This is a genomic window from Nocardia sp. NPDC003693, assembly GCF_053981095.1.
In genome coordinates this window covers 1-57671 of record NZ_JBSFNO010000041.1, presented here as the reverse complement: position 1 = coordinate 57671, position 57671 = coordinate 1, and the positions used below count along the sequence as shown (strand labels likewise).

General features: G+C 68.7%; 46 protein-coding genes, 1 tRNA gene and 1 pseudogene (1 of these 48 running past the window's edge). 18 read left to right on the top strand and 30 right to left on the bottom strand.

Annotation, left to right across the window (positions count from 1 at the left end; genetic code table 11):
- The 5 genes from ACWDOP_RS32200 to ACWDOP_RS32180 all read right to left on the bottom strand — a co-directional run.
- A protein-coding gene (locus ACWDOP_RS32200; RefSeq protein ID WP_454202630.1) for a TetR/AcrR family transcriptional regulator crosses the window boundary here: on the bottom strand, nucleotides 1-366 show its 5' portion. It extends 204 nt beyond the left edge of the window; only the first 366 of its 570 coding nucleotides appear in the window; it begins with the start codon at nucleotides 364-366; the stop codon falls past the left edge of the window.
- 91 nt (nucleotides 367-457) lie between these two features.
- Nucleotides 458-1693, bottom strand: coding sequence for a cytochrome P450 (locus tag ACWDOP_RS32195; RefSeq protein WP_456348063.1), 1236 nt, complete (start codon nucleotides 1691-1693; stop codon nucleotides 458-460).
- A gap of 61 nt (nucleotides 1694-1754) precedes the next feature.
- Nucleotides 1755-2888 carry a BTAD domain-containing putative transcriptional regulator gene (locus ACWDOP_RS32190; RefSeq protein WP_456348062.1) on the bottom strand — a complete coding sequence of 378 codons (1134 nt, stop codon included), beginning with the start codon at nucleotides 2886-2888 and terminating at the stop codon, nucleotides 1755-1757.
- Between the two features lie 133 nt (nucleotides 2889-3021).
- Nucleotides 3022-5121, bottom strand: a complete 2100-nt coding sequence (locus tag ACWDOP_RS32185) for a glycosyltransferase family 39 protein (protein WP_456348061.1) — start codon at nucleotides 5119-5121, stop codon at nucleotides 3022-3024.
- A gap of 133 nt (nucleotides 5122-5254) precedes the next feature.
- The gene (locus tag ACWDOP_RS32180) at nucleotides 5255-6202 is read right to left on the bottom strand and encodes a hypothetical protein (RefSeq protein ID WP_456348060.1); all 948 of its coding nucleotides are present in this window, start codon (nucleotides 6200-6202) and stop codon (nucleotides 5255-5257) included.
- A 156-nt stretch (nucleotides 6203-6358) separates the two neighbouring features.
- Between ACWDOP_RS32180 and ACWDOP_RS32175 the strand changes: the two genes are divergently transcribed.
- Nucleotides 6359-6796 carry an SgcJ/EcaC family oxidoreductase gene (locus ACWDOP_RS32175; RefSeq protein WP_456348059.1) on the top strand — a complete coding sequence of 146 codons (438 nt, stop codon included), beginning with the start codon at nucleotides 6359-6361 and terminating at the stop codon, nucleotides 6794-6796.
- Between the two features lie 171 nt (nucleotides 6797-6967).
- On the opposite strand, the gene ACWDOP_RS32170 is transcribed toward ACWDOP_RS32175, so the two are convergent.
- From ACWDOP_RS32170 to ACWDOP_RS32155, 4 genes are all read right to left on the bottom strand, one after another.
- A complete protein-coding gene (locus ACWDOP_RS32170) occupies nucleotides 6968-9706 on the bottom strand; it encodes an ATP-dependent RNA helicase (RefSeq protein ID WP_456348058.1) in 2739 nt (912 codons plus the stop codon).
- 390 nt (nucleotides 9707-10096) lie between these two features.
- On the bottom strand, nucleotides 10097-10675 hold the full coding sequence (locus ACWDOP_RS32165; protein ID WP_456348057.1) for a DUF6636 domain-containing protein: 579 nt from the start codon (nucleotides 10673-10675) through the stop codon (nucleotides 10097-10099).
- A 160-nt stretch (nucleotides 10676-10835) separates the two neighbouring features.
- A complete protein-coding gene (locus ACWDOP_RS32160) occupies nucleotides 10836-11612 on the bottom strand; it encodes a helix-turn-helix domain-containing protein (RefSeq protein WP_454202621.1) in 777 nt (258 codons plus the stop codon).
- A 68-nt stretch (nucleotides 11613-11680) separates the two neighbouring features.
- Entirely contained in the window at nucleotides 11681-12355 is a 675-nt protein-coding gene (locus ACWDOP_RS32155) for a hypothetical protein (protein WP_454202620.1), read from the bottom strand.
- Between the two features lie 228 nt (nucleotides 12356-12583).
- Between ACWDOP_RS32155 and ACWDOP_RS32150 the strand changes: the two genes are divergently transcribed.
- Both ACWDOP_RS32150 and ACWDOP_RS32145 read left to right on the top strand, forming a co-directional pair.
- On the top strand, nucleotides 12584-13006 hold the full coding sequence (locus ACWDOP_RS32150) for a hypothetical protein (protein WP_456348056.1): 423 nt from the start codon (nucleotides 12584-12586) through the stop codon (nucleotides 13004-13006).
- 246 nt (nucleotides 13007-13252) lie between these two features.
- Nucleotides 13253-14782 carry an MDR family MFS transporter gene (locus tag ACWDOP_RS32145; protein ID WP_456348055.1) on the top strand — a complete coding sequence of 510 codons (1530 nt, stop codon included), beginning with the start codon at nucleotides 13253-13255 and terminating at the stop codon, nucleotides 14780-14782.
- 10 nt (nucleotides 14783-14792) lie between these two features.
- Here ACWDOP_RS32145 and ACWDOP_RS32140 read toward each other — a convergent pair whose 3' ends face one another.
- Nucleotides 14793-16295 (bottom strand): amidase, encoded by a 1503-nt coding sequence (locus tag ACWDOP_RS32140; protein WP_456348054.1) that lies wholly within the window; start codon nucleotides 16293-16295, stop codon nucleotides 14793-14795.
- 95 nt (nucleotides 16296-16390) lie between these two features.
- Between ACWDOP_RS32140 and ACWDOP_RS32135 the strand changes: the two genes are divergently transcribed.
- From ACWDOP_RS32135 to ACWDOP_RS32115, 5 genes are all read left to right on the top strand, one after another.
- Nucleotides 16391-17047, top strand: a complete 657-nt coding sequence (locus ACWDOP_RS32135; protein WP_456348053.1) for a TetR/AcrR family transcriptional regulator — start codon at nucleotides 16391-16393, stop codon at nucleotides 17045-17047.
- Between the two features lie 72 nt (nucleotides 17048-17119).
- A complete protein-coding gene (locus ACWDOP_RS32130) occupies nucleotides 17120-17704 on the top strand; it encodes a hypothetical protein (protein WP_456348052.1) in 585 nt (194 codons plus the stop codon).
- A gap of 144 nt (nucleotides 17705-17848) precedes the next feature.
- Complete coding sequence (locus tag ACWDOP_RS32125; RefSeq protein ID WP_456348051.1) at nucleotides 17849-18769, top strand: glycoside hydrolase; 921 nt, start codon at nucleotides 17849-17851, stop codon at nucleotides 18767-18769.
- Nucleotides 18770-18923: 154 nt separating this feature from the next.
- Nucleotides 18924-20144, top strand: a complete 1221-nt coding sequence (locus ACWDOP_RS32120; RefSeq protein WP_456348050.1) for an acyl-CoA dehydrogenase family protein — start codon at nucleotides 18924-18926, stop codon at nucleotides 20142-20144.
- Between the two features lie 293 nt (nucleotides 20145-20437).
- Nucleotides 20438-20767 carry a plasmid stabilization protein gene (locus tag ACWDOP_RS32115; RefSeq protein WP_456348049.1) on the top strand — a complete coding sequence of 110 codons (330 nt, stop codon included), beginning with the start codon at nucleotides 20438-20440 and terminating at the stop codon, nucleotides 20765-20767.
- Between the two features lie 39 nt (nucleotides 20768-20806).
- On the opposite strand, the gene ACWDOP_RS32110 is transcribed toward ACWDOP_RS32115, so the two are convergent.
- The 4 genes from ACWDOP_RS32110 to ACWDOP_RS32095 all read right to left on the bottom strand — a co-directional run bounded on the left by ACWDOP_RS32110 (nucleotide 20807) and on the right by ACWDOP_RS32095 (nucleotide 24825).
- Complete coding sequence (locus ACWDOP_RS32110; RefSeq protein ID WP_456348048.1) at nucleotides 20807-22240, bottom strand: lipase family protein; 1434 nt, start codon at nucleotides 22238-22240, stop codon at nucleotides 20807-20809.
- 220 nt (nucleotides 22241-22460) lie between these two features.
- Complete coding sequence (locus ACWDOP_RS32105) at nucleotides 22461-22982, bottom strand: hypothetical protein (RefSeq protein WP_454202610.1); 522 nt, start codon at nucleotides 22980-22982, stop codon at nucleotides 22461-22463.
- A 159-nt stretch (nucleotides 22983-23141) separates the two neighbouring features.
- A complete protein-coding gene (locus ACWDOP_RS32100; protein WP_456348047.1) occupies nucleotides 23142-23561 on the bottom strand; it encodes a hypothetical protein in 420 nt (139 codons plus the stop codon).
- 157 nt (nucleotides 23562-23718) lie between these two features.
- Nucleotides 23719-24825 carry an NADH:flavin oxidoreductase gene (locus ACWDOP_RS32095; RefSeq protein ID WP_456348046.1) on the bottom strand — a complete coding sequence of 369 codons (1107 nt, stop codon included), beginning with the start codon at nucleotides 24823-24825 and terminating at the stop codon, nucleotides 23719-23721.
- Nucleotides 24826-25072: 247 nt separating this feature from the next.
- Between ACWDOP_RS32095 and ACWDOP_RS32090 the strand changes: the two genes are divergently transcribed.
- Complete coding sequence (locus tag ACWDOP_RS32090) at nucleotides 25073-26047, top strand: enoyl-CoA hydratase/isomerase family protein (protein WP_456348045.1); 975 nt, start codon at nucleotides 25073-25075, stop codon at nucleotides 26045-26047.
- Nucleotides 26044-26970, top strand: a complete 927-nt coding sequence (locus ACWDOP_RS32085; protein WP_456348044.1) for a 3-hydroxyacyl-CoA dehydrogenase NAD-binding domain-containing protein — start codon at nucleotides 26044-26046, stop codon at nucleotides 26968-26970. Before ACWDOP_RS32090 ends, ACWDOP_RS32085 begins: the two co-directional genes overlap by 4 nt.
- A gap of 56 nt (nucleotides 26971-27026) precedes the next feature.
- On the opposite strand, the gene ACWDOP_RS32080 is transcribed toward ACWDOP_RS32085, so the two are convergent.
- The 12 genes from ACWDOP_RS32080 to ACWDOP_RS32025 all read right to left on the bottom strand — a co-directional run bounded on the left by ACWDOP_RS32080 (nucleotide 27027) and on the right by ACWDOP_RS32025 (nucleotide 41082).
- Complete coding sequence (locus tag ACWDOP_RS32080; protein ID WP_456348043.1) at nucleotides 27027-27887, bottom strand: SDR family NAD(P)-dependent oxidoreductase; 861 nt, start codon at nucleotides 27885-27887, stop codon at nucleotides 27027-27029.
- 173 nt (nucleotides 27888-28060) lie between these two features.
- Nucleotides 28061-28783 carry a histidine phosphatase family protein gene (locus ACWDOP_RS32075; protein WP_454202602.1) on the bottom strand — a complete coding sequence of 241 codons (723 nt, stop codon included), beginning with the start codon at nucleotides 28781-28783 and terminating at the stop codon, nucleotides 28061-28063.
- A gap of 1136 nt (nucleotides 28784-29919) precedes the next feature.
- Nucleotides 29920-30633: a hypothetical protein gene (locus ACWDOP_RS32070; RefSeq protein ID WP_456348042.1), complete on the bottom strand. Its 714-nt coding sequence runs from the start codon at nucleotides 30631-30633 to the stop codon at nucleotides 29920-29922.
- On the bottom strand, nucleotides 30623-33895 hold the full coding sequence (locus ACWDOP_RS32065; protein WP_456348041.1) for a hypothetical protein: 3273 nt from the start codon (nucleotides 33893-33895) through the stop codon (nucleotides 30623-30625). The genes ACWDOP_RS32070 and ACWDOP_RS32065 overlap by 11 nt, the downstream gene beginning before the upstream one ends.
- Before the next feature lie 419 nt (nucleotides 33896-34314).
- Nucleotides 34315-34629: an arabinosyltransferase C-terminal domain-containing protein gene (locus tag ACWDOP_RS32060; RefSeq protein ID WP_456348040.1), complete on the bottom strand. Its 315-nt coding sequence runs from the start codon at nucleotides 34627-34629 to the stop codon at nucleotides 34315-34317.
- Between the two features lie 40 nt (nucleotides 34630-34669).
- A tRNA-Leu gene (locus ACWDOP_RS32055) sits at nucleotides 34670-34743 on the bottom strand.
- Between the two features lie 170 nt (nucleotides 34744-34913).
- A complete protein-coding gene (locus ACWDOP_RS32050) occupies nucleotides 34914-36380 on the bottom strand; it encodes a peptide MFS transporter (protein ID WP_456348039.1) in 1467 nt (488 codons plus the stop codon).
- A 279-nt stretch (nucleotides 36381-36659) separates the two neighbouring features.
- The gene (locus ACWDOP_RS32045) at nucleotides 36660-37619 is read right to left on the bottom strand and encodes a Ppx/GppA phosphatase family protein (protein WP_454202598.1); all 960 of its coding nucleotides are present in this window, start codon (nucleotides 37617-37619) and stop codon (nucleotides 36660-36662) included.
- A gap of 5 nt (nucleotides 37620-37624) precedes the next feature.
- Nucleotides 37625-38197 (bottom strand): DUF501 domain-containing protein, encoded by a 573-nt coding sequence (locus ACWDOP_RS32040; protein ID WP_454202597.1) that lies wholly within the window; start codon nucleotides 38195-38197, stop codon nucleotides 37625-37627.
- Complete coding sequence (locus ACWDOP_RS32035; protein ID WP_454202596.1) at nucleotides 38194-38802, bottom strand: FtsB family cell division protein; 609 nt, start codon at nucleotides 38800-38802, stop codon at nucleotides 38194-38196. The genes ACWDOP_RS32040 and ACWDOP_RS32035 overlap by 4 nt, the downstream gene beginning before the upstream one ends.
- Nucleotides 38803-38839: 37 nt before the next feature.
- Nucleotides 38840-40126, bottom strand: coding sequence for a phosphopyruvate hydratase (gene eno / locus ACWDOP_RS32030; RefSeq protein ID WP_454202595.1), 1287 nt, complete (start codon nucleotides 40124-40126; stop codon nucleotides 38840-38842).
- 197 nt (nucleotides 40127-40323) lie between these two features.
- Entirely contained in the window at nucleotides 40324-41082 is a 759-nt protein-coding gene (locus tag ACWDOP_RS32025) for a lytic transglycosylase domain-containing protein (RefSeq protein ID WP_454202594.1), read from the bottom strand.
- A gap of 220 nt (nucleotides 41083-41302) precedes the next feature.
- On the opposite strand from ACWDOP_RS32025, the gene ACWDOP_RS32020 reads away from it, so the two are divergent.
- The 6 genes and pseudogenes from ACWDOP_RS32020 to ACWDOP_RS31995 all read left to right on the top strand — a co-directional run bounded on the left by ACWDOP_RS32020 (nucleotide 41303) and on the right by ACWDOP_RS31995 (nucleotide 48978).
- On the top strand, nucleotides 41303-42385 hold the full coding sequence (locus ACWDOP_RS32020) for a TauD/TfdA family dioxygenase (RefSeq protein ID WP_456348038.1): 1083 nt from the start codon (nucleotides 41303-41305) through the stop codon (nucleotides 42383-42385).
- Complete coding sequence (locus ACWDOP_RS32015) at nucleotides 42382-43371, top strand: ornithine cyclodeaminase family protein (RefSeq protein WP_456348037.1); 990 nt, start codon at nucleotides 42382-42384, stop codon at nucleotides 43369-43371. The genes ACWDOP_RS32020 and ACWDOP_RS32015 overlap by 4 nt, the downstream gene beginning before the upstream one ends.
- A 46-nt stretch (nucleotides 43372-43417) precedes the next feature.
- Nucleotides 43418-44815, top strand: a complete 1398-nt coding sequence (locus tag ACWDOP_RS32010; protein ID WP_456348036.1) for a Y4yA family PLP-dependent enzyme — start codon at nucleotides 43418-43420, stop codon at nucleotides 44813-44815.
- Nucleotides 44816-45056: 241 nt separating this feature from the next.
- Nucleotides 45057-46103 (top strand): annotated as a pseudogene (locus ACWDOP_RS32005) (PLP-dependent cysteine synthase family protein); the annotation flags it as partial.
- Between the two features lie 353 nt (nucleotides 46104-46456).
- Nucleotides 46457-47863, top strand: a complete 1407-nt coding sequence (locus tag ACWDOP_RS32000; protein WP_456348035.1) for an MATE family efflux transporter — start codon at nucleotides 46457-46459, stop codon at nucleotides 47861-47863.
- 131 nt (nucleotides 47864-47994) lie between these two features.
- Nucleotides 47995-48978, top strand: a complete 984-nt coding sequence (locus ACWDOP_RS31995; RefSeq protein ID WP_456348034.1) for a phosphodiesterase — start codon at nucleotides 47995-47997, stop codon at nucleotides 48976-48978.
- 59 nt (nucleotides 48979-49037) lie between these two features.
- Here ACWDOP_RS31995 and ACWDOP_RS31990 read toward each other — a convergent pair whose 3' ends face one another.
- Nucleotides 49038-50438, bottom strand: a complete 1401-nt coding sequence (locus ACWDOP_RS31990; RefSeq protein WP_456348033.1) for a stealth family protein — start codon at nucleotides 50436-50438, stop codon at nucleotides 49038-49040.
- A gap of 538 nt (nucleotides 50439-50976) precedes the next feature.
- On the opposite strand from ACWDOP_RS31990, the gene ACWDOP_RS31985 reads away from it, so the two are divergent.
- Together ACWDOP_RS31985 and ACWDOP_RS31980 are read left to right on the top strand one after the other, a co-directional pair.
- Nucleotides 50977-51468 (top strand): hypothetical protein, encoded by a 492-nt coding sequence (locus ACWDOP_RS31985; RefSeq protein WP_456348032.1) that lies wholly within the window; start codon nucleotides 50977-50979, stop codon nucleotides 51466-51468.
- A gap of 157 nt (nucleotides 51469-51625) precedes the next feature.
- Entirely contained in the window at nucleotides 51626-52201 is a 576-nt protein-coding gene (locus tag ACWDOP_RS31980) for a TerD family protein (RefSeq protein ID WP_454202586.1), read from the top strand.
- Between the two features lie 87 nt (nucleotides 52202-52288).
- On the opposite strand, the gene ACWDOP_RS31975 is transcribed toward ACWDOP_RS31980, so the two are convergent.
- From ACWDOP_RS31975 to mfd, 3 genes are all read right to left on the bottom strand, one after another.
- Nucleotides 52289-52993: a sensor domain-containing protein gene (locus ACWDOP_RS31975; RefSeq protein ID WP_454202585.1), complete on the bottom strand. Its 705-nt coding sequence runs from the start codon at nucleotides 52991-52993 to the stop codon at nucleotides 52289-52291.
- 107 nt (nucleotides 52994-53100) lie between these two features.
- Entirely contained in the window at nucleotides 53101-53769 is a 669-nt protein-coding gene (locus ACWDOP_RS31970; RefSeq protein ID WP_456348076.1) for a MazG family protein, read from the bottom strand.
- 65 nt (nucleotides 53770-53834) lie between these two features.
- Nucleotides 53835-57449, bottom strand: coding sequence for a transcription-repair coupling factor (gene mfd, locus ACWDOP_RS31965; protein WP_456348031.1), 3615 nt, complete (start codon nucleotides 57447-57449; stop codon nucleotides 53835-53837).
- Between the last annotated feature and the right edge of the window lie 222 nt (nucleotides 57450-57671).

The following is a 57671-nucleotide window of genomic DNA, read 5'->3' as shown; positions in this document are numbered from 1 at the left end:
GATGCGCCCGGCGGGGCCCGACTCGCCGGCCCGGAACCACGCGATGAGCATGGGGTCGGCGCGCACCTCGGTCACCGCGCCGAGCATGGCGGTGATGATCCGGTCGGTCGGGTCGGCGATGTCGCGCACCTGGTGCACGACCCGCGCCGCGATCCGGCGGGTTTCACGATGAACGAAGGCGAGCCGCACCGCGTGCCGGTTGTCGAAATAGCGGTACAGCGTGGCGCGCGAGCAGCCCGCCGCCTTGGCGATGTCGCCCATCCCGACCGAGGTGACGCCGCGCTCGGCGAAGAGCGCGGCGGCGGCGTCGAGTATGCGTTCGGCCGCCAGGTCGGCGCGGTCGTCGGACAGCCAGTCCCGGCTCACTTCAGATCTCTCCCCAGGTATTCGTCGATCGCGCCGAGACTACCCGCGCCGCTGCCCGCGCGCCGGTGCTCGCCGGCGCGGGGCGGCCGGATCAGGCGACCGCGCGGAAGGGCACGCTCATGGGCCAGCGCACGTAGTTCCCGTTCGACCAGGTGACCTTGTCCAGGTCGACGGTGAAGTCGGGGCAGCGGGCCAGCAACTCCTCGAGGGCGATCCGCGCCTGCATACGCGCGGCCGCCGCGCCCAGGCAGTGGTGATTGCCGTGGCTGAAGGTCATGATGCGCTTCGGGTTCCGGCGCACGTCGAGTTCGCCCGCGGTGGGCCCGAATTCCCGCTCGTCCCGATTGGCGGACCCGTACAGCAGCAGTACCCGGCGACCCTCGGGAATGACGGTGCCGTGCAGTTCCACGTCGCGGGTCGCGGTGCGGGCCAGCCCCTGCACCGGCGAGGTCATGCGCAGGAACTCCTCCACCGCACCGGGAATGAGCGCGGGATCCTCGATGAGCAGGCGACGCTGGTCCGGGAAGCTGGTGAGCAGTTGCGCCGCGCCGCCGAGATTGCCGGTGGTGGTGTCGTTTCCGCCGGTGATCATGGTGAACGCGAAGCCGAGCATGGACAGCAGCCCGGCGGTGTCGCCCTCCTCGCCGAGGCCCGAGGCGAGCATGTGCGAGATGGTGTCGTCGCCCGGTTCCACGCGGCGGCGCGCGATCAATTCGGTGAAGTAGGCCATCATCTCGCCGACCGCGGTCATCACGCCCGCGCTCATGGCGGAGATGTCCCCGGCCGAAATCGCCCCGCCCACAATGGCGAAGGTCCATTCGTCGAACTTGGCGCGGTCGGCTTCGGGCACCCCGAGGTAGTGCGCGACCACCATGGTGGGCAGCGGCTTGAACAGGTCGGCGACGATATCGCCCTCGCCGGCCTCGCGCAGCCGCTCGATGCGTTCGATCACGAAGCTGCGCACCGCGGGCTCCACCGAATTCACCTGGCGCGGTGTGAATCCCGGGGAGACCCGGCGGCGGAAGTCGGTGTGGTCCGGCGGGTCCATGAAGACGAACGGGCGGACCATGCCCACGGGCGTGGTGGACAGGTCCACGTAGTCGACGGTGAGCCCGGAGGCGGAGGAGAAGGTTTCGGGGTCCCGCGCGGCGGCGTAGGTGTCCGCGTGCCGCGAGAGCACGTAGTAGTCGTCCGATTCGCGACCCTCGGGCACCGCGCGGTGCACCGGATCGTGTTCGCGCAGTGCGGAGTACATGGACCAGGGGTCGCGCCAGGTGTCCCCGGAGCGGGGTACGAAGCTGACCGGATGAGACGACACTGAACTCATGAACCGACGGTAAGACAAATACTCGAATATGTCTAGAACCCGTTTCAGTTCACCCGGGTTGTCACTCCCGCTTACTGCCCCGCACCAGGGTGAACACCATGTCGGTGTCGCCGATCCGCACCCGCGACCCGTCGGCCAGGATCATGCTGTCCACCACCCGCGCGCCATCGACGTACACGCCGTTGGAGGAGGCCAGGTCCTTGAGCACGTAGGTCAGGCCGTTGTCGACGATCAGCGCGTGATGGCGGCTGACCCGCCCGTCCGGTAGCGCGATGTCGTTGTCGGAGAGCCGGCCGATCCGAGTGACCGTGCCCGCGATCGGATACGCGTTGCCGTCACGGTCCTTGAGGACGGCCTGCGGTTCGTGCCAGCTGCGATCGACGATGGTGGTCGCGCGGGTGGCCGACGCCGCGCCCACCGAGCGCACGCTCAGCGGATCCTGACGGAGCATGCGCGCCTCCAGTTCGCGCAGCCGGTGCCCCGGGTCGATACCGAGTTCCTCCGCCAGCGTGGAGCGCACCCGGCGCGCGGCTTCCAGCGCGTCGGACTGCCGCCCGGCCATGTAGAGCGCGGTGATCAGCTGCTCCCACAACGATTCCCGCAGCGGATGCTCGCGCACCAGCAGCGCCAGCTCCGCGATCACGGCCTCGGCGCGGCCCCGGGCGATGTCCGCCTCGGCGCGGGCCTCGATCACACCGATGCGCTCGTCGTCGAGGGCGACCGCGTAGGCATCGGCGAAGCCGAGCCCGCGCAGGTCCGAGAGCACCGGCCCGCGCCACTGCGCCAGGGCCTCCGACAGCGCCTCGGCCGCCGGGCCGAACCGGCCCGCGGCCAGGGCGCGCAACCCGTTCTCGCGGCGGGTGCGGAACCGGAAGACATCGCAGGCGACGTCGTCGACGACGATGCGATAGCCGGTGCCCATGTGCTGGAGCATGGTGCGGGCGTCGATACCGCCGTCCCGCAGGGGTTTGCGCAGGTTCGAGACGATCGCGTGCAGGCTGACCCGCACGTCCGGCGGCGGGGACTCCTCCCACACCGCCGCGGCCAGGGCGTCGACCGAGACCGGGCGGTTGGCGTGAATCGCCAGGTAGGCCAGGACAGCACGTTGCTTCGGACCGCCCAGCTGCTGGGGCGTCCCGTCGATGGTGAGCTGTACCGGACCCAGCACCCCCACCTGTGCGCGCACTTCGGCCATCGCCGAACTCCTCACGACAGCCCCCGTGACTCTCGATCGCCACTGTAACCGTTTTCCACGTCGGGCCGCCGGGCTCTGTCACCGAATCCTGTGCGGCGGGCGATCGGCCGATCGGATTCCCGCAGCGTTCGGGCTAGGCGGTGAGCTTGAATACCTCCAGATCGCCCAGGACGGTCACCGGGAAGTTGGCCCGCACCCACGCGGTGATGGCCGCGGAGTTCGACGGCGCGGCGGCCGGGCGCGCGGGACCGAGTCGCTCCCGGCCCATGGATTGCGAACCGCCCATGGCGGATTCGGGGCCGGAGGCGCCCGGACCGTTCCCCGCGGACGCACCCGGACGGTCCGGTGCGGACCTGTCGATACGGTTCAGCCGGGTCTCCGCACCGCCCACCCCCGATGCGCTCGCCTCGTCCGCCACCCCGTCGTGCGCGCGGGAGTCTCCGCCGCGCTGCCGAACCAGGTAGTAGCCGATCTCGTTGTTCGCGACGTACCGCTGGAACTGCTCCAGGGTCGGGGCGTTGTCGCGTCCGCTGAATCCGCCCACGGCCAGTAGCGCAGCGCCCGTGCGCAATTCGATGGCGCTGACGTCGGACGCGCCGACCGCCGCTGCCGCCCAGCGGGTCCCGGCCGCGGTGAGCAGATCGTCCAGCAGCGGATCGGTGGCGGGGGCCGCGCGCATCGGCCCGCGAGCGGCGCGGGGCGGACCGGCGAGCGGACTGCCGCCCGCATGCGGCTGTGCGACCGTCTCTACGGCGTAGGCGGCCGGGCCGAGCAACCCGGTGATCACCGCGGCGACGCCGATGACGATGCCCGCGCGCCGGAACGCGGCGGCCCCGAGCAGCGCGGCGGCGGTGAGCACGGCGAGCGCGACCAGCGTCCAGCGCAGCGCGGGCAGCCAGTCCGGGGTCCGGTCCAGCAGGTGGAAGGTCCACAGGCCGGTGCCGAGCGCCATGACGGCCAGGGTGAGCCGGGCCCCGACATGGGCACGGCGCGACCACAGCAGGGTGATGCCGGCGCCGCACAGTGCGCCGATGGCCGGTGCGAGTTCGACGCTGTAGTAGGAGTGGAAGCTGCGGCTCATGTAGCTGAGCACGGCGGCGGTGACCAGCAGCCAGCCACCCCAGAGCACGAGCGCGGCGCGCCGGCGGTCGGTGCGGGGCGCGCGCCGGGTCAGCCACAGGCTCGCGACGAGCGCGAGCAGTGCCGCGGGGAACAGCCAGGAGAATTCGGTGGCGAGTTCACCGGTGAACAGGCGGCCGATGCCGGCCCGGCTGCCGAAACCCTGGAATCCACCGGCGAATTCGGCGCCCGGCGGCGGAGCGGACACGGCCGGATGACCCCCGTCGTTCCCGAGGATCCGCCCGAGACCGTTGTAGTCCACGGCCAGTTCCCACAGGCTGTTGTCCTCGGAGCCGCCGATGTACGGGCGCGACCCTGCGGGCCACCACGCCACCAGCGCGACATACCACCCGGCGGAAATCGCGACGGCCGCGGCGGCCGTCACCACTTTGAGCAACCGCGCACCGAGGCCGCCCGCACCGGCGACCAGCACCACCAACGCAAGGCCGGGCAGCACCAGGAACGCCTGCATCATCTTGGTCAAGAAGCCCAGGCCCATGAGCACGCCCGCGCCGGTCAGCCACCCGGTGCTCGCCGAGAACCAGTGCGCGCCTTCGGCATCGATCGCGCGCACCGTGCAGTACGCCGCGGCGACGAGCAGCAGGGTGAGCAGCGCGTCGGGGTTGTCGTAGCGAAACATCATGGCCGCCACCGGCGTCACCGCGAGGGCCAGGCCGGCCAGCAGCCCCGCGGCCGGGCCGGACCACCGGCGTACCGCGAAGACCAGCAGCGCCACCGCGCCGACGCCCATGAGCGCCTGGGGCGCCAGCATGGACCAGGACCCGAAGCCGAAGACCCGTCCGGACAGGCCCATCACCCACAGCGCGGCGGGCGGCTTGTCCACGGTGATCGCGTTCTGCGGATCGAGCGCGGCGAACAGCAATGCCTTCCAACTCCGGGTGCCCGACTGCACCGCGGCCGCGTAGTACTCGTTGGTCCAGCCCGCGCCGCCGAGGCCCCACAGATACAGCGCGGCGGTGCCCGCCAGCAGGGCGGCCAGCGCGGGGCGTTCCCACCGGGGCCGGCCCTCAGGGGTGGACACCCATGCCGCCCAGCGGAATTCACCGCCGATCGGCCGCACCGCCGTGTCCGCCCGCACCCCGGTCTCCGTCATGCCCACAGCCCTTCCCCGATCGCTCGGATTCGCATTCGGCCCAGTTCGACTCGCGGAGCCTAGATCCGCCGGATGTGGCGAATCTGCGGCTCCGCTGCGAGTTGGCTGTGAGTGCGACGGCGGGCGGACGGGGTCAGGGCCGGCGGGTCGGCAGGGTGAAGGCGGCGGTGCGAACGGTGTCGCCGTGCTTGAAATCCAGGAAGAGCCGGTAGGTTCCGGGACCGGGGACGACGGTGTGGAAGGTGACGTCCGGGCCGGGGGCGGTCACGCCGTCGCCGGGCTCGCCGTTCGGGTGCACGTGGATGTAGGCCAGGTCGCCCGCCCGCAGAATCACCAGGTGCCCGAATGCGGCGAGGTAGGGCTGCAGATCGGTCACCGGCTCACCACCCTTGCGTACGGTCAGGGTGAGCAGTTCCCCCTGACCGGGAACGAGGTCGCCGTCCAGGGTGACGGTGTAATCGTCCACGACGGCAAGGCGATTGGGCTCGGGCACCGGCTGCGGATCGTAGTCGCCGGCTACGGCGAAATCGGCGCCCAGGGTGATGGTCCGGCCCAGCTCGCGGGGTTGGACGTCGGTGAAGGCGCGGTAGGCGCCCGCCTCGGGGAGGGTGAGCCGCACGCCCCAGGTGCCGTCGATGTCGAGCGTGGGATGCACGTGCCAGAAGCGGGTGAGTTCGCGGCGGACGACGATGAGATGCAGTTCGCGATCGTGGATGGCGGCGTAATCGGTGACGGGATGCCCGTCGGGGCCGAGGATCCGGAAGCGGAGGTCGAATTCGCCCGGCCGCGTGATGGTTTCGGCCAGTTCGAGCGTGTAGCCGTCCTGGGTGATCTGCAGGCCGCCGGGCAGCCCGCCGCCGTGGGCGGCGTGGGCGTCGTGGGCCGGAGCGGCGTGCGCGGCGTGGTCGCCGTGCGTCGCGTGCCCGGCGTGCGGATCGTCGGCGGCCGGAACATTGTGCGCGGGATGGGCGTCGTGATTACCGGCGGCCGGTGCGCCATGGGCGGCATGTGCGCCGTGCGCGCCATGGGCGTCGTGAGCGGTGGGGGCCTGAGTGTGGGCGGCGTGTTCGTGGGTGGTCATTGTCTCGGCCTCTCTCGACGTTCTCGGTGTTCCTACGCGGAGAAAGTTAATACCCCCAGGGGGTATATGCAAGCGTGATCGCGGTGACCCGAATCACCGACATCTCGCAGCCCGGATGCTTGACCTCAACCTAAGTTGAGCTAACAAGATCTACTCATGAGCACCGCACCCGTCATCGAAGACACCGGCGCCGACCACACGGCCGATATCGCCGCCATCGAGCAGATCATCGCCAACGCCCAGACCGCGTTCAACGGCAACGACGCCGAGTTGCTCACGGCCGATTTCGCGGCGAACGCCGCGGTGGGCAATGCCGTCGGCCGCGTCATGCACGGCGTCGACACGGTGCGCGAGGCGTCCCGCGCCGGGTTCGCCGGGTTCCTGAAGGACGAGTACGCCCGCTACGACGTCGCCGACATCACCTTCGTACGAACGGATCTGGCGCTCGCGCACAAACTCGCCTACGAGACCACCCCGGCCGGCGAACTCCTGCACCCCGAGCCCGCCATGGTGGCGCTGTACGTCCTGGTCAAGGAGAACGGCCGCTGGTGGACCGTGGCACGCCAGAACACCCTGATCCCTCGGGCCGAATGACCCGAGTCGCGCCCCGCCGAGCCCGTACACCCCTCGGCGGGGCGTGAGAAACTCACCGAGCCCGCGCCGATGCGGGCTCGACTCGTTGCCCGCGAAGGGGATTCGACTCCGCGCCGAGTCGGGGCGCGGGCACGGAATCGGCACACCGGGCGTCGAACGACGGTGCCGGGCTCAGGAATTGGCGCGGCGGGCGGTGCCGCGGTGGGCGGAGACCGTCGACGGATCCTCGGGCCAGGCGTGTTTGGGGTAGCGGCCGCGCAACTCCGCGCGGACCTGTGGCCAGCCGGTGCGCCAGAACGAGGGCAGGTCCGCGGTGACGGCGATGGGGCGCTGCGCCGGCGAGAGCAGGTGCAGCAGGATCGGCACCCGGCCGTCGGCCAGGCGCGGGGGCTCGGCCCAGCCGAAGATCTCCTGCACCTTGACCGCGAGCACCGGCACGTCTCCGGCGTAGTCGAGCCGAATCTTGCTGCCGGAGGGCACTTCCAGGCGTTCTGGCGCGAGCTCGTCGAACCGCGCCGCCGCGGGCCAGGGCAGCAGTCGCCGCAGCGCGTGCCCCGCGTCGATCCGTTCGAGATCCGCGCGGCGGGTGGCGGTGGCCAGCTCGGGTCCGAGCCAGCTCTCCGTATCGGCCAGCAGCGCAGCGTCTGCCACGTCCGGCCACGGCGCACCCAGCGTGCGATGCAGGAATTCCAGCCGCCGGCGCAGGCCGATCGCGTCGGCGTTCCACCGCAGCAGGCCGAGCCCGCCGCTCGCCAGCCCCCGCCGCAGCGCGGCCGTCACCAGCTCGCGATCCGGATCTCGTAATGTCTTCTCCGACAACACGATCGCGCCCAGGCGCGAGACCGATCGCGCCACCAGGTCCCCGCCGGACCAGTCCACCTCGTCCCGCGTCACCAGTAGGGTGGGCGCGGCCCGCCGCGCCGTCTCCACGTCGGTCGCCGCCGCCAGCCGGATCCGCCCCTCGGCGCGCCCCGGGTCGCGCGTCGCGCCCGCCACCGCCAGCCACTCCGCGTCCCCCATCCCGGACCCCGGCGGCAGCACGACCGCCGTACCGCCCGCCATCAGGTAGCTCGCGGACCCGGCGGCGCGCCGCCGCGCCAGCCGTTCCGGATAGGCAAGCGCCACAACGAAAGCCGGGTCGTCACCGCGCATCGATCGGCGCTCCCGGGTCGAACGGTCGTCGACGAGGCGGGTCAGTCGGCCGACCTCGCGCTGCCAGCGTGACGGCGGATCGGCGCGCAGGGCCCGGATTCCCGCGGCCAGATCGACAGTGGGCGCGAGGGTGTCGTCGTCGAGCAGCGCCACCACTTCGGCCGCCGCGCGGGCACCGACCTCGGGGGCGCCGTCGAGCAGCGCGCGGGCCAGCCGCGGGTGCAGGCCGAGGGCGGCCATGTCGCGTCCGCGCGGGGTCACCGCTCCCCAGTCGCGCCTGGGGTCGGCGTTTGCACCGACGGGAATGGTCGCCGGATGGGCCGGGCGGGGTGCGAGTGTCGTGCCCGACGGCCCCGCCTCGCCCACCGCTTCGCCACCTTGTCGAACCGCAGCACTGCGACGCCGCGACTGGCCAGGCGTCGAATCACGTTCTCCGGCATCGGCATCGGCATCGGCATCGGCATCGGCATCGGCATCGGCATCGAGGGAATCATCCTCCTCGAGTGCCAGGGCGCCCGTCCGATCCGGGCCCGCGGCGTCCGCCGCCGGTTCGACCGCACCGAGGGCGCGCAGTGTCTCGTGCCCCACGGTCAGTGCCCCGACCGGCGGCGCGTCCCACCAGGGCAGACCGGTGCCGTCGGGGGTGCCCCAGCAGGCCAGTTCGAGGGCCAGGCGGGTGAGGTCGGCGGTGCGGATCTCGGGGTCCGGATAGGCGGGCAGGGTGGCGTGTTCGTACTCGGGCCAGCAGCGCCAGGCACGGCCCGGGGCTTCGCGACCGGCGCGACCGGCGCGCTGTTCGGCGACCGCGGCCGAAACCCGCACGGTGGCGAGGCCGGAGAGCCCGCGCCGGTGATCGACGCGTGGCACCCGGGCCAGTCCGGAGTCCACGACCGCGCGCACCCCGGGCACGGTGAGGCTGGATTCGGCTACGGCCGTGGACAATACGACGCGCCGCCGCGCACCGGGGCGCAACGCCGCGTCCTGCGCCCCCGCCGCCAGCCGCCCGTGCAGCGGGACGACATCGATGTCGCCCAGCCCGGTGAGCAGCCCGGCCGTCCGCCGAATCTCCGCCGCGCCGGGCAGGAACACCAGCACGTCGCCGTCCCCGCCGGCCAGCGCCGCCCGGGTGGCCCGCGCCACCTGCGCCTCGATCCGCTCCTTCGGCAGGGCCGGAACATACTCCAGCCCAACCGGATACGCCCACCCGCGCACCTCGATGACCGGCGCGGGCCCGCCGTCACCACCCAGTAGGTTCGCCAATCGGTCCGCCGCGACAGTCGCCGAAGTGGCCAGCACCCGCAGGTCCGGTCGCAATCCGGCCCGCGCGTCGAGCAGCAACGCCAGCAGCAGATCTGCGTCCAGGTGCCGTTCGTGACACTCGTCCAGCACCACGGTCCCGATCCCCGCGAGCTCCGGATCCCCCTGCAACCGCCGCACCAGCAGCCCCGAGGTGACGACCTCCACCCGGGTCCGCGCCGACACCCGCCGGTCCCCGCGCACCGAGTACCCGACGCTCTCCCCCACCGGCTCTCCCAGCAGCGCGGCCATACGTGCCGCCGCGGCCCGAGCCGCCAGCCGCCGCGGCTCGGCGACCACGACCCGCCCGTCCGTGCCCGCCGCCAGCGCCAACGGCACCAGCGTGGTCTTCCCGGTCCCCGGCGGCGCGACCAGCACGCCGACCCGCGAGTCCCGCAGGGTCCCGACGATCTCGTCCAGCGCGCCCCGCACCGGCAGTTCAGGCAGTTCAGGCAGTTTCATCCCCACCAGTCTCCAACCCCGCCCACACCCCGGCGCTCCCAGCCCATCGGCCACTCCCCAGACGATCGATGGGCAGGCCCGATTTGAGCCCGTGGGGCGATCGCCGACAGTATGGTCCCGCCCAACCCCGGTGGACCGCACGCGCCGCCCTGCCCGATCATCGTCCAGCCCATGCGCTCGAGCCCCGACCCGCCGACATCGGCGCACGTGGTTCTCTCGAAACCCCCGGCGCGGGCGCCGACCGCGTCCGACACCGAACGCCGCGCCTGCTCGAACTCGGCCCCGCGCACGCGACGTTGTTCGGGTCGGTCCCGCCGCCCCACACCGTCGCGTCAACGGCAGCGCACCCCGCCGACCGAACGAGGTGCGCCGAACCGGGAACGGCGGCGGTCAGAACAGAGACTGGGCCTCGGCGGCTACCTTGAAGCCGCGGCCGGCGGTGTCGCAGCGCACGCCGGACTCGCTCGACGTGCAAGCCGTGCCGCGCACGATGATCGTCTGGCCGTAGCCGAGGATCTTGCCGCCGCCCTTGTTCGTGCCGTCGGTCGGGCTGCCCACGAACATGCCCTGGCTCAGGCAGCGGAAGCGGGGCGAACCGTTGAAGATCTCGGCGGCGACCTTCTTGTTCTCGGCGTACCCGCAGCCGGGCAGCTCGGCGGGTACCGAACTGACCTGGGCGAGTTGGCATCCCACGCCGATCCCACCGGTGTCGAGGAAGCCGCACATGATGTTCCCGCTGGGCGACTGGAAGTAGTACTGCTCGCCCTGCGCGTAGTCGCGGGCGTCCACGGTCGCGTCGTCGCGGGTCGGCAGCGTGGTCGCGACCGCCGTTCCCGACGCGCCGGGCGCCGTCGCGACGGTGGTGGGGGCGGTTCCGCCCGGCGCCCCGGCGGGCACCTGGTCGTCCTCGCACCCGGTGATCCCTGCGGCCGCCGCGACGATGGCCAGGGCTATGACTACTGCTCGCATCTGCTTCTCCCGTATTCGTTTCCACCCCGACGAACACTGATGTTCACTGATGACATCCGACGGCTCGGGGTCGTTCGTTAGCAACGGGTATGCCCCCGAAAATGGGGGCGGCGACGGCCCGATACCGGCGGAACGGACTTCCGGCGGTATCGAGCCCCCGCTACCAGGCGAAGATGCCCGGCAGCGTCTCGTGCAGATGCGGGAAATCCTCGTCGTTACGAATGGTCAGGCTGAACATCTCGATATCGCGCCACGGATGCGCCCACCGCAGCGAATCCATCTGGAAGTAGATGTCCTCGCCCTCCGGCGAGCGCACGATGACGGTGTCGTCGTCGTAGGTCGCCGGCGGCATGGCGGTGTCCCACATGCGATCGAAGAGCGGGTTCGACCGGCAGGCTTCACGAATCGTGGCGATCTGTGCCTCCGGCACGATGCCGAGGGAGTTCTCCTTGAGGATGTAGACGAGCCGGTGCACGATGGTGCCCCAGTTCACCAGCATCTCGCGGGCGCGCGGATCGGTCATCATCTGCACGATGACGTTGACCGGCTGCTCGGGTGTGCCCAGCGCCGGATCCAGCCACGGGAACATGTCGATCGCCATGGCGTTGGCGCCCAGGACGTAGTACTCGGGCACCCGGTGCAGGAACGCCGGCCCGGGCATCCGGTTCATGAGATTGAGCTCGGCGGCGGTGACCGGTTCCAGAGCCCCCGCCGCAACCGAGAGGTCCTCGCCCATGACGATCGACCACACCTTGCGGCGCTTGTACCGGGGCAACCCGAGCGCGGTGCACCAGGAGCGCACGGTGGCGACCGTAGGCACCCGCTGCCCGTTCTCGTACTTCTCGAACCCTGAGCTCGACATGAACAATCGGGCGGCCACCTGCGCCTGTGTCAGTCCCTGCTCGAGCCGCTGACGCTGCATGTAGCTGCCCAGCATCTTATGTTCACTTCCGCCGGAATCGGCCGGAACGGCTCGCATCGCGTTCCCCTGTTCTTTCTCTCGTATCAGCTTTGAATACGTTGGCGCGCAATGGAACACGAGTCCTCTGCCAGCCCGTGAGCCAGCTCCAGCACGGCATCGGCCGTTGCGGCCAGCCGCAGCGCGTCCGCGTCCGGACTCGCCACCCGCAGCGCCTCGCGCACCGCGGATCGAATCAGCAGCGCCGCTTCGACCAGGGTGTCGGCATGGGTCGCCAGGCGCATGCGTGAAATCTCTTGCGACCCTTCGACGGTGTCGTACTGTCTCGGCACGACCCGCACGATCTGCTCGGCCAGCGCATCGGCTCGAATCAGCAGGATATCGAGATCGTCCCAAACCCGTCGCCGATCGACGGCGGTGGGATCGGGCGGACTGATCTGATCCGATTCCCGCACGATGCGGCGGGCCAGCGCGAGGAAGGCTTCTATCTCTCGCAGCCGCAGGGTACCCGGTAGCTCGTCGACGAGGCTGGGATCGAGCTCCCACACCCCGGCGACGGTCCGGCTGTGCCGCAGCAGGGAGGCGAGTAGGTCGACGACCCGATGCCCTTCTCCCGCAACGGGTCCCACGGTCAAACGAATCGCCATCCGGCGTTCGATGGCAACACAGAGCGCCGCACAGTCCCGCTGCGTGCCGCTCGCGCCAGCCATCATGCGCGCCAGCGTGCCATGCGCGGATATACGACGACTAAAGCCCAACACGGGGGTGAGGATACGCGTACATGCGCGCACGCCAAGTGAGCACCAAGACGTGGTGCCGTTTGGTCTGATTCTGCAGCACCCGGGCTCGATCCACAGCACGGGGTACCCACCCAAGTTGGGCGGGCACGAAAATTTGACACATCATCGAATCACATGGCGCCACAGGCGGATCCCGACACCGGCCCCCGCGCCGGCGAATCCCGCTACCCGACAGCGCACACTGTCCGCATGACGAACGGGCACGCGCTGATCGTGGTGGACGCCGCGAACGTGGTCGGCTCCCGGCCCGACGGGTGGTGGCGTGATCGCGCGGGCGCCGCGCGCCGCCTGCTGACCCGGCTCACCGAGTACGCGCGGGACGAGCCCGCGGCCATCACGGTGGTTCTGGAGGGCGCGGCCAACGCGGCCGCCGCTGCCGCGGGCCCGGCGATCACGGTCATCGCCGCTCCCGCCTCCGGCGACGACGCCATCGTCGAGGCGGTCGCCGCGGCCCGCGCCGCCGACGCCGGCCGATCGGTCACCGTGGTGACCGCGGACCGGGGATTGCGCGAGCGCGTAGCCGAACTCGGCGCGCGCACCGCGGGCCCGGGCTGGCTGCTGGACCGCATCGAGTCCACCGCACCCGGACCGGACGCGTCGCCAACACCGTGACCTGGGCCACCTTTCGAATCTCACCGTCACCAGAAAGTGCTGGTGAGCATGGGATTCCGAGTGTGCTGAAGATCAGCTGACGCGGAAAATCGAGTGAATTCTGTCGGTGTGACCCGGAATACTCGGGCACATCCGATTAGTTGAGCGAACAGTTCCCGTCTCATTCTGTGTGACGCCGGAACGACAGCTCGCTCGTTCTCGGGTCACCTGTCGCCCTCGCTCACGAACCGCCCCGGAGGTACCCGCATGCCCGCCGAATTATCCGTCCCAGCGACCAGCGGGCGGACTCCCACGGTCATCCGGGTGCTCTCGCTCGCCACCTTCGTGGTCATCCTGAACGAGACCATCATGGTCAACGCGATTCCGCGCCTCATGGACGATCTGCACGTCACCGAGCGTTCGGCGCAATGGGTTTCGACCGCGTTCATGCTCACCATGGCGGCCGTCATTCCGGCCACCGGCTGGTTCCTGCAGCGGGTCACCACCCGCCGCGCCTACTCGATCGCCATGGGCGTCTTCCTGTTCGGCACCACGCTGTCCGCGATCGCGCCCACCTTCGCGATCCTGCTGGTGGGCCGCGTCATTCAGGCGGGCGGCACCGCGGTGATGATGCCGCTGCTGATGACCACGCTGATGACGGTCGTGCACGAGAGCGATCGCGGGCGGGTCATGGGCAATGTCACCCTGGCCATCTCGGTCGCGCCGGCCATGGGCCCGGTCATCTCCGGCCTGGTGCTGCAGATCGGTTCGTGGCGCTGGCTGTTCGTGCTCATGCTGCCCATCGCGGGCGTGGTGACCTGGCTCGGGCTGCGGCAGCTGGAGAACATCGGGGAACCGCAGACCGGCGCGCTCGACGTGTCGAGCGTGGCGTTCGCGGCCCTGGGCTTCGGCTCGCTCGTGTACGGCCTGAGCAAGTTCAGCCCCGACGACGTCACCGCTCCCGCGCTGACGGTGCTGGCGGGCGTGGCGCTCATCGTGATCTTCGGTGTCCGCCAGGTGCGCCTGCAGCGCAAGGGCGCTCCGCTGCTGGACCTGCGCGTCCTGCTGGTCGGCACCTACGCCAAGGCGCTGACCCTGATGGCGATCGCGTTCCTGGCCATGCTCGGCTCGATGATCCTGCTGCCGCTGTACCTGCAGAACCTGCGCGGTCTCAGCCCGCTCGAGACCGGTCTGCTGATCATGCCCGGCGGTCTGGCCATGGGCCTGCTCGGACCGACCGTCGGCCGGATCTTCGACCGCTTCGGCGGGCGCGTGCTGGTGATCCCGGGCGCCATCGGAATCACCGCCGCGCTGGCCGGTTTCACGCAGATCTCCGCGTCCATGCCGTACTGGCAGCTGCTGGGTCTGCATGTGCTGCTGATGATCTCGCTGGCCGCGTCGTTCACCCCGGTCTTCACCCTGGGCCTGGGCGCGCTGCCGCCGCAGCTGTACTCGCACGGCAGCTCGATGCTGGGCACGCTGCAGCAGGTCGCGGCGGCGCTGGGCACCGCCCTGGTGGTGACCGTGATGTCCGCGCGCAGTACATCGTTGATCGAGGACGGCGCGGACCCGGTGTCCGCGCAGCTGGACGGCATGCGCCTGGCGTTCGGCGTCTCGGCCGCGCTGTCGCTGCTGGTGATCGTGGCCGCGATCCTGCTGCCCAATCGCTCGGCCGATCCGGAGCACGGCCACGGCGCCGAGTCGGACGTCCCCGGTGACGAGGCCGAATCGGTCGCCGGCGGGGCCGAGGCGATCACCGCCGAGGCGGCCGTCGCCCCGATGCTGGTCAAGGACTGAGTCGGCGAACCTATTTCGAGAACGCGCGGCCGGGGTCGTCGGGCGTCTTCCCGAACCACGGTCGCGCGTTCTCGATTTCGGCGGCCAACTGCAGCAGCAGATACTCGCTGCTCGGCGGGCCGACGAACTGCACGCCGAGCGGCAGGCCGGATTCGGTCCAGTGGGTGGGCACGCTCATGGCGGGCCGGCCGGTGATGTTGGCGAGCTGGGTGAACGGCACCGCCGACAGGCTCGCGGTCACGAGGTCGATGTAGAAGTCGATGCGGGACAGGATCTTTCCCGCGCCCAGGCGCAGCAGCGGCGGCAGGACCGTCTCGGCGATGACGGGCGTGCGGTTCTGGCCGATGAGCAGCGGCGGCTCGGCCAGCGTCGGGGTGAGCAGCAGGTCGTAGGCGCCGTGGAACTCGCCGAGCGCGCGGGTGTAGTCGTTCCAGCGCGCGTGCGAGGCGATGAGGTCCGGGGCCGGGACGGAACGGCCGACCGCGGCCAGCACCTGGGTGTCGATATCGAAATCGGCCGGGGACGCACCGCTCACCGCGCACGCGTGCTGGAGTTCGGTCGCGGCCAGTGCCGTCCACACCTTCATGAAATCCAGGGCGAGCTGGTTGCCGTCGATGGCCGGGGCCACCGGTTCCACGGTGTGCCCGAGCTCCTCCAGCAGCCGCGCCGCGTCCTGCACCGCCCGCACCGCTTCGGCGTCCACCGGTGTGCCCATGGGGGATTCGTGGGTGAACCCGATGCGCAGCCGGCGCGGCGGCTCGGACACCGCGGTGCGGAACGGGTTGTCCGGGCGGGCGACGGCGAACGCCGCGCCCGGGTCTGGGGCGCTGAGGATGTCGAGCATGACCGCTGTGTCGCGCACGCTGCGCGAGAGCACGCCCTCCGACACCGCGCCGAAGAGCGGGTCGACGTAGTTGGGGCCGCTCGACACGAGCCCGCGTCCCGGCTTGAGTCCGAACAGCCCGGTGCAGGCGGCCGGAATCCGGATCGAGCCGCCGCCGTCGCTGGCCCCGGCTACCGGCACGATGCCCGCGGCCACGGCCGCCGCCGAACCGCCGGAGGATCCGCCCGGGGTGCGCCGGGGATCCCAGGGATTGCGGGTGGCGCCGAAGGTTCGCGTCTCGGTGATGGCCTTGCTGCCGAATTCCGGGGTCGTGGTCTTGCCGAAGACGACGAGGCCGGCGTCGAGCCAGCGCTCGACGGCCAGGCTGTGCCGGGTCGCGCGCACCGAGCGCAGCGGGCCGGTGCCCGCGGAGGTCGGATATCCGGCGTAGTCCTGGACCAGGTCCTTGAGCAGGAACGGCACCCCGGCCAGCGGTCCCGATCCGGTGGGCCGCTCGGCGAGTTCGGCGCCGACCTCCGCCATCAGCAGGCTGATCACGTTGAGCGCCGGGTCGACCTCGGCGCAGCGGTCCAGCGCGGCGCGCAGCAGCTCGGCGGGGCGCACCTCACCCTTGGCGACCAGTTCCGCCAGGCCTACCGCGTCGTAGGAGCGGTATTCGTCGAACCTCATTGCTTCTTCTCCTCGTACAACCGGGGGCGGGGCGCCCTAAGAAGAATAGTCGTACCGACCGGTTACGTAACCGATTGGAACGGTAAAATTTCCGCATGGGCGAAGCGGATAGGCTGCCGCGTGATGAGCGAGATGACGCGCCGGTGAGCGGCAAGAAGGTCGACGGCCGGGCACTGCGGTTCCAGCACCGCCGCCCCGAGCTGCTCGCGGCCGCCACGGAGTACGTCCTCGACCACGGCATAGGCGATCTGTCCCTGCGTCCGGCGGCACAGGCCCTCGGTGTCAGCCATGCCACCCTGATCCGGCATTTCGCCACCAAGGATGCGCTCGTCGCCGAGGTTCTGGAGCACATTCGGGACGACTTCGAACAGCGTCTGCTGGCCGGGGAGATCCGCGACATCGACTCGCCCGCCGATCGGCTGCGCGCGGCCTGGCGGCACCTGTGCCGTCCGCGCGAGCAGCGGCAGTTTCTGGTCCTGTTCGAGCTCGTGGCCACCGCGGCGCGCACCCCGAATCGCCCGGCGGCCCGGCTGGTGACCGACTGGCTCACCGTCATCGAACGCGAACTCGCGCGGCTGGACTGGCCGGCCGAGAGCACCTCGCGCACCGCGACATTCATCCTGGCGCAGGTGCGCGGGCTCCAGCTCGATCTCATCACCACCGGCGACACCGAGCGGGTGAACGAGGCGTTCGAGGCGACGGTCGAATTGCTGACCGCGGCCATGCCCGGGCGAACCCCGAGGGACCCCTAGTACCCGGGTATCAGCGGAAAACAGTTCCCCGGTTCGACGCCGGTCAGGGGTCCGAATTCCTACCGTTGACCTATGCGCACAAGCGAATTCGAGTCCCCCGCCCGCACCGTCTCGCCCCGGAACCGGCGGCCCGTGTGGCTGCGCGGCGCGGCCGCCGTCATCGCCGCCACCGCCGCGCTGACCTGCGCCGGCACGGCCGTGGTCGCCGCCGCGCCCACACCCGGCGCCGAGTGTCTCTGGGCGGGAACCGGTTACGCCCCGGGCACGGGGGTCGTCGCCGGTGGTTCCGCCTACACCTGCTCCGCGGATGGACACGGCGCGCCGGAGTGGGTGCGCGGCGCGGCGGTCGGCGGGCCGAGCACCGTGGCCAATCCCGGGGCGCGCACCCGGCCCGCCGGGTCGTTCAGCGCCGGCGCGGTGCAGCCGGGCTCGGAGTACACCGACTACTGCGTGGGCGCGCAGCTGATCGACGGCGGGGAACAGCAGTACCGGGTGGTCGCACGGAACGGCGCCCTCTACTGGCAGGCCGCCGGGCCGATCGCGCAGTGGGCCTTCGACCCCGGCACGGGTCCCGCGCGCACCACCCGCTCGGCGAGCCTGTGCCCGCAGGACCCGGTGACCTGGACGGACAGCCCGGTGCTCTGGCCGCAGAACTGACCCGCGGCCGCATCCGCGCCCGAGTGCGCCACCCCCGGGATCTCGGTCCGTGACGTATGGAGTGTCGCGCACCGTTCGCAGGCGCGTCGCCAGCCATGATGACAAGCGATGTTGCCAGCGAGACGGAGGTGACTGATGGGGTTCATGAGTCGGCGCACACTCTTGGCGTCCGCGGTGGGTCTGCCCGCCCTGTTCGCGCTGGGGTCCACCGCCGTGTCGACCGCGCAGGCGCCCTCGCGGCGGTACACCATGACGGCGTTCACCAACGACAGCGAGACCGATCTCTACGTCTACGAGTCGAACGACGCCATGACCTTCGAGCTGGTGAAAGCGCGGGCCTACACCCCGCCGACCGGATTGATGCGCGACCCGTGCATGTTCCGGCACACCGACGGCGTCTACTACCTGGCCTACACCACCGCCTGGGACGGGCACACGATCGGTTTCGCGCGCAGCACGGACCGGGTGACGTGGGCGCACCTGTACGACTACGAGTTCACCCTGCCCGGCGTGACCTCCGCGTGGGCCCCGGAGTGGCTCATCGACGGCGAGGGGCGCATCCACGTCATGGTGTCGCTGTCGGACGGGTATCGCTTCACACCCAATCTGATGACCACCACCGACCCGTCCTCCCCGACCGCGTGGACCGAGCCGACGCCGATGATCGGGCTGTGCCCCGAGCCCGGGGACGACACCTCGTACGGGTACATCGACACCACCGTGGCCCGAATCGGCAAGCGCTACTACGCCTTCACGAAGAACGAGACGACCAAGCTCATCGAGCTCGCGACCGCCGACGCCCCGGTCGGGCCGTATACCTTTGTGGCCAAAGAGGATTGGGCCGGATGGGGAACGCCGCGCGAGGGACAGTCGGTCACCAGGCTGCCGAACGGGGGCTGGCGCATGTTCTTCGACTCCTACATCGACGGGACCTATCTCTACAGCGACAGCTACGACAATTTCCAGACCTGGAGCAGGCCGCGCGAACTGCCGGGGCTCTCGGGCACCATCCGGCACGTCACCGTGCTGGCCGAGGCGAGCCCCGGGGTTCCGCCCGCGCCCTGAGCCCGGTAGGTCGATGGCACCGCCGCGGATTCGGGCCGAGCCGCGCGGGACCACCCGCCGGACCGGGCGCGGCGGGCTCCGCGCGGCCGGACAATCTAGAACGTGTTCTATATTTGGGGAGACAGTTCCGGCGATCCCCTCGGGAGTTCAGCGCATGTACCAGTGGTCCGACGAAGACCTGATGTTCCGCGACGCTCTGCGCGGCTTCATCGACAAGGAGGTCCGCCCGCACGTCGACCAGCTGGAGAGCGGCGCGCTGCCGCCGTTCGACATCATCCGCAAGCTGTACGCGACCTTCGGCCTGGACGAGATGGCCCGCGAGGGGCTGGAGAAGGCCCTCGCGCGTGAGGAGGCGGGCACCACCGGCAAGGGCGGCAGCGGGTTCAGCGGGTCGGGCAGCATGGGGGTAATCCTCAACAGCGAACTGGCCGGCATCAGTCTGGGGCTGGTGGCCTCGATGGGCGTGAGCCTGGGGCTGACCGTCGGCACCATCCGCAGTCGCGGCACCCTCGCGCAGAAGAAGCGCTGGCTGCCCGAGCTGGTGACCATGGCCAAGGTCGGCGCGTGGGCGATCACCGAACCCGACTCGGGCTCGGACGCTTTCGGCGGCATGAAGTCCTACGTGCGCCGCGACGGCGCGGACTACATCCTGAACGGGCAGAAGACCTTCATCACCAACGGCCCGCACGCGGACGTGACCGTGGTCTACGCCAAGCTCGACGAGGGCGACGGCGTCGACAAGCGCGACCGCAAGGTGCTCACCTTCGTGCTGGACCGGGGCATGGAGGGTTTCACGCAGAGCCCGGCGTTCAAGAAGATGGGCATGAACTCCTCCCCCACCGGCGAGCTGTTCTTCGACAACGTCCGCATCACCCCGGACCGGCTGCTCGGCGAGACCGAGAATCCGGCCAAGGGCGATGGAAAGGACAGTGCCAAGGAGTCTTTCGCGGCCGAGCGGATCGGCATCGCGTCCCTGGCGCTGGGCATCATCAACGAATGCCACCGGCTCAGTGTGGATTACGCGAAGTCGCGCAAGCTCTGGGGTAAGGAGATCGCGCAGTTCCAGCTCATCCAGCTCAAGCTGGCCGAGATGGAGATCGCGCGAATCAACGTGCAGAACATGGTGTTCAACGCGATCGAGCGGACCGCGGCGGGCAAGCCGGTCTCGCTCGCCGAGGCCTCCGCCATGAAGCTGTACTCCTCGCGCGCGGCCACCGAGGTCGCCATGGAGGCGGTGCAGCTGTTCGGCGGGAACGGGTACATGGCCGAGTACAAGGTGGAGCAGCTCGCGCGCGACGCCAAGTCGCTGATGATCTACGCGGGCAGCAACGAAATCCAGGTCACGCATATCGCGAAGGGGCTGCTCGCGCGGTAGCGCCGCGGTGGGCCGCGCGTGGCCCCGGCCGACGCGCGGCCGGGGAGGCGCGCTGTCAGATCGCCCGTCGGCCGGATGCGCTCGAATCGGCCGGGCCGCGAGCCGCACCGCCGAGGACGAGCCGCCCGAGGCTCGGGAATGCCCGCACATCGGCGGCCGCGCGGGCCGTGTTTGCGTACCCGAGCCCGGGGTATCGCGCCGGTGAACCCATGAACGGGCGGCCGACTACGCCGTGCGAACGGCGGCCGCGGAACCCACGCGTGGGCGAGCCGATGCGATGCGGGAGGTTCGAGATGCCGAAGGAATGGACCGACAAGCAGGAACGCCAGTACGAGCACATTCGTGATTCCGCCGAGGATCGCGGGACGAGCGAGAAGCGCGCGAAGGAGATCGCCGCGCGCACGGTCAACAAGAACCGGGCCCGGGCCGGGCAGACGAAGACGGCCAGCCGGACCTCGCTCGAGGGAAAGTCGCCGCAGCAGCGCGGCGGTCAGCGGTCCGGGACGCGCGGCCCCAAGGGGCTGACCAGGGACCAGCTGTACAACGAGGCCAAGCAGCGCAACATCAAGGGGCGCTCGACGATGACCAAGGCGCAGCTGTCCAAGGCGCTCGGCAAGGGCTGACCCGCGTCGGTCGGGACGCGGATCAGCCCTGTCACCCGATCAGCGAGCACCGATGGGCTGTCCCAGGAACGCGGCGAGTTCGCCGCCGATGATCGACACCCATTCGCCCCACGTTTCGGGGTCCAGGGCCATCGAGCCGACATCCGTCAGCTGACAACCCCCGGCGGTGGGCTTGCCGGCGAACCGGTCGCGCATCCACATCATGGCGCTGGGCAGGGCGATCGCCTCCAGGCTGAGGTGTTCGCTGGCGTGGTCGCGGGTGTAGGTGATGTTCGCGTCCGGATCCTGGCAGTAGGTGCCGTAGAGGGTGTTCACCGGTCCGACGGGGACCAGCCAGTCCATGTTCGCCTGGTACAGGAACACCGGCATGTCGGGCACCGACCTACCCATGCGGGTGCGGTCGAGCACCGCCTGCGCGGCGGGGGCCAGCAGCGGATCGCCCGGGGTGGTGAACAGCCCCTTGAGATTCATGAACGGAAGCGAGGCCGCCTGGTAGGCCACGCACAACCTATCCTTCGCGCCGAGCAGGAACTGGCCGAGCGGATTGGTGTTCTCACGCAGGAAGGCCGCGAATTCCGGTTCCTCGTGCGCCAATCCGATGACGCCCGCCAGCACCAGGCCCGAGGCCGCGTTGTTGTTGGCCAGATCCACGAGCGCGCCGAGGTCGGCGTCGGTGCCGCCGGAGGTCGCGCCGACGATATTCAGTTCCGGTGCATAGGTTTTGCGTAGTTCCGCGGCCCACATGGTGGGAACCGAGCCGCCGGAGTAGCCCATCATGCCGACCTGGGTCGCCGTGCCGTCCAAGCCGAGCGGGCCGAAGTTCTCGGCGGCCCGGATGCCGTCCAGGGCGATGCGCCCGGCCAGCGGGCCGTGGGCGAAGGCCGCGTTGGGGCCCTGATGGTCGGGAACCACCACCGCCCAGCCCTGCTGGAGCGCGACCTGGACCTCCAGGAAGGCGATGGAGGCGACGGCCTGGCCGGTGACGAAGCCCGGGACCGCCCACTGCTGGATCGCGTAGGAGGAGGCGCAGTACTGACCCGTCGAGTCCTCGGCCATGTGGTAGGACAGCAGGTTTCGCGTTCCGCGCGGTACCTCGCCGCGCGGCTTCAGCAGGGTCGCGACCGCGCCGATGGGCTGGTCGCGGCTGTCGTTGGAGCGGTACGAGACCTGCCAGGCGTCGACGTTGAGCGGGAGCACGTTGTAGGTCGCCACGTTGACCTGGCGGGCGGAGAGGATCTCACCGGGGGCCGCGGCCGCGAGCACGTCGGCGGGCGGGCGGTAGAAGGGGTCGAACTCCGGAATCACCGGGGTGCTCAGGAAGGGCGGGGCAGGCTGTACGACGCCGTCGTACGGCGCGGCGCCGGCGGGCGGGGCCGCCGTCGTCACCGTCGCCGCGAGCAGCAGGAGAACGAGCGCCGGCCACCCCCGCGATCTCGTTGCGTTCCCCCGCGGTCGCCTGTTCCATGCGGCCATATCGCGTACACCCCAGCATCATTGTTGGACACGAGCATCTAAGATGTGGGGCACATTACCCAGCGGGCCGGATGGTGCACAAGTCACAGACGGTCGTGGCCGGGAATGTGACTGTCGCGCATGAAAAATGGGGTGCCCCATACGGGACACCCCATTTCGGGTTACCTTGATTCGGCGATCGGGCGGCTCGGCGTTCAACCGAGCCCGTCCGCCGCGCGGGTCAGAACGCGGGCACGTCGCTGGTGCTGGCGTTGCCGCCGACCGACGGCTTCAGCGTGATCTCCCAGTCGGAGTCGGCGTCGAAGGAGTCGTCGAACTTCTGGAAGTCCTGGTCGCGCGTGAAGCCGAGTGCGGCCTGGTCCCAGTCGGTTCCGGTCTTCAGGTACACGTAGTAGGTACCGGCGATGCCCGAGAGGGTGGCCTTGGAGTTGCCCTGCACGTAGATCGTGGCCTGCGGCGAGGACGGGCTCCCGGTCGTCACCACGATGGCGTAGTCCTTGCTGTTGCCGTTGTCGATCTCCAGCGTGCCCGACCCGTTGAGCCCGGCCTGCTGCACGATCTCCCCGTTCCCCGCGCGCCGGTTCTGCAGCGGCGCGGCCGGCGCCGTGGACTTCGCGGAGGTCGAGGTGGCGCCCGCCTTGGTGGTGGTCGACTTGGCCGACGTCGTGTCCGACCCGTTGCACCCCGCCACCAGCACCGCGACGACCGCGACGGCACCGACGAGCCAGCTTCTCTTGGACACTGTCTTCCCCACCTTCGAACTCGCAGCGCCGGACCGGCGCTCACGCTCACTTCTCACGCGCAAATAGCTACCACAGCTTCCCGACAAGTCCGGGAATCCGCAAGTCATTTGAAACAGGCCGGTTCGCCCGTTCCGCCGCTGGTGGGCGCCCGCGCCGAATCAGTAGGCGAGGCAGGCGGAGCCGAGGTTGACACCGGTGCCGATGTCGACCGGCTGGCGGATCTGGGCGGTCGCGCCGGGCTGGAAGGCGTAGATGTAGGTGGGCTTCGTGGAGGTGGGGGTCCAGGTCACCTTCGCCTGGCCGTCGACGGGCTGGGCATCGGCGAAACCGCTGGGGCCCTGGCCTTCTTCGTAGAAGTAGACGCGCTTGGTGTTGTCGTCGACGGTCGCGGTGACGGTGTAGGAGCAGCCGGTGCCCTGGCTGTGGAGACCGAGGGTGAGGCCGGGGGCGATCGCGATACCGGTCACCGTGGCGGCGGCGGTCGGCGCGGTCAGCACGCTCGCGACGGCGGCGACGCCGAGGGCCGCCGCACCCGCGGCGATGCGAACTCCATGGAACGACTTGCTGTTTCGCGTCATGGCTGGTGAATCTCCTCCGGTCTGGGTCCGGAACGATCTGTGCCGGAAACCGATTCGAATATCGGTTCCGAACCTAGGACGCGAGCCGGGACGGCACCATCGGGCACATGCCCTATTCCCGGATGCCGGGTCGCACCGGCATCCGGGACAGCGGGGCTCAGCGGAAGGGCACGATGTCGGCGAGGCGGCCGTCGCGAACCTTGTTGACCCACTCGGGATCCGCGAGCAGGGCGCGGCCGACGGCCACGAGATCGAACTCGCCGCGGGCGAACTGGTCGCGCAGGACCGCGAAGCGCTGGGCCTGGGTCTCGTCGATGCCGTCGCCCAGGAAGACCTTGTCCACGCCGACCGAGCCGACGGTGATGACGGGCAGGCCGGTCACCTTCTTGGTCCAGCCCGCGAGGCTGACATCCTCGGCGTGCGTGGTGAATTCGGGCACCCAGTGGCGGCGGACCGAGGCGTGGAAGACGTCCACGCCCGCGGTGACCAGCGGGGTGAGGAGTTCTTCGAGCTCGCTGGGGGTTTCGGCGATGCGGGCGGTGTAATCGTCGCCCTTCCACTGGGAGAAGCGGTAGATGATGGGGAAGGCGGGACCGACGGCCTCGCGTACCGCGGCGACCACGCGAGCCGGGAACGCCGCGCGCTCCCGCAGCGATCCGCCGTACTCGTCGGTGCGGAGATTGGTTGTCGACCAGAAGAATTGGTCGAGCAGGTAGCCGTGCGCGCCGTGCAGTTCGATGCCGTCGAACCCGAGCTGCTGCGCCAGCAGCGCCGACTCCACGTAGGACTCGATCAGCACATCCAGGTCGTCGTGCGTCAGCGCCCGGCCGACGGGCTTGCCACTGGCCTTGATTCCCGACGGGCTCACCGTCGGAACCTCCGGCTCGAACTTCGGGCTCCCGCCGCGCGAGGCCCCCATGTGCCACAGCTGCGGCACGATCGCCGAGCCCTGCGCGTGTACCGCCTCGACGACCTCGCGCCACCCCGCGGCGCTCTCCTCCCCGTAGAACCGCGGCACCGCGAGATCGGGCCCGGCGGCCGGCCCCCGGACATACGTCCCCTCGGTGATGATCAGCCCGACCCCACCGGCCGCGTGGTCCCGGTAGTACCCGACATTCTCCGCGTTCGGCACCCCGCCCGGCGACTTGCTCCGGGTCATGGGCGCCATGGCGAACCGGTTCCGCAACCGCAGCCCACCCAGCTGAACCTCCCCGAACAGCTCGTCCAGCGCGATCGAGAGTTCCCCGGCCGATTCCTGTGACATACGCAAAACTTCCTTCCAACTCGCCACCGCGGCGTCGAGTTCCCGAACGCCGGCATCGTCCCGAGCATTCCCGGAGTCGGCCGCCCCGTCACCCGTCCGGCGCGCGACGACTCGAACTCGGGAGGTGAAGACGCGCGAACATCGGTGTCCCGCCTCGCGCAATCAATGTGACCAACGTTTTAGCCACTCATGTCTAACAATGTGGAACCATGGGGCGCAGTCGTGACCGCCGACCCAGGAGTTTCCCGTGAGCAACGCGTGTGGGCTCGCCCTCACCACCCTTGAGCTGACGCAGCACGGCCGTGTGCTGATCGCCGCGGTCACCGCGCCGCCCTACAACTTCATGACCGCCCAGATGCAGTCGGATCTCGCCGCGCTCGCCGAGGCCGTGGCGGTCGACGACGGTGTGGGGGCGGTCGTGATCACCGGTGGGGTGGCGGGGCGCTACATCACGCACTTCGATATCGCCGACATCCTGGAGGCCGCGCAGGACGCCGGGGACTCGATCTCCCCCGGCGTGCTCGAGGGGCTCATGCGGGGGCTCGACGCCGCCGCGGCGGTGCCAGGCGCGCACCGGATGCTCGAGCGGACACCGCTGGCGGGGCTGATGCATGTCTCGCGGCTGCGGAACCTCGCGCTGGCGATCATGCGCTCACCGGCGGTGTGGATCGCGGCGATCGGCGGTCCGTGCGGGGGCGGCGGGCTCGAGCTGTCGGCCTACTTCGACGTTCGCATCGCGGCGGACTCCGGCGACGTGCGATTCCTGTTGCCCGAGTTGCTGATCGGGCTCACCACGACCGTCGGCGGCCAGCGGCTGGCCCAGCTGATCGGACCGGCCCGCGCCCTGGAAATGCTGCTCGAGGGCCGGGCCTACAGCGCGCGGGAGGCACTGGACATGGGCCTGGTGGCCGAGCTGGTCGCGCCCGGCGAACTACTGGACCGCGCACTGGAATTGGGCGAGCGCTACGCCCGGCGCAACCGGGCCAACGTCGCAGCGCAGAAGCGAATCATCAACGAGGACTTCGCATCGTCCCCGGCCGCCGGGCTGCGCCACGAGGCCGCCGTCAACGCGGCCGGGGTGCTGGACGGCCCCGCGCGCGCCGCCCTGCGGGAGTGGGTTCGCATGCAGGAGAACGGCGGCGGCGACTCGGTCTTCCTCACCGACCTCGAACCGTGGACGCGCGGCGAGGTCGTCGATCTCAACCCCGGGAGCACCTCGTGAACATCACCGTCATCGGCGCGGGCGTCATCGGCATCTCCTGGACCGCGCTGTTCGCGGCGCACGGGCACGAGGTGACGGTGCACGACACCGCGCCCGATGTGGACGAGCGGGTCCGGGACGGTCTCGCTCGGCTGATCCCGACGCTGCGGATGCTCGGACTCGACACCTCGGGCCTGCCCGAGCGCGTGCGGTGCGAGAGCGATCTCGCCGCCGCGGTGCGCGCGGCCGACGTCATCCAGGAGAACGGCCCCGAACGCCGCGATTTCAAGGTCCGGCTGTGGCGCGATGTCGAAAAGCACGCGCGGGCAGAGGTATTGATGCTGTCCTCGAGTTCGGGAACGACGGCCACCGAACAGGCCGCCGGGATGCGGGACCCGAGCCGGCTGCTCATCGGCCACCCGTTCAATCCGCCGCATCTGATTCCACTGGTCGAGGTCGTGCCGGGCGAGAAGACGTCGGAAGACGCGGTGCGCGAGGCGATCGACTTCTACGCCTCCCTCGGCAAGACGCCGATCCGGTTGCGTAGGGAGATCCCCGGGTTCGTCGCCAATCGCATCCAGGCCGCGGTGTTCCGGGAGTCCGTCGCCCTGGTTCGCGCCGGGGTCGTGACGGTGTCCGAACTCGACGACATCGTGACCAATTCCCTGGGCCCGCGCTGGGCCACCGCCGGACCGTTCCGGTCCTTCCACCTGGGCGGCGGCCCGCGCGGATTCCGCGGTTTCCTCGAGCATTTCGCGACCGGCATGCAGCTGCTGTGGCTGCACGCGGCCGTCCGACCCGTGCTGCTGACCCCGGGACTACGCCGGAAACTGCTCGCACAGATCGACGAGTCGTTCGGGTCGACTCCCTACGCAGAGGCGGAGAAGAACCGCGATCGGCAACAGGTGGCGGTTCTCGAAGCCCTTGCCGCGCAGCAGAACTGAATTCGAGGACGCACCTCACTCGGCCGATCACGTTGTGGCGCAGCAAGTCTGCACCCTCAGCGCGCGTCCAGCCCACCCACCCGACGCCAGAACCCCGACATCCCCGACAGTTCCAGCAGTTTGTCGACCAGCACCGGAACGGACCACTGCAACCCCGCCAGCGGCGCGTTGGGACTGGAGGACACCGCGACCTCCGCCCGCCCACGCTCGACCGCGTCCAGCACGGCGTCCGCGCAACGCTCCGGGGTGGTGGTGGGCGCCAGGCGCGGGAGCCGCGCCCCGGACTCGTCCAGCGCGCGTTGCGCCTGCCCGGCGCCGCTGACGATGGCGGGCAGCACCAGCGAGAAGCCGACCGGCGACTGCGCGTACTCCCGGCGCAGCGCGTGAATCATCGCTATCGCACCGGATTTGGCCGCACAGTAGGGCACCTTCGCCGGGAAGGGGATCTTGCCGTTGAGGCTGGACACGACCACGATGTGCCCGCGGCCGCGCTCCAGCATGCCCGGCAGCACGGAATGGATCAGTAGCATGGGCGCGCGCAGATGCATCGACAGTTGCCGGTCGAGATCGTCGAACGACGAGGTGTGGAACTGCGCGTTGAACTCCACACCGGCGGTGGCGACCAGGATGTCGATGGGCCCGGCCTCGGCTTCGGCGCGGGTGATCAGTTCTCGAACCGCGTTGTCGTCGAGCACATCACAGCCCAGGACGGTGATCGACCGCCCGGGTCCGGCGAGTTCGGACCGCAACTCGGCGAGCGCGTCGACGTCCCGATCCGCGAGCACCAGGCGCGCACCGAGCTCGGCGAACCGCGCCGCGACCCGCCGCCCGATCGCCCCACCCGCGCCGACGATCAGCACCCGGGCGTCGCGCACTCTCGCGATGCCGATGTTGCTCGTAACGGAACCGATCTTCATGCCTTTGCCCCAACCACCGACGGAACCTGGAGCCCGCCACGTTAATTGACACCAGCTGGTTTCACAATAGGCCCGATCGCACGGAAGAGCCCGAACCGCAGCGGGATCCGCACACGACAGCGCCCCGGCGCCATCGATCGTGTCGATGACATCCGGGGCGCGGCGCGATGGAATCAGCTCAGGTCGGGGTGGCCGACCCACTCGGTGATGGTCCAGCCCTTCTGCGGGTTGCCCTTGAGGACGACGCGGCCGCCGTTGCGGATCGGGTCGGTGCCGAGCTTGCCCTTGTCGGCGTTGTCGGCGTTCATCATCGCCCAGAACATGATGGTGCCACCGTGCGAGAAGATCACCGGGTTGGCACAGCCGCGGCGCTGCACATCGAGCAGGCCCTGGTCGACGCGCTCGTCGAACTCCTTGCCGTCGATGGAGCCCGGAATTCGCGCGCTCAGGTCACCCGAGAGCCACTTGATCGGCGCCTGCAGGTACCCGGACAGCGAGTCGGCCTCCGGCGTGCCCTCGTACTGGCCCGCCTCGATCTCGCGGAAGCCGGGCTGCACGTTGAGGCTCAGCTTCTGGTCGGCGATGGTCGGTCCCGCGGTCTGCTGGGTGCGCACCATGTTGGACGCGAAGGCGCAGTCGTAGTCGTTGCCGGCCAGCTGGACCGCGACCTTGTCGGCCTGCGTCCGGCCGAGCGCGGTCAGGTCGGGCCCGGGCACCTTGGTGTCGATCAGACCGGAGGCGTTACCGGCGGACTGGGTGTGGCGGACCAGGGTGATGGTCATGTCGCCGGCGCCGACGCCGCCGAAGCTGCCCGTGCCGCTCCCGGAGCTGCCCAGGTCGAGGTCGGCGGACGCCGCGCCGGCGGTGAGGGTTGTGGCCACGACCGCGGTCGCCATCATCGCAATGGATAAGCGAATAGATCGGATTCGCATCTGTGGGAATGCCTTTCATCGTGGGGAACGCCACTTCGGGTATGTCGAAAAAGCCGACATCCGGGGTGTCGCGTCTCACAAAAACAGCAATTCACCCAAATCGACTATGAGGTATCCCAGTGATCGGGATCGTTCCCACACGAACCGCGCCCGGGCGATACCCGCGCCGGCGCGGGCCCCAGCGACAAACCCGCAACCACGCAAAGGGTACCCCCTGTGCGACACGTACAGCATGGACACCAATCCGGCCGACTTGGTCCACAGGTACGACCGGGGGTATCGCACTGATTGCGGTAACGATGCGAACGAATTTCGGCACCTGGCCGGCGGGAAGCTGGATGATTATGATCGCACGCGCATCGTGGAGATGGACTGTGAGCTGGAGAACTTCGAAGAACCGCTGGAGCAGTCGCTCAGGTGCCGCAGCGAGATTGAGGTCGTCCGAAACACCTTGGTAAGCAGATCATCTGGATCGCCGTCCCGAGCCTGAGACAAGACCGACTGCTACTTTCGGGCCAGCTCGTCGAGGGTCCACCGGTGACGCTCGCGGTCAGTCTAGCGTTGCCGAGCTGCACGATCGCCTATTCCCACAAGTTCTGCAGCGATAGCCTCGTGGCGGCCGGACCCAAATACGCGGGTAGCCAGGAACTCCGACACCGCGTCCAGTGAAGAGTCTTCGCGGAAGTAGACAATCTTCGGGCGATCGACGATCTCATCGATCCGCCCTCGGTTATTGCCGAGTGGCCAGCCCTGGCAATAGATATCCCCGCGCCGTGGTGTTCCTCGCATCCGCCGCGAACAAGGGCATCATCCATGGTGAGTATGGCCTTATGGAAGGTGCGCATCGATCTTTGTGTGAATTCGAGGCTGAGGATGCAATGTGCCATGCCCTACAAGGGATCTCGGGTACGAGCCGAGAACAGTTTATCGTGCGTCGTAGGGCATCTCAACCATCGGAATCCAATCCGGCAGTCGCCGAAGGTCGCCATACCCCCAATCTTGCCGGTCGGGGTCGCCCGGCCCACAGCGGCCTATGACTCGGGGTGAGGGCAACCCGTGGAGGTCGCCCTCACCGCCTGTCACCTACCCGGTCGAACGGTTCACCGGAAAGCCCATCCGGCCGCCAGCAACTCGCTGACGCCACTCTCGACGAATCCGTAGCCCGCCCCGTCCGGCATCCAGATATTCCAAAAAATATACACGCCAACGGTGACCCTACCCGGAGTTCTGATCAACTGAATCTCGATCGGCGCATTGAGTGTGTTCGCCATAGGACCTGCAATCCAGACGGATTCGTCCCTGTGAATCACGGGGTGCTCGGCGGTCGAGCTCCGGTAGTGAACAGGTATGGTTCGAATATCCGAAGGGAAACATCCGTCAGGCGTTCTGGCCATCGAATATCTGATCCAGATCTCATCCCATCCCGGACGCAGGAGGGGGTTCTCTGCGCGATCCTCATCCAGTGACCGGACAAACCATTCATGAACCGAGTCATAGCTCAATTCGTCGACTTGTTCGAAAACATTTCCCGCCGAAACGAAATCGGTGCGCATCCCTTCGGGCGGAGACGCCGCGCGGATCGTGCGTTGCGACGAAGTCGGGAAAGTCTCGTCGATCGGTATATCGAACTCATTCATCCAGTACAGAGTCGAGAGGTCTACGGAGAGCGGAATACAGAACCCGGACATGAATCGAAAAACGTCCTGCAGCGTCGCCCGATCGAAGTCGACGTCGGATTCGAATTCCTGCGCATATCGCTCGAGATGAAAACTGCAACCAGGTGAGTCGAAGATTTCTGCGCGCCTATTTTCCATATTTCGTGACGATCCATACATTATTGATTCGATTGAATTCGGCGATCAGGGCGTGTGTACGCTCATCGATGATCGAGATCCTGTCGAGGTTCTCAATCTTTTTCGGAGCGCCGTCCACAGCGCCTTCGGCGGAAGCTCCGCGGGCCCCGCCATGACTCTTCGGTTCAGGTCCGGTTTCGCCGTTGAGCCGGTCCTTGAAGTCGTCGAAAATGTTTGTTGTCCTGCTCGGCCTCCCATCAGAGAGGAGTCCACCGTCCGATCTTTTTTGTACAATGTCACCGTTGGCCTTGCGTTCGAGATTCAGACCCCTGGCGGGAAAAATTCCTGTTTCAATTCTTGCAAATATGCTCAGATGCGGGGACATGATCGGCTTTGTCGACCTTGAGGGGTCCGCGACCTTCGCGGTCGCGTTATTGAGGTGGAGTGCGAAACTCGAGGCAGCCTGTACCGGGGTGCTCAAGGTCTTGACCTCGACAGTTCGCAACCATGTCCCGTCGCTTAGGTGTATCCCGAAATCGAACTCTGTGGGCATCAGCTCTCCTTCTTTCAGTTTCGCTTTGGCAGTCGCTTTGGCATCGAGATCGACCTGTGCACGAAGTGCAGGGTCTTGTTCGAGCTGTCGGCGCGCCTCGAAAAGCTCGTTGAGCATATCGCGAGCGCGCTGGCCGCTTCGTGTCATGCGATCCTTTGCCCATCCTGTCAGTCCGGTAACTCGACTGACAGTTGGCCCCAGTGCTCGATGCCCTTCGAGAATGTTGTCGGTGAGACTTCTGCCGCTGCCTCTACCTGGAGCCGGGATATTCTTGGCGGCGAACGCAAAGTTTCCGGAGATCCACCTCTTGACCCCATCCAGTCCGCTGTCCAGCCTTCCCGGTCCCGACTGTGAGGGCTTGTGCATCTTTCCGTTCATCCAGCCATCCGGAACGCCTTCGGCAGCCGTACGCCACTGAGAATTCCGTTGTATCACCCTGTCGAGCCATTCGATCTTGGCGTCGATAGCCGTTCGAATCGGTGAAGGCTTCGTGCTCGGTGAACCTTGCCTCGGCTGCCATGCCCCGCGATCGCGCTCTGCCGTACCGGCGGCGGGTGAGCGGGATTTTGTACGAGTGCTTCCGGTCGGCAAAACACCGCGGTCGCGTTCGGACCTGCCTACCGTTTCGGGTTTGCCCTCAGTGGGGCGTGATTCGAGATTCGGACGTTGGATGCGGACGGTACTGCCGGTGTTGCGTACCGCGTCGGCGGAGCTCATGGCGCGTCCAGTGCCCTGCGCTCCCCGGCTGATATTGCCGGTGCCCTTGGTTACGCGTCCCACGGACCCGACGCCCTTGGTGGGGGCGAGGAGGAGGGCGCCGCCGACCGATGCCTGGCCCAGTGTTTCGGCCAGATTGTGTGAGGCTCCTTCCCAATCGACTCCGATCAGGAATTTCGAGTGCGCGTTGAGCATGGCGCCCATGTCACGGCGGATGTCGACCCAGGCGGCGCCAAATCCTTGATTGCCGACGAGTACCCCGGTCAGCTCTCGTGCCACGGTGATGGCTGAGGTCCAGGCGGTGGTGTGGAGATCGGCGAACCCCTTGACAAGGCCCCAGGCCGCGTCTCCTCCGGATATGAGCCGGTATTTCTCATCGATCCCGACGAGGTCGAGACCTGTGTTGATCTGGTCGTTGGCTCCCAACAGCGCGGTGATGCCCGTCACCGCACCCCAGACCGCTTTCAGCTGGCCCTCTCTGAACGCTCGATCGTATTCGTCGACGCGCTCCAGGAAGCTGCGCGTATCCGGTCGAGGCCTGTGGGACAACATATTGCCGTTGAGGTCGAACTTTGCAATCTCACCGTCGCTGAAGACCAGTTGGTAGTCTTTGGCGCCGTGGAGAATTCGGCCTTCACGCCCGGTCTTCTGGTCGTAGAAGGTGTACTCGAGTCCGGTCGGTCCGGGCTTGATGGTCGTGACGAAACCGTTCTCACGAGTCCATCCCGACAACAGCGAACCGTCGGCTCCGTAGGCCCGGTGCCCGATCAAGTTGCCCTCGGCATCGAGGGTGTTCTTGCCGCCCTCGAATTCGACTGTCTGCTTGCCGGTGAGCGGATCTCGGGAGATCACCACCTCCTTGCCGTTGCCGTCGAGGAAACGCTCCGCGGGTCGGCCGTTGCGCAGCACCCAGCCGCGACCGCTGCTGTCGATCACCGCGGCGAATGTGCTGTTGACTCCGCCCTTGCCGTCGGGCCTCGCCTGGCTCCATATCTCGTTGCCGTAGAGATCGCGATGGATGTTGTCGTACAGGCCGTATCGGTTCTGGATGCCGCGGTCAGTGCCAATGCGAACACCGTTCGCATCGAACGAGGGAGTATCGACCACGCGGTAGTCGGGTGATGCGCCGAATTCCCAGTCGGGTGCGCCGAAGGTCGAGGTACCCGGGTTGAAGTGCTGCCCGTACATCGCTTCATCGGGACCGGTCTTCTCGCCATAGAAGCTGTGGCCGGAGGTGTGCGTGTTCCACCGTCGCCAGCCAGACGCGACAGCGACGACACGGGAGTATGTAGTTCCGCCTTTACCGTCGGGTATCTCTTGATCGACGGTCTGATTCCCGTTCCCGAGCGGAATTCGGTTGACGACGATGGTGCCGTTCGGGAGTTGAGTCAGCCACTCGTCACCCGGGAGCCTGCCGGTCGTATCCGGCAATCCGAATGGGTCCGCACCGGGTAGAACCGCAGGCGGCGGAGTCCAGACCGGCGGAACCGACGGGTCAACAACAGGATTCGGATCTTTGGTGATGACTGGATTCTGTCCTCCACTGTTGGGCTGTTGTGGCACGGTCCTCGGCGGATTCGGATCTACACCGGGGAGATGCTGTTTGGCCGGCCGATGTTCCTCGTCATGCTGTTCTTCGGGCACCACGACCGGCGGAGCGGGAGGCGCTTCCGGAGCCTTGTTCGGCGGCGGCATCGTGGTTGCGGGCTCGGGCGTCGTCGCCTGCGGGGCCGGTTTCGGCGGTGTGGTGGTGATGGGATCGCCGACAGGCGATGCCTTTACCGGATTGTCTGGCGAACCTAGTACCAGATTCTGGGCGTTGTGAATTCGAGTCAGTCTGAACGCGGCGTCGGCGCCTGAGCGAACGGATATGTTGTGAGTGGTTCCGCTGGTCACGGTCACTCCGGAGAGGTTCTCCTGCGCTATACCGTTGGCGGTCATGCGATTCCACTGCACCGATCGGGATCTCACCCATGCGGGCGGCGCGCCCGTATCGAAAGTGGTCACCGGCATGGCTGCTCCTTGCGGATGTCGTGAGCAGAATTTCCGTGCGGGTGCACGTATCCGATGAGTTGTGTGCAGGACATCGAGTTCGGTCCTTCCGAGTCGGTCGTCACGAATTCCGAGAACGGCCGGGTACGAACCCGCGATGCACCGCCGCCCGGGGTTTCTGGGGCCAACGCACTGGGCGAGTGCCGCGTCGGCGGAGATGCGCTTCAACGACTGAACCCCTGATCCAGGTGTGGATCAGGGGTTCAGGTCCGCAGAACGGAGATGTGAGCGAGGTTCGAGCCGGGTACCGGCGCGTGGTTGCTCCCGCGAATTCAGGGAGAGGGCGCAACTATGGCGCTGATAGCAGCGTTACCTAAGCGAGGACCAAAGTCAACACCGGTCACGAGAACGGCCGCCCGCGAGAACGCGGGCGGCCGTTGTTATTCGGGCCTCGAGGGGCAGTGCGGACGCGCATCCGGCCGGGAGACCACAGGCCGGAACGGGTGACCGTCCGCTTTGCGCTTGCCGTATTCGACCAGTAGATCCCAACCGTAGGTCATGCGACCGCTGTCGTCGAAGCACATGATGCGCCCGGCCGCCGAAATGACGATCAGCGGTGCTTCGCCGGAGGGCGCCGGCAGCTGATACCCGCTGAAATACAGTTCGGCGTGCTGCTGCACGCCGTCCTGCGACGAGTCGGGACACCCGTCGTTAACTCCGCAGCCAAAACGAACAGCGACCGAGTCCGTCGGCACTTCGGTTGCCCCGGCGACATACCGGCAACCACGCAATGGGTGCCCCCGGTCGGGCTCGAACCGACACTGTGCGGATTTTAAGTCCGCTGCCTCTGCCAATTGGGCTACGGGGGCGTCTGGGTCAGAGTACCGAGCCGTACGGTCTGGCTGGAAGGAGGCTGACCGGGGATTCTGGGGCGAAAAACGGGGTGGGCGCGCGACGGCCGCGGGGAGGGCTCCCCGGGAGTTGGGGGTGGGGGCGGGTTTTCGGTGGTGGGAGGGCTTTTTCGGGAGGGCGGGGCGGGTTAGTGGACGCCTTCCATGTGTGCGCTGATTCGAGGGGCCACGAACCAGACGACCACGCCGACGGCCACGGCCACCAGACCGGTGAGTCCGAAATAGGCGAACTCGTGGGAGGGGTCGTAGAACTTGGACAGCGAACCGGACATCGAGGTGCCGATGCCCACCGAGAAGAAGTAGAGGGCCATCATCTGGGCGCGGAAGGCGTTGGGGGCCAGTTTCGTGGTGACGGCCAGGCCGATCGGGGACAGCAGCAGCTCGGAGATCGCGAAGCCGCCCAGCACCACGAAGACGAACAGGATGGGGACCACCTTGCCCTCGGTGCCGGAGTAGAGGACGAAGAGCATGAACGCGATGCCCATGCCGATCACGCCGAGGGCGAACTTGCGCGGGGTACTCGGCGCGCGGTTGCCCAGGCGCGTCCACAGCAGCGCGAACAGCGGCGAGAGCGTGATGATCCACACCGGTTCCATCGAGCTGATCCAGCTCGGCGGCGCGTTCCAGCCGAAGACGTTCCAGTTGATGCGCTCGTCGGAGTAGACCGCGAGCACAGTGAAGATCTGCTGGAACAGCGACCAGAACACGGCATTGGCGATGAACAGCGGAATGAACGCCCGCACGCGCGTGCGCTCGATCGGCTCGACCTTGGGGCTGCGCAGCATGATGACGAAGTAGGTCAGCGCGGCCAGCGCGATCACGCCGGTGGTCACGTCGGGCAGGTTCGACAGCGTCAGCAGACCGGTCAGCGCGGCCACCGCGACCAGGATCCCCAGCACCGCGATGAACCCCACGACGCGCGGAATATCCTGGCGCGGCAGCGGATTGGGGATCTCGCGGCCGTGGTTGCCGAGGTTGCGCCGGAACACCACGTACTGGGTCAACCCCAGCGCCATACCGACCGCCGCCGCGCCGAAACCCCAGTGGAAGCCGATATTGCGCTGCAGCACACCGGTGATCAGCGGGCCGATGAACGCGCCGAGATTGATGCCGAGATAGAACAGCGTGAATCCGCCGTCCACGCGGGCGTCGTCCTTGGCGTAGAACGTGCCCAGCAGCGAGGACGCATTGGCTTTGAGCGCACCCGAACCCAGCGCGACGAGCACCAGGCCCACCCCGACGCCGGCGAGACCGGGCAGCAGGGCCAGGGCGATGTGCCCGGCCATCACCACCACGCCGCCGTAGAAGACCGTGCGCTCCATACCCAGCACGCGGTCCGCTATCCAGCCGCCGAGCACGGTGGAGAGATAGACGAGGCCGCCGTACGCGCCGACGATGCCGGTGGCGGTGGCCTTGGGCAGATCCAGGCCGCCCTCGGTGGTGGAGTAATAGAGGTAATAGCCGAGAATCGCGACCATGCCGTAGAACGAGAACCGTTCCCACAGCTCCACACCGAAGAGATTCGTGAGTCCGATGGGATGCCCGAACAGCGTCCGTTCGTCCGGCGCGACGTCCTCACGTGCTACTTCCGACATAATCCAGACCCTCCCATATCGGGCAATCTGACAGCAACCTCAGCTGTTGACGTATGTCTCGAGAATTCCCGCGTGCATACAGGTCGAATCAGAATCGGCAGCAGTCCTCAGTTTGCCAGTCCGGGCAAAAAATAGCTGCCGTTGTCCGATCGCGAGTTGTGGCGCACTCGCGCGGTGGTCCCGGACATGGGAAACGGGGCCGCGGCTGGTAGCCACGGCCCCGAAGAAGCCACTCGAACCGGCGCCGAGACCCGCCGCCGCGCCGCGCTCGATCGCCGATTACGCGATGGACAGCGCGATCCCGTCCAGGATGTCGTGTTCGCTGACGATCAACTCGTCGATCCCCGCCCGCCGCGCCAGCTCGTCGGCCAGTACCTCGGCGATGACCGCACCGCCGCCGATCACGTCCACCCGGCCCGGGTGCATGGGCCCGAGGGCGGCCCGCTCGTCATGGTTCATCTTGATCAGCCGGTCGCAGACCGCCCGCAGATCCGCGCCCGAGAGCCGGGTGAGATGCACCCGCTCCGAGTCGTATTCGGGCAGATCGAGCGCGACCGCGGCCAGCGTGGTCATGGTTCCGGCGACCCCGACCCAGGTGTGCGCCCGCTCGACCGGGACCACGCCGAACGCCTGGGCCAGCCGCTCGGAGGCGAAGAACCGTGCGGCGGCCACTTCCTCCGGCGTGGGCGGATTGCCGTGCAGCGCGCGCTCGGTGATGCGCACGCAGCCGATGTCGGCCGAATACGCGGACTGCACGCCGGAGCTGTCCCCCAGCACCACCTCGGTGGAACCGCCGCCCAGATCGACGACGACGAAAGGCCCCTGCGCACTGGACAATTCACCGACCGCGCCGGCGAAGGACAGCCGGGCCTCCTCGTCACCGGTGATGACCTCGGCCTGCGCGCCCGGCACGACCCGGCCGAGTTCGGCGGCGGTCATGGCGAAGAAGTCCTCGCGATTGCTCGCGTCGCGGGTGGCGGAGGTGGCCGTCATCCGGACCCGGGTCACCTTGTGCTCGATCATGAGATCGACGTAGTCGGCCAGCGCGACCCGGGTGCGCTCGATGGATTCGGGGGCCAGCGCGCCGGTCGCGTCCACGCCCTGTCCGAGCCGCACGATGCGCATCTCGCGATGCACGTCGGTCAGCCGCGGCGGCGCCTCGCCCTCGCGGACCGCGTCCGCGATCAGTAGTCGAATCGAGTTGGTGCCGCAGTCGATCGCGGCGATCCGCTCACTCATGCCAACTACTCCTCCGAGATCGAATCTTCCGGCGTGCCCCGATACTGCTCGGCCTGCGGCCAGTCTGCCGGAATCGCGCTGCCGCGCAACCCGTTCTCGGCCGCCAGCGCCACCGCCTCGTCGCCGAGCAGGTTCAGGCCCGGGCCCTTGGCCAGCGAATGCGCGATGAGCACGTGCAGGCATTTGACCCGATCGGGCATGCCACCGCCGGCGAAATCGGTGCCGAGATCCTCGATGGCGTTGCGCTCGGCCATGAAGCTGTCGTACGCGGCGCGGTAGGAGGCCGCCAATTCCGCGTCGCGGGTGAGCCTTTCGCTCATCTCCTTCATCAGACCGGTGGTCTCCAACCGGCTCGCCTCGGCGGTGAGCCGGGGGTCGGTCAGGTAGTACAGGGTCGGAAACGGCGTGCCGTCGGGCAGTTTCGGCTGCGTCTTCACCACGGCGGGCTGACCGTCGGGGGTGTGATAGGCGATGGCGAGCACGCCGCGCGGCTCACGTCCCAGCTGTTTGGCGACGATCTCGAGATCCCGCTCGCTGGGCGCTTCGTCCCCGGGGCGGCTGTTCTCGGATGCGGTCACCTGGGTTGTCCTTCCTCGACTGTGCTTGCTGCGGGCTGCGGCGCGGAAATGCTGCGCCACAGCTCGGTGTACCAGGGATCGGGTTCCCTGGTCTTGGTGGGCTGGGTGGGCACGGCGGGCTGTTCCATGCCCGGCACCTGCACGATGTAGGCGGTCTCGCCGGGCATGACCAGCCGCAGCCGGTCCTTGGCCTCACGCTTGATGTAGGCCGGATCCTGTTGTTCGGCACGACGATCGCGCAGGCGCGCGACATCGTCGATGAGTTGTTCGCGCTGGGCCGCGAGTTCGGCGGCCTCGGTGCGCTGGGTGAAGTAGGTCCGCAGCGGCACGGCCAGGGTGAGCGCGAGTCCGCACAGCACCGCGGCCAGCAGGACCGCGCGGCCGGTGGACAGACCGAGGATCTTGCGTTCGGGCCGCTGCTTCTTGGCCCGGGCGGTGCGCCGGCCGACCGCGGCCTTGGCCGCGCTCGCACCGCCGCGCCGGGTGCCGTCGCCCGACCCCGCGCGCGTGGTCTTGGCGCCGCCGGAGCGGGGTTTGGCCGAACGCGACGGGCGGCGGTCACCGCGTCCTGCCGGACTGGTGCCGCGCGCCCGTCGCTCCGTCATCTCACCCCTCGATACTCGGCGGTATTCGTTGGATCGATCAGCCTTCGAACGCGAAACGCGGGAAGGCGACATCGCCCGCGTAGCGCGCCGAGTCACCGAGGGCGTCCTCGATGCGCAGCAGCTGGTTGTACTTGGCGACGCGCTCGGAACGAGCCGGGGCGCCGGTCTTGATCTGGCCCGAGCCGACGGCGACGGCGAGATCGGCGATGGTGGTGTCCTCGGTCTCGCCGGACCGGTGGCTCATCATCGTCTTGTAGCCGTTGCGGTGCGCCAGGTCGACCGCGTCCAGGGTCTCGGTCAGGGTGCCGATCTGGTTGACCTTCACCAGCAGCGCGTTGGCCGCGCCCTTGGCGATGCCCTCTTCCAGGCGCTCGGGGTTGGTGACGAACAGGTCGTCGCCGACCAGCTGCACCTTGTCGCCGATGAGATCGGTGAGCGCGACCCAGCCGTCCCAGTCGTCCTCGTCCAGCGGATCCTCGATCGAGACGATCGGGTACTGGGTGATGAGCTCGCTGTAGAACTCGATCATCTGGGCGGCCGTGCGGACCTCGCCCTCGAACTTGTAACCCGAACCGGCGGTGTAGAACTCGGTGGCGGCGACGTCGAGCGCGAGCGCGACATCGGTGCCCAGCTTGTAGCCGGCCTTGTCGATGGCGGTGGAGATCAGGTCCAGCGCGGCGCGGGTGCCCGCGACGTCCGGGGCGAAGCCGCCCTCGTCGCCGAGACCGGTGGACAGCCCCTGGGACTTGAGCACCGACTTGAGCGAGTGGTAGATCTCGGTGCCCCAGCGCAGCGCTTCCTTGAAGGTCGGCGCGCCGATCGGGGCGATCATGAATTCCTGCACGTCCACGCCGGTGTCGGCGTGCGCGCCACCGTTGAGGATGTTCATCATGGGCACGGGCAGCACGTGGGCGTTCGGTCCGCCGATGTAGCGGAACAGCTCCAGGCCCGAGGACTCGGCGGCGGCGCGGGCCACCGCGAGCGAAACACCGAGCAGCGCATTGGCGCCCAGGCGCGACTTGTCCGGGGTGCCGTCCAGGTCCAGCAGGGCCTGATCGACGGTGCGCTGCTCGACGGCGTCCAGGCCGATGATGGCCGGCGCGATCTCGTCGAGGACGCCCTCGACGGCCTTGCGCACACCCTTGCCGTTGTAGCGGTCGCCACCGTCACGCAGCTCGACGGCCTCGTGTTCACCGGTGGACGCGCCGGACGGCACGGCCGCGCGGGTGAGGGTGCCGTCGTCGAGAGCGATCTCGACCTCGACGGTGGGGTTACCACGCGAATCCAGGATCTCGCGGGCTCCGACCTGTTCGATGATGGCCACGAAACGACACTCCTTCGGCTACTGACTCGGCAGGTCGCACGGAACAACCCGTGCAGGCCCCGAGCCTAACGTGCTCACGCGGGTGTGCCACATCCCCCCGTCGGCGCGTTCGTCACTCCGGCCCGCCGCGCGCGGCGCGAGCACGCGCCCCGTTGCCGGGCATCGGCCCGCATACACGAGCCCGGGTCGCAGGGGATCTACGCCTTGCGCCCGACGCTGTAGGCGGCGGCGCGGTCGCGGACCTTCTTCATGTAGGCGGTCGACTGGTTGTAGGTCATGAGCGCCTTCTCCCAGCCGGGCGCGCCGGTGAGGTCGCCGCCGCTGACGCACAGGTAGCGGGCGGCGGTCAGGGCCGCGTCGTCGATGTTGTCCGGATCGGCGATCCCGTCGCCGTTGGCGTCGACGCCGAAACGCTGCCAGGTCTCGGGAATGAACTGCAGCGGGCCCATCGCGCGGTCGTAGACGGTGTCGCCGTCGAGCTTGCCGCCGTCGCTGTCCTTGATGAGGGCCACGCCGGGCGAACCGTCCAGGGGAATGCCACGAATGGCGGGCGACACCTTGCCGTCATCGGCGACCTTCGCGCCCCGATGGGTGCCGTGCCTGCTCTCCACGCTCGCGATGCCCGCGATGGTGGTCCAGCCGATGCCGCAGTCGGGCCGCGAGCGCGCCATGACCGCCGCCGCATAGCCGTACGCCTGCAACGAGACAGCGGGCATACCCATGCTGTCGGCCTGGTCCTCGGCCCAGGCGTGCAACTGAATCGCGGTGCGGCCCGGGGCATCCAGATCGATCACCGGCAGGGCGGCGCCCGGCCCGGGCGGCGTGCCCTCCGGAATCGGAGTGAGATCGACTGAGCCGCAACCGGTCAGCAGAATCAGAAGGGAAGCCGTGCCCAACAGGCCGGCGCGGGACATGACAGCGCCGAGACCGGCCTTGGTGGAACGCACCCTGTCCATCATGCATATGGATCGGCGCACCTTCCAGGAACGTCAACGCGGGCGCGCAGGAGTCGGCCTGATCGATACGTGCCGGTGACCCGCGCGGCTATTCTTTGATACCTCTCAGCTATTTTTTCAACACGCGCTTAGGTAAGCCTTGCCAAATTTGCCGGGGCGCACTAGCTTCCCTGCGGGACCCATACACCGCACTTCACTCCGAGGCCAGGAAGGCACCCCCTTGGCGAAAAGCGTTCTCTCCGAACGTCAGACGCTTCACCCTTCGGAACTCGAACGACGCGAGCTGCCAGCGGACGCCGGACACACGGTACGCGCGCTCGCGCATGAGATCACCGTCACACTGGGCGCTAGCCCCGCGATAACCACCACCCTCTCCGACGCGACCCTGTTGCGCCACATCGAAGACCGCTACGTCGAATTACCCGAAGTCGTGCATCAGGTCATGCGCGCGCCCGCCACCGCCGCCGGCGTCACCGTCATCGGGCAGCTACCGCTCAGCGACGCCGAACTCGGTACGACGCCGGTCGATTGGCGCCAGGCCGCCGAATGGGCCGGTGACCCGGACCGGGCATCGACCTCCTTCGCCCTGGATGTCACCATGCTGCTGCTCGCGCGGTGCGCGGGCGAACCGTTCGGCTGGCAGGGCCAGCAGGGCGGGCGGCTGGTGAACAACATCGTGCCGACGCCCGGCCACGAACAGGAGCAATCCGGCGCCAGCAGCACCACCCTGCTGAGCCCGCACACCGAGGACGCCTTCCACCCCCAGCGCGCCAACCTGCTCATGCTGGGCTGCCTGCGCAATCCCGACCTCGTCGGCACCACCGTCTCCTCGGTGCGGCGGGTGGAACTCGATGCGGCACAACGGGAACGGCTGAGCAGGCGCGAGTTGCCCATTCTGCCCGATATCTCCTACGGCGACGATTTCGAGACCGAACCCGCGCCCTCGGTCGCCACCCTCGGCGAGGACGGGGGCGAGCTGACCCTGCGCTTCGACCCGGCCTACACCCCGCTGGACGGCGCGGACTGCGAATTCCTGGCCGCCTATGACCGTTTGGCAACGGAACTCGAAAGGGTCTGCATCACCGCCGCTTTGGCCCCGGGGGAACTGTTGCTCGTGGACAATGATGTCGTGGTGCACGGACGGGTGCCGTTCACCCCCCGCTACGACGGCACCGATCGCTGGCTCAAGCGAGTGAACATCCGGCTGCCCCAGCGCCGCCGCGCCGCGGCAGAAGCCACCGAGAACGGATACGGCCAGCGGGTGGTGGCCCCCTTCCGTACGATCCGAGGACTCCGCAGTTGACTACCAGACCCACCCCGCTGCGCGTACTCAGCCGCAGCGACCTAGCCGATGTGCCGATCAGCCCGGCCGAGGTCGTGCGCGCCGTCGAGGACGCGTATCTCGCACTGGCATCCGGTGATTCGGATAATCCGCGCAAACTCAGTGTCGCGCACCCCGACGGCTGGTCGGTGGCCTACGCCATGCTCGGTCGTGACGGCCGCCGCCGGGTGGTCGCCATGAAGACCTCGTACAAGTTCGATCCGCACCACGATCGCAGCACCAAGCGGTACTACACCACGATCACCCTGTACGACGACGCCACCGGTATTCCCATCGCCATGATGGACTGCGCGCGGGTCGGCGCGCTGCGCACGCCCGCGGTCTCGGCGCTGCTCGCCCGTGAGGCGGCGCGCCCCGGCGCCCGCTCGGTCCTGCTGGTCGGCACCGGCACCCAGGGGCGCAACGCGCTGCCGCATCTGCTGGCCGCCAATCCGCACCTGAACCGGCTCATGCTCTACGGCACCCACCCCGAGGGCATCGAGTCGGTGTATCGCGAACTGGGGCAGCACAATCCGCACGTCGACTTGGAACTGGTGACCGATCCGAAGGCCGCCGCGGGCGGCGCCGACATCGTGCTGGCCACCGCGGGCCCGGGCACCCGGGTCGCCATCGAGGCCGCGGATCTGGCCCCCGGTTCGACGGTGGTCCTGGTCGGTTACGGCCTGGCGCCCTCGACTCTCAACGAGGCCGATCGGGTGGTCGCCACCAGCGCCGAGCAGATGGCGCTCACCGGCACCGACATGGCCGGGCCCGACGGCAGGCTACGCCGGGTCGACGCCGAGCTACCGCACATCCTGAGCCGCCGCGCCAGCGCCCGAATCACCGACGAGGAACGCGTTTTCGTCTACAACAGCGGCCTGGTGCTGACCGATATCGCGGTCGCGCACGCCCTGGCCACCCGCGCCATCGCCGAGGGCCGCGGCACCGAGGTGTCGCTGTGGGACTGACCGCCGCCCGCGCGCCCGAGGAACGGAGACAGCGCTGACCGACACCGTGAAGAGCGAGACCGCGACCGTGCGGAACGAGTCGGTGCACGAGGTATCCCCCATCACCGCGGCGCCGATGCCCGCGCACCGCGACGAGTGGGAACGGCGGGTGCTCGCGGATCCGGAGCTGTTGCGCGAGTTGGCCGACGCGATCGGCGGCCCGTTCCATCTCATGTATCCCGAACGCGTGGTCCGCAACATCCGCGACTTCCAGCGCGTGTTCGCCGGACACGGCGTGGTGGGGGCGATCTACTACGGCAAGAAGGCGAACAAGTCGCCGTCGGTGGTGCGCGCGTGCGCCCGAGCCGGTGCGGGCGTGGATGTTTCGAGCGCGCAGGAGTTCGTCGCGGCTCTGGGCGGCGGCGTGCGCGGCGCCGACCTCATGGTCACCGGACCGTCGAAATCCGCGCGCCTGCTGGAGCTGGCCGCGCGGCATCGGGCCCTGGTGGCGATCGACGACCTCGGCGAATTGGCGCGACTGGGCACGGTGGCGAAGGGGGACGGACCCGCGCGCGTCATGCTGCGCGTCCTGCCGCCGAACAGCGGCAGCCGTTTCGGCCTGACCTGCGACGAACTCGATCTGGCGCTCACCGCGGCCGACGAGAAGTCGATTCGCCTGGAGGGCTTCAGCTTTCACCTGACCGGCTACGACGTGGCCGACCGCGCCGAGTTGGCGCTGGCCCTGATCGAGCGCTGCCGCGAGGCGCGCGGACTCGGGCATCCGGTCACCACCATCTCCATCGGCGGCGGCTTCGGGGTGAACTACGTCGCCGCCGAGACCTGGCGCGCCTTCCTCGACGGGGTGAATCCGCGCTGGTTCCACGGCGATCGGGCGCCGCGCACCGAGACCTACTACCCCTACCACTGCCCCGTGCCGGGTCCGGCGATGCTCGCGGCCATCCTGGAGTACCGGCAGCTGGCGGATCAGCTGCGCGCGGCCGGAATTCGCCTGGCGATCGAGCCCGGGCGCGCCCTGCTGGATCGGGCCGGCTGTTCGGTCTTCGGGGTGCAGGGTGTGAAAACCCGCACCGCGCACGGACATCGGTACGCCATCCTGACCGTGAACGGCACCAGTCTGAGCCTGTCCGAGCAGTGGTTCGCCAGCGAGTACCTGCCCGATCCGGTGCTGTGGCCGCCGCGCCCGGGCGAGCTCACCCCCACCTGTGTGGGCGGCGCCTCCTGCCTGGAAGACGACATGCTGAGCCGCCGGCGCATTCCGCTGCCCCGGCCCGCCGAAATCGGCGATCTGCTCGTATACCCGAATACGGCCGGATATCAGATGGACAGCAATGAGTCCGCCTTTCACGAACTGCCCGTTCCCGCGAAGGTGGTCCTGCACGCCGCGCACAACACCGCGAACGGCGAATTGCGCTGGACGTTGGACGGTAAATCCGACGAATGCTGACAAATTGCCCCATTCCGGCATCGCCACACCAACGGAGCACTGGCAGCCGCTCCCCGACTGCACTATCGTTTTGCTTGCTTCGCGAATGCACGACATGAACCTCCGCGCTCCGCGGGCGTGACGAGAAATCCGCCACCGCCCGTTATTGCCGCCGGACCGGGGCTATCCCTTATGAACCGCCCGCGTGTCGGCTCGCCCACATCACCCACGTTGAAGAACTTCGCCGAGGAGAATTACTGAAATGCCGGTTATCGTCAGGCGCGTGTCTGAGCTGATCGGACAGACACCACTGTTCGAGCTCGCCGTCAGCACCGAGACCGGATCCCGGGTCTTTCTCAAGCTCGAGACGATGAACCCCACCGGCGCGGCCAAGATTCGCATGGCCCGCGCCATGATCCTCGAGGCCGAACGCCGCGAACTGCTCCGGCCCGGCGGGCACATCATCGAGTCGACTTCCGGCAATACCGGCCTCGGGCTGGCGGTGGTCGCGCGCGAACGCGGATATCGGTTCACCGCCGTGGTCGACCACCACGCGTGCAAGTCCAAGCTGAACGCAATGCGTTCGATGGGCACCGAGCTGGTATTCGTCGGCGATGGCGACGACGACGCCCTGTCCACCAACGCGCGCGAGGAATTGGCCGAGCGAATGGCGGCCGAGCAGGGCCCGGACGCCTACTTCCCCGCGCAGCACCACAACTCCGCGAACGGAATCGGCTATTACGCGCTCGCCGCCGAACTGGCCGCCGATCTCGACAAGATCGACGTGCTGATCGCGGCCGTCGGCACCGGCGGCGCCCTGTTCGGCACCGCGCGCGGACTGCGCGAACTCGGGCGCACCCCGCGCCTGGTCGGCGTGGAGCCCGAGGGCTCGATCGCCTTCGGCGGTCCCGCGCACGACTACTGGCAGTCCGGAACCGGCACCCCACTCGGCGCCGAGCCGGGCCTGCACGTGGACGAGGACCTGCACCTGATCGACCCGAGCGACCGCGTGAAGGTCTCCGACGCGGACGCCTTCGCCACCACCCGCGTCCTGGCCGCCGAGCTCGGGCTGATGATCGGCGGCTCCTCGGGCAGCTCGGTGTACACCGCCCTGACCCGGCTCGAGACCTACCCCGCGCACTCGGTCGTGGTGGTCGTGATCAACGACGACGGCGAGAAGTACCTCGACACCGTCTTCGACGACGAGTGGATGAGCGACCGCGACCTGCTGGACCGCGAGCGCGAGGCCGCCATCCTGGCCAGGCTGCGAGCCTGCGCGCCGCCCGCCCGGCCCGATCCCCGCGAGATCGCGGTGCTGCGCGATCTGCACTACGCGCTGCCGGACACCTTCGCCATCGAGAACGGCCTCGGCGGCGCCGCGCTGCGGGATTACGTGGACGAACAACTGCCGCAGGCGAAATTGATCCGGCTGCTGGAGCTGACGGACATGCCCGCCCATCGCATCGGCGAGCTCCTCGCCCAGGGCGACGACGACGGCGTGTATCGCGCGCTGGAGAAGCATCGCAAGCAGCTCGTCGACCGGGCCGCCATGATCTCGGACCTGCTCGAGGGCCTGCGCGGCGGGCCCGGCCCGGGCGATACGCACACGATCCTGGTACCCCCCGCCGCCACCGCGCCGCGGCCGGACGAGGCACTGGCCCAATGACATACGCCGCACGGCCGGCCCGGCTATCCGACGGGCGGCAGCTGACCGCACTGGCGACGCCCATCGCGCTCACCCAGCTGGCCCAGGTCGCGATCTCGACCACGAACATCGCCCTGATGGGCACGCTGGGGGTGCGGCAGGTGGCCGCGGGCGGCCTGGCGCTGGTGCTGTTCAACCAGATTCGCACCATGTGCGTCGGGTTGATCACCGGCACCGGCAACCAGGTGGCGATCGCGGTCAGCCGGGCCGAGAAGCGCGGCCGCAAGCCCGATGTCGAAGTGCGCGAGGTGGTGCGATCGAGCTTCTTCATCGCCACCCTCGCGGGTTTGCTGGGCGGCGCGCTGCTCATCGGGCTCGGGTGGTCGCTGCAGTGGCTCGGCCAGGACGGCGCGGTACTGGATCAGGCGCGGCCCATGATGGTCGCGCTGGCGCCGGGCCTGCTGCCCTGCCTGTGGTTCCAGGTGCTGCGGCAGTACACCGTCGGCATGCAGCGGCCGCAGGCCCTGCTCCTGGTGACGCTCGGCTCGGTGGCGCTCAATGTCGTACTGGCCCTTGCCTTCATGCACGGGTGGTACCTGCTGCCCGAACTCGGGCTCACCGGTATCGGCGTCGCCACCTCGCTGGTCTTCCTGATCACCTTCGGCGTCTTCTGGATCATGGTGCGCCGCGACGCCGAACTCGGTGCGACACTGCCGCTTCGGATGTGGCCGGTGCACTGGGCCACGGTGCGCGCCGAGTTGCGACTGGGCACACCCATCGCCCTGACCTACGGTTCCGAGGCCGGTATGTTCTCGGTGCTGGCGCTGGTCATGGGCAGTCTCGGCGCGGCCGCGCTCGCCGCGCACAACGTGGTCTACCAGGTCGTCTACATCGTCTTCCAGGTCGCGATCGGGCTCTCGCACGGCGCGTCCATCCTGGTCAGCAAGGCCGTTGCGCGCGATGAGTATCCGCACGCGCGCGCGTTGGCGTGGCTGGCGCTGCGCTACGTCGCGGTGGTCGCGGCCGTCACCGGCATCGCCTATGTCGCCGCGCCGAACCTGGTGCTGCTGCCCTTCCTCGACGACTCCGACACCGCCACCGTCGCTCTCGCGCACGGACTGCTGCTCATCGCGATCGTGCTGCAACTGTTCGACGCGGCCCAGAACGTCGCCGTCGGGCTGCTGCGCGGCCTGAAGGACACCAAGGCCGGCTTCCGGCTGTCCCTGGTCGGCTACTGGGGTGTGGGATTGCCCACCGCGCTGCTGCTCGCCTTCCCGGCGGGACTCGGCGCGGCGGGGGTCTGGTGGGGCCTGACCGCCGGACTCGCCACCACAGCTGTGCTGATGCTGCGCCGCTACTTCGCTCTGCTGCAGACACGTGAGCAGCAGACTCCGCGAGTGCTGGCCGGTAGCCTCGGGCATTGAGCCGACATCCAAATCTCACCTTCTCGCAAGCGTGCCGTCACTGGACGCAGGCACGCTGAAAGAAAAGGCTTCGCTATTCTGACGGACGGAAACGGCAAGCCGAGGCACCCACACTGCCGGGGAGGATGTCCGTGTACATCTCGAGAGTCGCCGAATACCCGAGGGCGGACCATGTTCTGTTCCACATCAGCGACACCCACCTGATCGCCGCCGACGAGGACCTGTACGGCGATGTCGACGCCGAGGCCCGGCTGCGCCTGCTCCTGGATCAGGCCGAGGCGAGCCGCATCACGCCCACCGCGATCGTGTTCACCGGCGACCTCACCGACCGGGGCGAGCCGGGGGCCTATCGGCGCCTGCGCGCGGTGGTGGAACCGGTCGCCCGGCGCATCGGGGCGCCGGTGGTCTGGGTGCCGGGCAATCACGATCACCGCGAGACGATGCGCGAGGAACTGCTCGGCGAAAAGGCTTCGGACACACCGCTGGACAGCGTCCACCTGTTCGACGGGCTGCGGGTCATCGCGCTGGACACCTCGGTGCCCGGGCATCACTACGGTGAGATCACCGATGCCCAATTGGAGTGGCTGCGTGCGGAACTGGCCGAGCCGGCGCCCTTCGGGACCATTCTGGCCATGCACCACCCGCCCATCCCCTGCGTCATCGATCTGGCCGTGACGGTGGAGTTGCGCGATCAGCGCCGCCTGGCCGGGGTGCTGGACGGCACCGACGTGCGCGCGATTCTGGCCGGGCACCTGCACTTCTCGACCAGCGCCTCGTTCGCAGGCATTCCGGTGTCCGTGGCGTCGGCGACCTGCTACAGCCAGGATCTGTCGGTGCCCACCGGCGGGCTGCGCGGGCGAGATGCCGCGCAGGCGTTCAACTACGTGCACGTGTACCCGGACACCGTGGTGCACTCGGTGGTGCCGATCGGGGCCGGGCCGACCGTCGGGGAGCCCGCGACGCCGGACCAGGCGGCCGAGAAGCTCGCCGCCGCCGGCATCGTGATTCCGCCGGCCGCGCGCATTCCGCACGTCATGCGCCGCCGCGACGGCGCCGCCGAATCCGGCCGCGGCACGGTCGAATCCGACGGTGAGTCCGCGCACCGGGTCGAATAGCGCCCCGGCACGGCCGACCGGTGGCCCGCCCCGCCGGGCGGGCCACCCGTGAAAACCGTTCAGGCGGCGCCGGATTCGAAGGCCACCACGGTCGAGGTGTCCGGCTTCTCCCACGGCGCGGGCTCGGGGAAGTACGTCTCCAGGAACCGCGACACCGCGCGCACCCGCTCGGCCTCGGGCACCTCGGGGAAGCTGCCGTCGTTGAGGCAGAAGAAGTCCACGTCGCGCCGCCGTTCCAGGCCCTCCAGCAGGGCCAGGCCGGTGTACAGCGTGGTGTCGACGTAGCGCATCCGGCCCGCCTCCTGCGGTACCGCGCGGCCCGTGAGCAGGGCGTAGTAGTGGTAGAGCGAATTGGTCACCGAGATATCGGTGGCCGCGCGGAAGCGACTGGTGCGGGTGCGCGCGAAATCCTCCGGGAAGGTCTGCTCCATCTCGTGTAATACGCTGCGCCGCAACGGCACCGGGGTGTGTTCTAGGTGCCTGGTGATGACGTGCCCGAAGCGCCGGTTCAGCAACTGCCGGTTCATCCGCGCCGCGTTCTCGAAACCGCTGCGGCGCTCGTTGTTCGAGCCCGGGCCGATGCGGGTGCCCGCCTCGATGTAGCGGCTGATGCCGCCCGGGGTGAAGAACATGGACGGACGCACCGGGCGGGCGAAGAACATGTCGTCGTTGGAGTACAGGAAGTGCTCGGACAGCCCGTCGATGTGCTGCAACTGCGATTCCACCGCATGGGAATTGAAAATCGGCAGGCCGCTCACGTCGGAGAAGTGGTCGATCGCGCGCACGATGGTGACCTGCGGATCGTCCGCCAGCCAATCCGGCACCCGGGAGTCGGTCGCGATGAAGATGCGGCGGATCCAGGGCGCGTTCTTGTGCACCGAACGCAGGGCGTAGCGCAGTTCGTCGATCTGGCGGATGCGGGCATCGGCCTCGTCACCCTCGCCCACCACCACCTGGGCCATCATTCCCGCACGGCGAGCACGGAATTCGGGATCGGTGCCGTCCACCCAGGAGAACACGATGTCGATGTCGAAACCCACATCGGTGGGATGCGGCGCGAACATGCCGGACAGCGTGGGCCAGCTGGCGTCGTACAGCAGGACGGTGGAGATCTCGACATCGGCGAGATCGAAGACATTGCGGGTCAACGCGTTCGGCCGCGGGCATTCCACCGTGTCACCGTGGTACTCCCACACCTCGATCTCGACGTGATGCGCGGTGTCGAGGTCACGGCCCAGCCGGAACACGTTGTGCTGCTTCTCGTTGACCGCGAATCCCGCCACCACCGCCGCGCCGAGCACCCGCCGCAGCGCGGCGCGATGGGAGCTGTCCACGGACAGCACCGGCCTGTTCTCGGCGTCGCGCACCAGCAGGTACGGCACCTCCGCCGCCGTCATCTCCCCGCGCAGATGCCGCAGATCGTCGACCACCGCCGCCGACACCGAAACCATTTCCACCATCACCGTCTCCGCTCTCTCGCGCTTTCACCTCACGTCATGGACCCCACACCGGCGCGACCCGGCGCCGGCCCCTGTCAGGGGGACCGGCGCGAGCCACGAAAACCCTTGGGCATTCAGAAGAACGGGGCGGGCAGAGCGGTGCGCGGTGATATCCACGGTCGTCGCAGGTACGGCCGGAAAATCATTCGCACTCACCTCACTCTGGGGCCGACGCCTGACGCGTCGCGTTGTTCGGAACAGGTTGCGTTCGTCGACGCCGGAACGGGCGGACGGGCTTCACCGGGCGGTCATCGGCCGGTTACTCGCGGGACCTCGAGCAGTCGAGGAACTGTAACGAATGATGCAACCGATCCGGCCCCGCGTCAATCCATTACCGCGCAGGTCCGAAGGTGTTTTCACAGCTGTAACCGACGTTTCGGACACACGGGCGGGAGCGGGCACGCGACACGGACCCCAGCGCGCCACTGTGGCAACGGCATACACTTGCTGGCAACACAGTCCAGCCCGCTGTGTTTATACCCGATCGTGAGGTGACGATATGGTAGCCGAAGCGCGGGAGCGTCAGGAGCCCTCTACAACGGAGGCCCCTGCGGAACATCCCCAACTCGACACTCTTCCAGACTGGCCACTCGACACCATCGCGGTTCTGGTCACCACGGATCCGGCCCCGCACGCGATTCCGGTCTCCTGGCCGGTGCGCGCCGGGGACAGACGGATCCTGCTCAGTCTCAAGTCCGATCGCGGGTCACTGGCCCGCCTCCGTGCGCGGCCCGCGGTGGCGCTGCTGATTCTCGGCGGCGGCGACGTGGCGCTGTGCGCGAGCGGACGAGCGAGCGTGGTGGCCGATCCGCTGCCCGGCGCCGAGGATTACGTGGCGGTCGCCATCGAGGTGGAAACCATCGATGATCATCGCCAGTCCGCCTTCACGGTGGCCTCCGGCATCCAGCGGACCGTGCTGGATCCCACCGAACTGCGCTACCTGGAGCGACGCGTCGCGACGCTGAAATCCATGGCGACAGAGCGTAACTGAGGTCGCGAGCGAGGCCCATTGCGTGCGCCAATTCGGACATTTCCGGCACCAAACTTCGGGCCGGGCTGCGGTGCCGAATTGAACGCACACAATGGGCCTTCTCTTCGACCATAATCAGGAGGGATGCGGTGTGAAGGCACCGCGGGGAAGGAGAGATGTGAGCGTCAGTTTGGCCAAGGGCGGAAATGTTTCGCTGTCCAAGCAGGCCCCGAACTTGACCAAGGTCTCGGTTTGCCTCGGCTGGGATGTACGCACCACGACCGGTGCGGACTACGACCTGGACGCGAGCGCGCTGATCTGTGGCTCGAATATGCGTGTGCTGTCGGATGCGCATTTCGTGTTCTACAACAACCTGCGTTCGCCCGAGGGCAGTGTCGAGCACACCGGTGACAACCTCACCGGCGCCGGCGACGGAGACGACGAGGTGATCAATGTCGATCTGGCCGGTACGCCGCCGACGATCACCAATATCTTCTTCCCGGTATCGATTCACGACGCCGACAATCGGCGCCAGTCGTTCGGCCAGGTTCGCAATGCCTACATTCGCGTCGTCGACGCGTCCAATGGCGCCGAGCTTGCCCGCTTCGATCTGACCGAGGACGCTTCGACCGAGACCGCCATGGTCTTCGGTGAGCTGTACCGGCACGGACCCGAGTGGAAGTTCCGGGCCATCGGCCAGGGCTACGCGTCGGGGCTCGGGGGCATCGCTCGCGACTACGGGGTGAACGTGTAATCATCGCCGCGCGATGACGAGCGCTGCTCGGCCGGACGTCATCCGGCCGGGCAGCGCTTTCGTTTGCGGGACAGGCGCCTTCGCGCCTCAGTTCAACTGGCGGATCTTGGTGGCGATGCGGTCGGCGATGACCGCCGAGGTGCGCGCGTCGGCGTAGGCGCAGCTGGAGATCTCGATGAGGGCGTTGCCCTGGGTGCGCATGGTGTCCGAGCAGACCCAGTCGCTGCCGCTCGAGGACAGCGTCCAGTCGACCGAGTACGCCGACGGGTCGCTGCTGTGCTCGACCGCGGTGACCTTCAGCGTGCTGGGCTTGTCCTTGCCGTCCTTGGGCGTGCTGGTGACCTGCCGCCCATCGCACTGCGCCAGCACCTCGCGGTACTGGTTCACCATCTCCTCGGCGACCAGGAAGTTCTTGAAGGTGGTGACGGTCTCGTAGATGGCGTGCTGGTAGCTGTCCCCCGGCTCCTGCAGCGACCGCAGCCGGAATCCGGTCCACTTGTCGCCGTAGGTATCGGAGTTGGCGGTGTACAGCATAGACGCGCACTCCTCCGGCTTGTACGTGAAGTTCGGGACGGTGGGCACCGTGTTCTCGAACTTCTGCGTCAGGTTGGAGGCCGCGACGATCTTGCCGACCTCGTCGGTCGACAGCAGCACGTCCGGGATCTTGTCCGGCGTGAGCTTCGGCATCTTCACCACCACCGGGTCGGGCGCGGGCGTGCCGCTCACGACCTTGCTACACCCCGTGACCGCGAACAGCACCGTCAGGCATATGGCGACACTACGCCCCCGCATTGCTCCTCCTCTGCACCCGAATCAGCAGAAGCATAGCGGGCGCAGTGGACGAATCGCCCGGCGTCGTGGCAGCCGCCCGCGTCACCACAACCGGACAAGCGCCCATTTCAGGCCGTCGGCCAGTAGCGGCACCAGTCCTCGGCGTCGAGCGGGAGGCGTTGGCCGCGTGCGGATTCGGCGGCGTCCTCGGCGGCGCGGACGTCGGCGGCGAAGGCGCGGGTCGCCTTGCGCAGGCGCTCCTCGGCGCTGTCGGGGCCGCCGAGATCGACGGTCCGCAGGGCCGGGGGGATCAGGGCGTCGGGCAGGCCCGCCTTCGTGCTGCGGGAGCGGACCTTCTCGGCCAGGGCGAGAGCGGGCTGGGCCATCGCTATGCCGTCGAGGCACGAGCGGCGGGACTTCTCGGCGGTCTTGCGCTCCTCCCAGGCCGATTCCTGGGCGGCGATCTTGTCCTCGAGGCTCGCCGCCGGGTCGATGGCGTCGGTGGCCAGGTGCGGGCTGCGATGGGTGAGTTTGGCGACCAGGGCGGCGGCCACCTCGGCGACGGTGAATTCGCCTGCGGCCTCGGCTATCCGGGAGTGGAACAGCACCTGGAGCAGCAGATCGCCGAGCTCCTCGCGGATCGTGTCGGCGTCGGCGTCCTGGATCGCGTCCAGCAGTTCGTAGGTCTCCTCGAGCAGGTACGGGCGCAGCGAATCGTGGGTCTGGGTCACCTCCCAGCCGCCGAAGTTCCACAGCCTGTCCATCACCTCGACGGCCTCGCCCAGGGCGTGCGTCATGCGGGCGGTGTCGGTCTCGGCCACCCGCTCGCCGGACGCGCCGGCCGCCGCGGCCTCCGGCGTGCTCATCGGGCCGCGGCCGCCGGGGCGACGCGCACATCCACCGCGCCCGCGGCCTTGCCGTCCAGGGCGAGCAGCAGATCCGCGACGAACTGCAGCACCTGGACATCGCGCACCCGGGACGCGCCGACGCTGTCCTCCACCCGCGGCAGCGGCAGCTGCACGATGCCGGTGGTGGGCCGGTAGGTCGCGTTCGGGTACAGGCGCTTGAGCCGCAACTGCTTGGAATCGGGCAGCTGCAGCGGCGACACCTTGAGAGTGGTTCCGGTGACGCCGATCTCGACGATGTTGTACTCGCGGGCCAGCAGGCGCAGTTTGGCCACCGATACCAGGCGCCCGACCTCCACCGGCAGCGGGCCGTAGCGGTCCACCAGCTCCTCGACCACCGCGGCCAGTGCCGAATCGTCCTGTGCGGCGGCGAGTTTGCGGTAGCCCTCCAGGCGCAGCCGATCCGAGGCGATGTAGTCCGGCGGAATGTGCGCGTCCACCGGCAGATCGATGCGCACCTCCTTGGCCTCCTCGTCCACCGTGATCGGCCTGCCGTCGGCGGCGGCGCGGTACGCCTCCACCGCCTCGCCGACCAGGCGCACGTAGAGATCGAAGCCGACCCCGGCCACGTGCCCGGACTGCTCGGCGCCCAGCACGTTGCCCGCGCCGCGAATCTCGAGGTCCTTCATGGCCACCGCCATACCCGCGCCCAGATCCGAGTTCTGCGAAATGGTGGCGAGGCGGTCGTACGCGGTCTCGGTGAGCGGCTTCTCCGGCGGGTACAGGAAGTAGGCGTACCCGCGCTCGCGACTGCGCCCGACGCGCCCGCGCAACTGGTGCAGCTGCGAAAGCCCCAGGGCGTCGGCGCGTTCCACGATCAGGGTGTTGGCGTTGGAGATGTCCAGGCCGGTCTCGATGATCGTGGTGGAGACCAGCACGTCGTACTCGCGCTCCCAGAAGCCCTGCACGGTCTTCTCCAGCATGTCCTCGTTCATCTGGCCGTGCGCGACCACCACCCGCGCCTCGGGCACCAGATCGCGAATCCGCTTGGCGGCCTTGTCGATCGAGGACACCCGGTTGTGCACGTAGAACACCTGGCCGTCGCGCAGCAGCTCACGCCGGATGGCAGCGGCGACCTGCTTGTCGTTGTACGCGCCGACATAGGTGAGCACCGGGTGCCGCTCCTCGGGCGGGGTGAGGATGGTGGACATCTCGCGGATGCCCGCCAGGCTCATCTCCAGGGTGCGCGGAATCGGGGTCGCGGACATGGTGAGCATGTCCACGTGCGTGCGCAGCGCCTTGATGTGCTCCTTGTGCTCGACACCGAAGCGCTGCTCCTCGTCGATGATGGTCAGGCCCAGGTCTTTCCAGCGCACGCCGGTCTGCAGCAGCCGGTGCGTGCCGATCACGATGTCGACCTCGCCGGCGGCCATGCCCTCCATGATCTCCCGCGACTCGGCGGCATCGGTGAAGCGCGAGAGTCCCTTGACGGTGACCGGGAAACCGGTGAGCCGCTCGGTGAAGGTCTGCAGATGCTGTTGCGCCAGCAGCGTCGTGGGCACCAGGACCGCGACCTGCTTGCCGTCCTGCACAGCCTTGAACGCCGCGCGCACCGCGATCTCGGTCTTGCCGTATCCGACGTCGCCGCAGATGACGCGGTCCATCGGGACCGCCTTCTCCATATCGGATTTCACCTCGGCGATGGCGGTGAGCTGATCGATGGTCTCGGTGAAGGCGAAGGCGTCCTCCATCTCGACCTGCCACGGGGTGTCCGGTCCGAAGGCGTGCCCGGGCGCGGCCTGGCGGGCGGCGTAGAGCTGCACCAGCTCGGTCGCGATCTCGCGAACGGCCTTGCGCGCCTTGCGCTTGGTGTTCTGCCAGTCCGAACCGCCGAGCTTGGACAGGCTCGGCAGTTCGCCGCCGACGTAGCGGGAGAGCTGATCGAGGGAGTCCATGGGCACGAACAGCCGGTCGCCGGGCTGGCCGCGCTTGCCGGGCGCGTATTCGATGACCAGGTACTCCCGGCGCGCGCCGCCGACGGTGCGCTCGATCATCTCCACGAAACGGCCGATGCCGTGCTGATCGTGGACCACCATGTCGCCGGCGCTCAGGGCGAGCGGATCGACCTGATTGCGACGCCGGGCGGGCAGCTTCTTGCCGTCGCCCGCGGCGGTGACGCGATTACCGCTCAAGTCCGATTCGGCGATGACGACGAGCTTCGCGTCGTCGAACACGATGCCGTCGTGCAGCGAGCCGCACAGCACCCCGACCAGTCCGCGCACCGGTTCCGCGCCCGCGTCGAGGGCCGCGGCGGGTACCTCGGCGTCGGCCAGGCGTTCCAGAATGCGTTGCGCCGTACCGTGTCCGGCCACCACGATGACCGCGCGCCCGCCGGTGGCGACGTGCGCGCGCAGCGAGGCGAAGACGGTGGCGATGAGTTCCTCGGAGCCGCGCGCGACGGGCGCGGGCTGCACCGGCAGCACGATCTCGCGCGGATCGTCCGCGACCAGCGGGCTCAGGGTCCACCAGGGCAGTTGCCGCCGTTCGGCATTGGCGTGCACCTCGGCCAGGTCCCGATAGCCGGACGCGGCGAGATCGAGCCCGTGCGCGCCCAGCGGGGCGGCGCCGCCGAAGGACGCCGCGGTCCAGGACGCCTCCAGGAATTCCTGGCCGGTGCGCACCAGATCGGCGGCGCGGGTGCGCACCTTCTCCGGATCACACAGCAGCACATGGGTATCGGCGGGCAGCACGTCGGTGAGCAGTTCCAGCTCCCCCGGAGCCAGCACCGGCAGCAGCGCCTCCATGCCGTCCACGGCGATGCCCTGCGCGAGCTTCTCCAGCATTTCCAGCAGGGCCGCGTCCGCCGGGTTCTCGGCCGCCACCTCCGCCGCGCGCAGGCGCAGTTCCTCGGTGAGCAGCAGTTCGCGGCAGGGCTGGGCGATGACGAGTTCGGTCGGAACCTCGTGCAGCGAACGCTGATCCGAGACCGAGAAAGCGCGCAGCTCGCTGACCTCGTCGCCCCAGAACTCCACGCGCACCGGGTGATCGGCGGTGGGCGGGAAGAGGTCGAGAATGCCGCCGCGCACCGCGAATTCGCCGCGCTTGCCGACCATGTCGACCCGCTCGTAGGCGAATTCGACCAGCCGCGTGAGCAATTGGTCGAAGTCGGCTTCGGCGCCGACCCGCAGGGTGATGGGGTCGATGTCGCCGAGTCCGCGCGCCATGGGCTGCATGAGCGAGCGCACGGTGGTCACCACCACGCGCAGCGGCGCACCGTGCCCGGGATCCTCGGGATGGGCGAGCCGGCGCAACACCTCCAGGCGGCGGCCGACGGTGTCGGCGCCCGGGGACAGCCGTTCGTGCGGCAGGGTCTCCCAGGAGGGGAACAGCGCGACGCTGTCGCCGAGCATCTCGGTGAGTTCGCCGGTCAGGTCGTCGGCCTCGCGCCCGGTGGCGGTGACCACCACCAGCGGGCGCTCGCCCGCGATGGTCGCGGCCACGAACGGCCGCACCGCCGACGGCGCCACCAGCATCGCCGACTCGCGCCCGATCAGCTTCTTGACCTGCTGCAACGCGGTGTCGGCACCGGCCACCGCGGCCAGTCCCGCCAGTGGTGGACGATGGGTCGACATGAGGCAGACTCCTGACGCGGATCAGCGGGTAAGGGGAAGGCCAGACGAGTCTATAAGCCTCGCTCCTCGCCTCACCCACCCCCAGAGACCCTCAACTTCGCCACGTATTCGCTACCCCGGTCCCCCACCTCGTGGTTCGCGGCCCGCCCGGTTCTGGACTGACGGAGCGGGGGAGCGAAGCGGAGGAGCGGAGGAGGGAAGAACCGGGTTACGAGGGCCGCG

Coding starts and splice junctions, on each gene's coding strand:
- ACWDOP_RS32195 (WP_456348063.1), bottom strand. CDS start 1,693: ATGAGTTCAGTGTCGTCTCATCCGGTCAGCTTCGTACCCCGCTCCGGG.
- ACWDOP_RS32190 (WP_456348062.1), bottom strand. CDS start 2,888: ATGGCCGAAGTGCGCGCACAGGTGGGGGTGCTGGGTCCGGTACAGCTC.
- ACWDOP_RS32185 (WP_456348061.1), bottom strand. CDS start 5,121: ATGACGGAGACCGGGGTGCGGGCGGACACGGCGGTGCGGCCGATCGGC.
- ACWDOP_RS32180 (WP_456348060.1), bottom strand. CDS start 6,202: ATGACCACCCACGAACACGCCGCCCACACTCAGGCCCCCACCGCTCAC.
- ACWDOP_RS32175 (WP_456348059.1), top strand. CDS start 6,359: ATGAGCACCGCACCCGTCATCGAAGACACCGGCGCCGACCACACGGCC.
- ACWDOP_RS32170 (WP_456348058.1), bottom strand. CDS start 9,706: ATGAAACTGCCTGAACTGCCTGAACTGCCGGTGCGGGGCGCGCTGGAC.
- ACWDOP_RS32165 (WP_456348057.1), bottom strand. CDS start 10,675: ATGCGAGCAGTAGTCATAGCCCTGGCCATCGTCGCGGCGGCCGCAGGG.
- ACWDOP_RS32160 (WP_454202621.1), bottom strand. CDS start 11,612: ATGCTGGGCAGCTACATGCAGCGTCAGCGGCTCGAGCAGGGACTGACA.
- ACWDOP_RS32150 (WP_456348056.1), top strand. CDS start 12,584: ATGACGAACGGGCACGCGCTGATCGTGGTGGACGCCGCGAACGTGGTC.
- ACWDOP_RS32145 (WP_456348055.1), top strand. CDS start 13,253: ATGCCCGCCGAATTATCCGTCCCAGCGACCAGCGGGCGGACTCCCACG.
- ACWDOP_RS32140 (WP_456348054.1), bottom strand. CDS start 16,295: ATGAGGTTCGACGAATACCGCTCCTACGACGCGGTAGGCCTGGCGGAA.
- ACWDOP_RS32135 (WP_456348053.1), top strand. CDS start 16,391: ATGGGCGAAGCGGATAGGCTGCCGCGTGATGAGCGAGATGACGCGCCG.
- ACWDOP_RS32130 (WP_456348052.1), top strand. CDS start 17,120: ATGCGCACAAGCGAATTCGAGTCCCCCGCCCGCACCGTCTCGCCCCGG.
- ACWDOP_RS32125 (WP_456348051.1), top strand. CDS start 17,849: ATGAGTCGGCGCACACTCTTGGCGTCCGCGGTGGGTCTGCCCGCCCTG.
- ACWDOP_RS32120 (WP_456348050.1), top strand. CDS start 18,924: ATGTACCAGTGGTCCGACGAAGACCTGATGTTCCGCGACGCTCTGCGC.
- ACWDOP_RS32115 (WP_456348049.1), top strand. CDS start 20,438: ATGCCGAAGGAATGGACCGACAAGCAGGAACGCCAGTACGAGCACATT.
- ACWDOP_RS32110 (WP_456348048.1), bottom strand. CDS start 22,240: ATGGCCGCATGGAACAGGCGACCGCGGGGGAACGCAACGAGATCGCGG.
- ACWDOP_RS32100 (WP_456348047.1), bottom strand. CDS start 23,561: ATGACGCGAAACAGCAAGTCGTTCCATGGAGTTCGCATCGCCGCGGGT.
- ACWDOP_RS32095 (WP_456348046.1), bottom strand. CDS start 24,825: ATGTCACAGGAATCGGCCGGGGAACTCTCGATCGCGCTGGACGAGCTG.
- ACWDOP_RS32080 (WP_456348043.1), bottom strand. CDS start 27,887: ATGAAGATCGGTTCCGTTACGAGCAACATCGGCATCGCGAGAGTGCGC.
- ACWDOP_RS32075 (WP_454202602.1), bottom strand. CDS start 28,783: ATGGCGACCGCGGTCGTGGCCACAACCCTCACCGCCGGCGCGGCGTCC.
- ACWDOP_RS32070 (WP_456348042.1), bottom strand. CDS start 30,633: ATGGAAAATAGGCGCGCAGAAATCTTCGACTCACCTGGTTGCAGTTTT.
- ACWDOP_RS32065 (WP_456348041.1), bottom strand. CDS start 33,895: ATGCCGGTGACCACTTTCGATACGGGCGCGCCGCCCGCATGGGTGAGA.
- ACWDOP_RS32050 (WP_456348039.1), bottom strand. CDS start 36,380: ATGTCGGAAGTAGCACGTGAGGACGTCGCGCCGGACGAACGGACGCTG.
- ACWDOP_RS32045 (WP_454202598.1), bottom strand. CDS start 37,619: ATGAGTGAGCGGATCGCCGCGATCGACTGCGGCACCAACTCGATTCGA.
- ACWDOP_RS32035 (WP_454202596.1), bottom strand. CDS start 38,802: ATGACGGAGCGACGGGCGCGCGGCACCAGTCCGGCAGGACGCGGTGAC.
- ACWDOP_RS32025 (WP_454202594.1), bottom strand. CDS start 41,082: ATGGACAGGGTGCGTTCCACCAAGGCCGGTCTCGGCGCTGTCATGTCC.
- ACWDOP_RS32000 (WP_456348035.1), top strand. CDS start 46,457: ATGACATACGCCGCACGGCCGGCCCGGCTATCCGACGGGCGGCAGCTG.
- ACWDOP_RS31990 (WP_456348033.1), bottom strand. CDS start 50,438: ATGGTGGAAATGGTTTCGGTGTCGGCGGCGGTGGTCGACGATCTGCGG.
- ACWDOP_RS31985 (WP_456348032.1), top strand. CDS start 50,977: ATGGTAGCCGAAGCGCGGGAGCGTCAGGAGCCCTCTACAACGGAGGCC.
- ACWDOP_RS31975 (WP_454202585.1), bottom strand. CDS start 52,993: ATGCGGGGGCGTAGTGTCGCCATATGCCTGACGGTGCTGTTCGCGGTC.
- ACWDOP_RS31970 (WP_456348076.1), bottom strand. CDS start 53,769: ATGACGCACGCCCTGGGCGAGGCCGTCGAGGTGATGGACAGGCTGTGG.
- mfd (WP_456348031.1), bottom strand. CDS start 57,449: ATGTCGACCCATCGTCCACCACTGGCGGGACTGGCCGCGGTGGCCGGT.